The following is a 44,954-nucleotide window of genomic DNA, read 5'->3' as shown; positions in this document are numbered from 1 at the left end:
CCATGGCGCAGATCCGCTCGCGGCGCGCACCGCCGTCCGCGAGCAGGCGCCGCTCCTCGTCCGCGCGCCGCGAGCGGATCTGCGCCATGGGGCGCAGCACGGCGTCGCGGCTCTTCTCGGGGCAGAGCGCCTCGAGGGAGGTCGCGCTCGGGAGCTCTATGTTCACCGAGAGGCGGTCCGCCAGCCGCCCGAGCGCGTCCACGAGCTCGGGCGACGTCCCGGGGATGACCTTGGCGTGCACGTAGCCGTTGAAGCGCAGGCCCTCGCGCAAGATGCGCAGGCAGGCGACCATGCGCTCCGTCGTGGCGTCGGCCGTGCCCAGGACGCCGGAGGAGAGGAAGAGCCCCTCCACGTAGTTCCTCTTGTAGAAGTCCACCGTGAGCTCGGCGAGCTCGCGCGGGGCGAACGTGGCCCGCGCGCAGGAGGCCGAGCTGCGGTTGACGCAGTAGGCGCAGTCGTGGGCGCAGGCGTTGGAGAGCAGGACCTTGAGCAGGGTCACGCAGCGCCCGTCCGGCGTGAAGGCGTGGCAGCAGCCGGCCGGCTGCGTGGCGCCGAGCGTGCCCTGGCGCGGGGCGCGCATCGCCCCCGACGAGGTGCAGGCCGCGTCGTAGCGCGCGGCCTCCGCGAGTATGCCGAGCTTGTCGAGCGTGTCCATCCGGCCCCCTTCTCCCGAACGTCTGTTTGAGAGTAGGGTAGCACAGGGGCCGGACACATGTTCTGATTCTGGGAGGCGCGACGCCGTCGGCGCGCTTGGCGCGCAGCACGCGAGGTGGGCCTGTAAGCCGGGTTCTGTCGTGGGCGGCCATTTATCTACTGCGGTCGTCACCGACCGCCTCTAGCGCGCAACCCGAGCGCAGTGCGGGCCACACCATGGCGCTCCTATTTGCGTTTGCTCCGGATGGGGCTTGCCAAGCCGCCGCGTTGCCGCGACGCTGGTGGTCTCTTACACCACCGTTTCAGCTTTTCCCTTAACGCCCGAGGGCGCCAGTGGGAGTCTTCTTTTCTGCGGCGCTTTCCGTCGGGTTACCCCGCCCGGCCGTTAGCCGGCATCCTGCCCTGTGGAGCCCGGACTTTCCTCATGGCATCTCGCTGCCGAGAAGCCCCGCGGTCGCCTGGCCCACCTCGCGTTCGATGATTCTAGCATGACTCGGGCGGTTTTCTGTGGACATGAGGTGGACTACAATACATTGGGTCTGGGCGCGGGCGCGCCGCCAGGCGGCACGCCTTCGACGAAAGGTTTCAGCACGTGGGTCTGCTCCAAGCCATAGGCGCCGGTCGCGCCGCAAAGCCCTCGCCAGTCAGAGCGTCGGACGACCCCGGGGTCGTGAGCGCGCCCGTCTCGGGCCGCGTCGTCTCGCTCGAGCGGGTGGGGGACCCGGTCTTTGCCCAGGGCATGCTCGGGACCGGGGTGGGCATCAGGCCGTGCGGGGAGGCGGACGGCCCCGCCGTGGCGTTCTCCCCGGTCTCGGGCACGGTCATGGCCGACGTCAAGACGCGCCACGCCCTGCTCGTGAGGACGGAGTCCGGGGCCGAGGTGCTCCTGCACGTGGGCGTGGACTCCGTGCGCCTGTGCGGGAGGGGCTTTCGCCTCTTCGTGGGCAAGGGGGACCAGGTGCGCGCCGGGGACCCCGCGATCTCCTTCGACCGCGGGCTGCTGGCGGACAGTGGGATCGACGACACGGTGATCGTCACCGTCACCAACTCCGACGCGTTCTCGCGGGTCTCGTCCGCCGCCGACGACACGCTCGTCGCCGCCGGCAGCGCGCTCCTGCGCACGGCCCGATGACGCTCGGTGAGGGCTCGGCGCCCGGGGGCTACCGGACGCTGCGCGCGGGCGTCGAGGTCGCGGGCGAGGTCGAGGACCGGCGCAGCCGCTTCATCGCGCAGCTTGCCCGCGTGGGGGGAGAGAGGGACGCGGAGGCCTTCATCGCCGAGGTGCGCTCCCGCCACCACGACGCCCGGCACAACGTCCCCGCGTGGATCCTTTCGGACGGCCGGGAGCGCTGCTCGGACGACGGCGAGCCCAGCCGCACCTCCGGCATGCCCACCCTCGAGGTCCTGCGCGGCGCCGGCCTCGCCGACGTCTGCTGCGTGGTCACGCGCTACTTCGGGGGCACGCTCCTCGGGCCCGGCGGGCTCGTGCGCGCCTACACGGCCGCCGCGCAGGCCGCCGTCGCCGCCGCCGAGCGGGACGGCGCCATCGTGGAGATGACGCTCGTGACCCCGGTGGCCGTGCAGCTCCCCTACGCCCTCTACGACCGCGTGGCGCGGCTCGTCTCCGACTGCGGCGGCAAGGTGGCGGACCAGCTCTTCGCCGAGGACGTGCAGCTCTCCTGCGTCTTTCGCGCCGGGGACGAGGGGCGCTTCCTCGCGACCGCCCGCGAGCTCGCCAACGGCGAGGACCTGGCGCGCGCAGGCGAGCCCCGCTTCGCGGAGTTCGCCTAAAAGGGGACAGGCCCCTTTTAGGCGCCTTTTAGACCCCGCGTCCTTCTCGCCGCGCAATCGCGGCTTTCCGGACATTCGAGTTTACGCATGCGCCGAGAACGCGTAACGCCGGATCTGTGGTCGCATTTGCCACAAAATCCGGCGTTACGTATTCGACGGTTTGAACTTTTGGACGCGTAGCTCAAGAAGTCCGGCAAATTGAGCTTACGCATGCTGGCGAGAAGGACCCGTGCTGGCGAGAAGAGCCTACAGCCGGGGCGCCATCGCCAGGCCGACGGTGGTCCAGGGGTCGACCTCCTCGACGGGCGCGTTGTCCCAGAGGTCGAGGACGTCTGCCGGCACGAACTCGCGCCGCACGACAACCTCGCCGCCGTAGGTGCGGAACCACTCGGCGCTCGCCACGAGGTAGCCCTTCTTGCAGGCATCCTCGCCCCAGCTGTTCTCGATCCGCCAGGCCACGGGGCGCCCGTCGTCGCCGAGCTCGACGCCCTGGAACGTCATGGCGTGGGTGTTGCGCGTCTCGTGCGCGTCGATCATCTCGGCGCGGCCCATGGAGAGGTCCACGCCGAAGAGGCCCTCGTAGTCCATCGTGTCGCACGCGAGCACGCCGGGGAAGTCCTCGATGTGCCGCGGGAACTGCTGCGCCACGTCGCAGGCCATCTCGCAGGGCACGCCCGCGGAGAGCGACGCCACGGCGGCGTCCTCGAGCACCTCGACGCCCACGTTGAGCATCCTGAGCGGCCGCCCGCCGGCCATGGTGTCCGAGAAGCGCCGGTGGAACGCGTGGCCGAAGGGGCGGCTCTCGCCGGGCATGTGCACGAGCTGCACGTAGTCGTCCGGGTCGAAGGGCACGTAGCGCTCGGCGAACTCGCGGGGCGTGATGCCGCGGTCCACGAGCAGGCGCCGCGTCTTGCCGTCCGCCGCCGGGCCGCCCTCCTGCTCCACGAGCTTGGAGGCGTGCACGCGGCACTTCTCGCCCACGGGGAGCTCGACGTCGATCGTGGCGGGCGGCTCGCCGAGGCAGACGCACAGCACGCGGTGGCAGTCGGCGACCATGCCCTCCTTGGCGGAGCGCAGCTCGCCCGTGCCGGCGCCTGCCGCCGCCCTGCGCCTCAGCTCCATCGCGCTCTTGCGGAAGAGGCGCTCGAGCTGGGCGTTCATCTGGTCGGCGTCCTTGGTGCAGGCGCTCTCGGGCATGGCGTCCTTGGGCACGAGGCCCCACTTCTTGATGATGTTCATCGCGGCGGGGTAGTAGTTGCCGTCGCCCATCGAGTGCTCAAGCAGGCCGGAGACCTCGCGGGAGTCCAGCGGCAGCGCGGCGGTCTCGATGACGTACTCGAGGCCCACGTTGAACTTCTCGAGCTTGTCGTAGAAGAAGCCGAAGGCCTGGGAGAACTCGAAGTCGTCCACGTCGAGGAGCTCCATCGTGGCCGCGCGGGCCACGTTGAAGGCGGAGAACATCCAGCAGCGGCCGGAGTGGCGCTGGTTGGTGACCTTGCCCGTGCGCACGCGGCTCACGCGGAACGTGTCGTGGTAGGTGCGCAGGCGCGAGACGTCGCGCGCGACGGCGTGGACGTTCATCGAGGTCACGGCGTTTCTCGCCACGCGGTTGGCGCGGTCTGCCGAGAAGGACGCGGCGAGCTCGTCGGAGGTTGCGGGCGCGATGGCGCCGGCGGAGTAGTCGGTCATGTCAGATGCCTCCCTTAGCGGACGCGCGCGAGCGAGCCCATGGGGTCCCACGGCGCGAGCACGCGGGGCTCCTCGGTCTCGTAGGCGGCGCGCTCCTCGTCCGTCAGGTGCTTCTTGTCAACGACGACCTGATAGACGTACTCGTCGAACCACGCGTCGGAGAGGGTGTCAAAGCCGTCGCGGCCATGGTCCTTGCCCCAGCTGTTCTCCACCTTCCAGAGCGTGGGGCGTCCGCCCTTGTCCAGGTTCACGCCCTCGAGGACCATGGCGTGGGTCATGAGCGACTCGCCGTAGTCCAGGCGCTCGGCGCGGTCCATGCAGCCCTCCACCGGGAAGCCGAGAAGGCCGTCCACGTCGAGCGCGGCGGTGTCCATGATGCCCTCCTCGCGCAGGTAGCTCTGGCCCACGTCGCAGCCAAACCACACGGGCAGGTCCTCGCGCAGCTGCGCGATCGCGCACTCCTTGAGGCGCTCGATGGGGAGGTTGAGGTAGCGCACGCCGCCGTCCTCCACCACGTTGCCCAGGCGGCTCACGGTGTAGGTGTGGCCGAAGGGCTTGTCGGCGGTGGGGGCGGAGATGAGGCTCACGTAGTCGTCCACGTCCATGCCCACGGCCTCGTCGAAGAACGCGCCGGGCGTGAAGGTGCCGGAGAGCGCCAGCTTGCCGTCCTTGTCGCGCAGGCGCACGTCAAAGCTCGCGGGCGGCTCGCCGAGGCAGGTCACGAGGAGGTGGTAGACGTCGCCCATCATCTCCTTCTTCATGGCCGCGAGGTCGCCCGCGCCGACGCCGGCCGCGTGGCTCTCGCGCAGGCGCCTGGCGCCGCCGCGCAGGTAGCGCGTGAGGTAGGAGTCCATCTCGCGGGTGTTGCGCGAGCAGGCGGTCTCGGGCATGGCCTCCTTGGGGACCACGCCGTACTTCCTGACGAGGCTCTTGAACATGTCCCACTGACCGCCGTCGCCCACGGGGTCGGCGAGCAGATAGCTCACGAGGCGGCCGTCCAGCGGCTCGTCCAGCGTGTCGAGGACGTTCTCGAAGAACCAGTTGCTCTTCTCGAGCTTGTCCCAGAAGAGGGGATAGGCCTGGCTGAGCTCGAAGGTCTTGAGGTTGTACCTCTTGATGACGCGGTAGCGCATGGTGTTCAGGCTCGCGAACATCCAGCAGCGGCCCGAGTGCTCCTGGTTGCAGCGCTCGCCCTGCGTGACCTCCACGTCGAAGGTCAGGGCGTTTCTCGCCACGCCCTCGGGCACGCGCGCGGCGGCACGGATGCCGACGGAGCTCACGGCGTTCTTGGCGACCACGTTGGCGCGCTCGGAGAAGAACTCCTCGCGGGCGCAGGCGAGGTCGTCGGCGGTGACGGATGCCATCTCGTCCATGGTGCGGTACCTCCCGTTCGTTTGTTCGGATTGGACCAGCATCGAGCATAGCACTCGGACGCCGGCACCGCTGCAGCGGGGCGGCACTCCGGGTGCGTACACCCCGGGGCCGGGTACGTACGCGATTCGAGGTCTGATATCGTCTCCCCTGCGGAAAATCCGCAGGTGGGCGCGGTGGCGAGAAGAACATCAGGTCTGAAACCTCGTACGCACCCGGGCGGGGCGCGTCCGGCCGAGCTGCTAGAATGTGGCGAGAAGGACCGCGGGCGGAGGGGGCATATGGGCACGGACGTCGAGAGTCGCCTGGCGCGCGAGCTGCCCGGCTATGCCTGGCGCGTGGTCGGCGCGCTCGAGGCGGCCGGCTACGAGGCGTGGGTCGTCGGCGGCTGGGTGCGCGACGCCCTGCTCGGCCGGCCGGGACATGACGTCGACGTGACGACCTCGGCCCCCTGGCAGGAGACGGCCCGCGTGCTGCGCGCGGCCGGGATCGCCGTGCACGAGACCGGCACCGCCCACGGCACGGTCACGGCCGTCGTGGACGGACGGCCCGTGGAGACCACCACCTACCGCGTGGAGGGCGGCTACTCCGACCGCCGCCACCCGGACGAGGTGCGCTTTGTCACGGACGTGCGCGAGGACCTCGCCCGGCGCGACTTCACCGTCAACGCGATGGCGTTCCACCCGGAGCGCGGCCTGCTCGACCCCTTTGGCGGCGAGAGGGACCTCGCGGCGCGCGTCATCCGCGCGGTGGGCACGCCGCGCAGGCGCCTCGAGGAGGACGCCCTGCGCGTGCTGCGGGCCGTGCGCTTCGCCTGCCGGCTTGACGCCGCGATCGAGTCCGCCACGCAGGCGGCGCTCGAGGCGTGCGCGCCCGAGCTCTCCCAGATCGCGCACGAGCGCATCGGCCAGGAGCTCGACGGGATCCTCGCCACGGGGCGAGCCGCCTGGGCGCTGCGCCACGAGTTCGCCGTGCTCGCCGCGGCCGTGCCCGAGCTCGCGCCGATGGCGGGCTTCGACCAGAGGAGCCCCTATCACGCCCACGACGTGCTCGAGCACACGGCGCGCGTCTGCGCGGGCGTGGAGGAGTTCGCCGGGGGCCGCCCGCTGCCCGCGCTGCGCTGGGCGGCGCTCCTGCACGACGTGGCCAAGCCGGCCTGCTGGAGCGAGGACGTCTCGGGGCGCGGCCACTTCTTCGGCCACCCCGGGGAGGGCGCCCGCGTGGCGCGCCGCGTGATGGGGCGGCTGGCGGTGCCCGGGGAGGTGACCCGCGCTGCGGCGGCGCTCGTGCTGCTCCACGACTTTGAGATCCGCGCGACGGCCCCCTCCATGCGCCGGATGCTCTCCGAGCTGGAGGCGGCGGCGCCGGGGCAGGCGCGGCCGCTGGCCTTCGCGCTTCTTGACCTCAAGCGCGCCGACGCGGTGGCCAAGGCCCCTGCGTGCATGGGCTACGCGGTGGAGCTCGACGCCATGACGGCGACCCTGCGCGCGGAGCTCTCCGCCGGGGCGGTGTGGCGCGTGCGCGACCTGGCCGTGGGCGGGGCGGACGTGATCCGGGAGCGCGGGGTGGAGCCCGGGCCCGGCGTGGGCATGGTGCTCGCGCAGCTGCTCGAGGCCGTCAAGGCGGGGGAGGTCCCCAACAGGCGCGACGACCTTCTCGCCTGGCTTCGGTGGGATGCCTAAAAGGGGACAGGCCCCTTTTAGGCAAGTTTCCATGCACAACTTCTCCAAAATTCTCGCTTGCATGACGCAGAGGGATGCCGTATAGTGTTTCTCCGCGCTGAGAGGCGCACGAAGTGGCAAATTGGGACTTCGTCTAGTGGTAGGACAGCGGATTCTGGTTCCGTCAACGGGAGTTCGACTCTCTCAGTCCCAGCCATTTGCCGCTTGCCTCACAATCGCATATGTGGCCCGTTCGTCTAGCGGTTCAGGACGCCGCCCTCTCAAGGCGGAGATCACCAGTTCGAATCTGGTACGGGCTACCAAATGGCCCGTTCGTCTAGCGGTTCAGGACGCCGCCCTCTCAAGGCGGAGATCACCAGTTCGAATCTGGTACGGGCTACCAAACGTTCAGGGTCGGGCCTTTCGGGTCCGGCCCTTTTTCGTTGCGCCGAGGTCATGGGTCCCGTCGCGCCGAGCATGCCGTGGCGCACGGAAATCCCGCGTTCGAGGGGTGGTTCCGTGCCATGGGGCATGCTCGGGCGTTCTGTGCCGGGCGGCATGCTCGCGAGCTTCGCGCAGCGGGTTCTTCTCGCCAGCGGTGGCCTCGACCATGCCGTGGCGCACGCTTTCGCCGAGCATGCCCCAGCGCACGGAACCATGCCGAAATCGGGCGCGTCCGCGCCAGGGGGCATGCTCGCCGGAGAAGTTGAGGGGGCGTCGGGACGGCGTCGAGAAGAGTGGGCGAGAAGAACCTCGCGCCCCGCCTCGCCGGCTATCGCCCGCAGGCCCCGCACGCCGCGCAGGCGGCCTGGGCCGTGGGGGTTGCGGCAAGGCCGCCGCGCGCGGTCTCGCGCAGGCGCGAGGGCAGGGCGTGGCCGACCTCGGCCATGGCGGCCACGACCTCGTCGAACGGCACGAGCGAGCGCACGCCGGAGAGCGCGAGCTGCGCCGAGGAGATGGCGGCCGCGACGCCGATGGCGTTTCTCGCCTGGCAGGGCACCTCGACGAGGCCCCCCACCGGGTCGCAGACGAGCCCCAGCAGGTTGGAGATCGCAAGCGAGGCCGCGCAGAGCGCCTGCTCGGGCGTGCCGTCGAGGAGCTCCACCACGGCCGCGGCCGCCATCGCGGCGGCCGAGCCCACCTCGGCCTGGCAGCCGCCCTCGGCGCCGGCCACGCACGCGTGCGTCTGGATGTTGAGGCCCACGGCGGCGGCGCACCAGAGGGCGGAGGCCACGGCGTCGTCGTCCGCGCCGATGGCGTCCGCGACGGCCAGAACACTGCCCGGCACCACGCCCGCGGACCCGGCCGTGGGGGCGGCCACGATGACGCCCATCGCGGCGGAGCGCTCGAGTACGGCCATCGCGCGCGCCACGGCGTCGGTCTGCACGGGCCCCATGAGCGAGCCCGCCCAGCGCGCGGCGCCGGCGTCCAGAAGCTTGGCCTCGCCGCCGATGAAGCCGCCGAGCGAGCGGGCCGGCGCGGCGATGGGCGCCGCGGTCTCCTCGCGCATGACCTCGATCACGCGGCGCATGGAGGCCTCGGCGCGCTCCTCTCCCGTGAGTCCGCGCTCGCGCAGCGCCATCACGCCGCCGATGGAGAGCCCTCGCTCGGCGCAGGCGGCCAGCAGCTGCGCGCCGTCGTCGAAGAGCTCGGCCGCCGTGACGCCGGGGGAGACCGTGGAGGCCGAGCCCGGGACCGAGATGAAGGTGGCGAAGCTCACGTCGCGGATGCGGCGGATCATGGGCAGCACCGAGTCGTCCGGCGCGCCGTCCGTCTCGAAGACCGAGTACGCGCGCCCGCCCTGCTCGGTGCGGTACGTGCGGCAGAAGGCGATGTTGACCTCGGCCATCGCAAGCAGGTGCGTGAGGGAGGCGAGGATGCCGGGGGCGTCTTTGTGCGAGACGAAGAGCGTGGCGTAGGCGCCCGTGATGTCCACGCCCACGCCGTTGATGCGGCTGATGCGCATCTTGCCGCCGCCGAGGCTCTCGCCGCGGACCTGGCAGCGCGCGCCGGACTCGCCCTCGAGGTCGATGTCGACGGTGTTGGGGTGGACGGAGGTGTCGTCGCCGGCCTCGACGAACTCGAAGGCCAGGCCCGCCTCGCGCGCGAGGTCGAAGGCGTCGCGGATGCGCTCGTCGTCGGTGTCCAGCCCGAGCACGCCGGCCACGAGCGCGCGGTCGGTGCCGTGGCCGCGGTAGGTGTGCGCGAAGGAGTTCCACAGCGTGAAGCGCACGCGGGCGACGCGCCCGCCCATGAGCGATGCCGCCACGCGGGCGCAGCGCAGGGCTCCTGCCGTGTGGGACGAGGAGGGCCCCACCATGACGGGGCCGAGCACCTCGAAGGCCGAGGTCGTGGCGAGGGTCTGCGGCTGTGCTGCCATGGGGCTCCTTCCGGGGGCGCGTGCGTTGGTGACTAGCATAGCGCGGCGGGGCGCGTTGTCATCCGAGGCCGCCGCGGGCGAGAGGGGCCCGCGGCGGTCCCGGATACCCAACGCCGCCCGCGCGGGTCCGTGATGTTTCCGTTTGCGCACGTTCTTCTCGCCGCGAGCGATGCTTGGATACGATAACCAAGTTGGATTGTCTATCTTAGAAGGAGGACCCGATGGATCCCGCAGAGCTCCTCAAGCTCCTGGGAATCGTCATCGTCGTCGTGGGCTTCGCGCTGAAGCTCGACTCCATCCTCATCATCATGGTGGCCGCCGTCGCGACCGCCGTGGTGGGCGGCATGGACCCGGTGGCGTTCCTGGACACCCTCGGCACGAGCTTCGTCTCCAACCGCAGTATGTGCATCTTCATCATGACGTTCGTGATCACGGGCACGCTCGAGAGAAACGGCCTGCGTCAGGCAGCGGCGGCGCTCATCCAGAAGCTCAAGAACGCCTCGGCGGGCATCATCGTCTCCGCCTACGGCGTCGTGCGCGTGCTCTTTGCGGCCTTCAACGTCAACTTCGGCGGCGTGGCCGGCTTCATCCGCCCGGTCGTCATGCCGATGGAGCAGGCCGCCGTGGAGCGCGACGGCAAGAAGATCGACGAGAAGCACCTCGAGGAGCTCAAGGGCATCTCGGCGGGCATCGACAACGTGGCGTGGTTCTTCGGGCAGGTGCTCTTCATCGGCGGGTCCGGCGGCCTGCTCGTCCAGGGCACGCTTGCCGGCCTCGGCTACGACGTCAACCTCGCCGACCTCGCCGCCGTGCAGATTCCGGTCGCCATCGTCGCGATGGTCGTTGCCGTCATCTACTACAACGTGATCGACCGCCGGCTCATGAAGCGCCGCGCGCGCGTCATCAAGGCGACCGGGTCGTCCACCTACGAGGACCCCGCGGCCGGCGAGGACGGCGCGTCGGAGAAGGGCGGTGAGGACGCATGATGGAGTTCCTCCAGTTCTTCCAGAGCGCCGACGTCACGCTGTCCGACAAGCTCCTCGAGGTCGTCTACATCCTCATCGGCCTCGTGGCGTTCTACGCGGGCGTCCGCAACGCCATGGACCAGTCCAACGAGAAGCGCATGGGCACGGCCCTCTTCTGGTGCGTGCTCGGCATCCTGTTCATCGTGGGCCGCTGGATCCCCACCACCGTGGCGGGCGTCATGGTGGTCATCATGGTGCTGCCGCCCATCCTGCAGCAGGTCGGCCGCGGCTCCGGCGGCGCGCCCACGCAGGACGAGATGCAGGGGAACTACGAGAAGATCGGCATGAAGATCTTCGTCCCCGCCCTCTCTCTCGGCGTGATGGCCCTCGTCTTTGCCCTGTTCACCAACATCAGCTCGCTCGTGGGCCTCACCTTCGGCGTCGTGGTGGGCGGCATCCTGCTCATGGCCTTCTCGCGCAAGAACACCCCGCGCGTCTTCCTCGACGACACGCGCCGCATGCTCGACACCGTGGGCCCGCTCTCGATGCTTCCCGTCCTTCTCGCCGCGCTCGGCTCGATCTTCACCGCCGCCGGCGTGGGCGACGTGATCTCCACGCTCGTCTCGGGCATCATCCCCGAGGGCAACGCCGTCGTGGGCATCATCGTCTACGCGATCGGCATGGCCGTCTTCACCATGGTCATGGGCAACGCGTATGGCGCCATCACGGTCATGACCGTGGGCATTGGCGCGCCGTTCGTGCTCTCGCTCGGCGCGGACCCGGCCCTCATCGGCTCGGTGGCGCTCACCTGCGGCTTCTGCGGCACGCTCATGACGCCCATGGCCGCGAACTTCAACATCGTTCCGGTGGCAATCCTCGAGATGAAGGACTCTTACGGCGTCATCAAGAAGCAGGTGCCGATTGCCCTCATCATGCTCGTCGTGCAGATTGTCTACATGATCGTCTTCGGCCTCTAACCTGACAAAGGTGACAGGGCAAATTGTCATCATGACAGTTGCCCCTGTCACCTTTGTCAGAACCTGTTTGATCCGGAAGGAAGCGATGCTCATGAAGGTACTGGTGACGGGCTTCGAGCCCTTTGACGGCGCGACCATCAACCCCGCGCTCGAGGCGGTCCGCCGCCTGCCGGCAAAGATCGCCGGCGCGGACGTGGTCACCGTCCAGATTCCCGTGGTGTTTGAGAAGGGCCCCGCCGCGGTGGACGCCGCCATCGAGGCCGAGCGGCCCGACGTGGTGCTCTGCATCGGTCAGGCGGGCGGTCGCAGCCACATGGCCGCCGAGTTCGTGGGCATCAACTTCGCGAACGCTCGCATCCCGGACAACGAGGGCAACCAGCCCGTCGGCCGCCTCGTGGAGGACGGCCCGGACGCCTACTTCTCGACCGTGCCGGTCTTCGCCATGGTCGACGCCGCGCGCGCCGCGGGCGTGCCGGCCTTCGTCTCCTACACGGCGGGCACCTTCTGCTGCAACGAGGTCCTCTACCGCCTGCTGCACACCCTCGCCACGAGCCACCCCGGCGTTCGCGGTGGCTTCGTGCACGTGCCGTTTGCCACCGAGCAGGTCACGTCCATGGGCGAGGGCACCGCGTCCATGAGCGTCGACATGATGGTCACGGGCCTCACGGCCATGATCGAGGCCGCGGTCACGGGGTCCGATGACGCCGTCGCGGCCGGCGAGGGCGCCGAGCAGTAGGCCCTCCCGCCCTGGCCGGGCGATAGCGTAGGCCAAGAAAAACGGACGGGCCCCGGACGCTCCCATGCGGGAACGCGTCCGGGGCCCGCCCGTTTTCACCGGAGGTTCAGGCCCGCCTACAGCGCCATCGCGCGGGCGCGGTCGATGCGGGCGAGGCAGTCATCGCGGCCGATGAGCGCCATCGTCTCGCCCAGCGGCGGCGACACCATGTTGCCGCAGACGGCCACGCGCACGGCCTGGAAGACCAGGCGCTTCTTCAGGTCGAGCGCCTCGGGCAGCGGCTCCAGCGCGGCGTCGATCGCGGCCGGCCCCCACTCCGGCAGCGCCGCGAGCGCCTCGCGCGCGGCGTCCAGCACCGCGCCCATGCCCTCCTTGGCGAGGCCCTTGGCGACGCTCTTCTCGTCATAGACGAGGGTCTCGGCCGTGGCGAAGACCGGGGCGGTCACCGTGACCACATCCGCGGGGAACTTGGTCCGCGGCTTCACGATGGCGGCGAGCGCGTCCACCCAGTCCTCGTCGGCCTCGAAGTCGCCGCCGATGACGCCGGCTTCGTGGAGCTCCGGCAGCATGACCTCGTCGGCGAACTGCTGATCGCTCATCGAGCGGATGTACTCCGCCTGGATCCAGTCGAGCTTCTTGGGGTCGAAGGTGGCCGGGTTCTTGGAGACGTGGTCGAGGCTGAACTCGCGCGCCAGCACGTCGCGCGGGATGATCGTGGTCTCGCCGTCGAGCGACCAGCCCAGAAGCGCCAGGTAGTTCACGAAGGCGTCGGAGAGGTAGCCCGCGTCGCGGTACTCCTCCACGTTGGTGGCACCGTGGCGCTTGGAGAGCTTCTTGCCGTCCGCGCCCAGGATCATGGAGATGTGCGCGAAGGTGGGCACGGGCGCGCCCAGGGCCTCGTAGACGATGACCTGGCGCGGGGTGTTGGAGAGGTGGTCGTCGCCGCGGATGACGTGGGTGATGCCCATGGCGGCGTCGTCCACCACGGTGGCGAAGTTGTAGGTCGGCGTGCCGTCGGTGCGCTGGATGACGAAGTCGTCGAGCTCGCGGGCGGCGAAGGTTACGTCGCCGTGGACGGCGTCGCGCACGATGACGTCGCCGCGGTCCTCGGGCACCTTGATGCGCAGGACGTAGGGCTCGCCGGCGTCGATGCGCGCCTGCGCCTCCTCGCGCGAGAGGTCGCGGCAGCGGCGCTGGTAGCCCTGGAACGGGTCCTTGCGCGCCTGGGCGGCCTCGCGGTCGGCGGCCAGCTGCTCGGGCGTGCAGAAGCACGGGTAGGCGCGTCCCTCGTCCCAGAGGCGACGTGCGGCGGCGCGGTACAGCTCGGCGCGCTCGGTCTGGAAGTAGGGGCCATAGTCGCCGCCCACCTCGGGGCCCTCGTCCCAGTCGAGGCCCAGCCAGCGCATGGCGCGCAGGATGATCTGGGTGTTCTCCTCGGTGGAGCGCGTGGGGTCGGTGTCGTCGATGCGCAGGATGAAGGTGCCGCCGTTCGCGCGGGCGAAGGCCCAGTTGTAGATCGCGGTGCGCGCGCCGCCCACGTGGAGCTTGCCGGTGGGGGAGGGCGCAAAGCGCACGCGCACGGGGGTGTCAGCCATGGGATTCCTCTCGGTGGAGCCGCTTGTCACATACGCACTCAGTATAGCGCGCCCCGCCATATCGCTGCAGCTCGTGCCTTTCCGGGAGACGGCGCTGCGGCCCCTTCCAAGGAGAGGGGGCCGATGCGAGCGCAATCAGGCCCTTGGTGCGAAACCCGGGGCCTTTTCTGCGCAATCAGCTCCTTGGTGCGAAGCCTTTTTCAGGCCATCTCGGTACTTCTGGCTGCCGGGAGCGCGCCCAGCCGGCAAAATGCCTGTTGCGCATCGACGGATACTCCGGGCATTCCCTAAAACCCTTCGCACCAAGGGGCCGGTTGCGCAAGGGCGCGCCGTTTTTTCGCACCAAGGGCCTGATTGCGCGGCCGAGGCGGGGCAAGAGCCCGTACGGGATGTCGCGCGGCCGGCGGTGCCCGGCGCTCACATGAGGCGGGTCTCCTCCAGGCGCTCCTCCAGGCGCTCGTTGAGGCGAATCACCGGGCGGCGGAGCACCAGGCCCAGGAGCAGGGCCGGAACGAGGTAGGCGAGAAGGACCGCCAGCTCGCGCCAGACGTCGCCCTCCCAGATGCCGAACATCGCCGCGCGCATGGCGTTCTCGCTGTGGACGAAGGGCAGCCACGCGTAGACGGCCTGGAAGGCGGGAGGCAGCATCTGGGGCGGGAAGGTGCCGCCCGACCCCGCCACCTGGACCACCATGAGCACCACGGCCACGGCTTTGCCCACGTCGCCGAAGGACGCCGTGAGCGAGAAGATCAGGTTCACGTACACGAGCGAGGACGCCAGGCACACGAGGAGGAACAGCCACGGGTGCTCGCACTGCACGCCCAGGTAGAAGAGGTCGCCCCCGCAGATGAGCGCCGCCTGGGCGAGCCCGACCGCGCAGAAGAGCAGAAGCCTCCCCACGTAGGCCTGCGCATGCGAGCAGCCGGTCTCGGAGAGCGCCTCGTCCGAGGGGGTGGCCCGCACGAGCGCGCAGAGCACGACGCCCCCGATCCAGATGGCGAGCGTGGTGTAGAAGGGGGCCATGGCCGACCCGTTGTTCTCCACGGGAAAGACGGCCGTGCGCTCCACATTGACCGGCGCCGCGACGAAGTCGGCGAGCTCGGTGGGGTCGGCGGCGAGCACGTTGCGGACCTGCGCGACGTCGCCGGAGGCTAGCGCCGCGGAGAGGCGCTCGCGCAGGTCGCCCAGCCGACCGGCGCTCTTCTCGATGGCGTCCGCCGTCTCGTCGAGCGAGGCCTGCGCGTCGCCGAGCGTGCCCTCGGCGCCCTGCGCGGCGTCGCGTGCGGAGGAGAGCGCCGCCGAGAGGCTCCCCTGCACGGCGTCCGCCTGCGCCGCGGCGTCGCCGACCTGCGTCGCGAGCTCCTCGAGCGTGCCGCGCACGTCGGCGTCGTAGGAGCCGCGCACCTCGTCGAGCGCCGCGCGCGCCTCGCCGATGAGCCCCGCGAGCTCCTGGCGCGCCGCCTCGGCGTCGGCCGTGCCCGCGTCGAGGTCGGCCATGGTGCGCTGGAGGCCCTGCGAGAGCTCGCGCATCTCCTCGGCCGCCTGCGTCGCGCGTTCGGCGAGCCCCTGCACGCGCTCGCGTGCCGCCGCCACCCGGTCGCGCGCGGCGCCCTCGGGGAGCATCCCCTCGAGCTGGCCCATGAGCGCGTCCTGCTCGCTGAGCGCGGACGCGAGCGCGTCGAGCGAGGTGGCCTGCCCGTCCGCTGTGGCCCGCGCGTCGTCGAGCAGGCCGCGGACGCGCGCCGACTGCGCCCCCGCCGCGGAGAGCGCGCCCTCGATGGCGTCGTCCACGCCGTCGAGGCCCGCCCCGGCGGACGCGAGCGCCCCCTCGACGGACGTCGCCGCGCCGTCGATCGCGGACCCCGCGCCCGCGAGCCCGGAGGCCGTCTCGCGCAGCGCGTCGCCCGCCCCGGCGGCGGGGGAGAGCGCCGACTCGGCCGCGTCCGCCCCGCTGCCGAGAAGCCCCCGCGTCGAGGCGAGCAGCTCGGAGTACCCATGCACGTCGTTGGCCGTGCCGGCGAGCGCGTCCTCCGCGTCGGCCACGGCCGATCCGAGCCGCGCGGCGAGCGAGGTGACGCCGTCGTCGTCGAGCGCGCGGGAGAGCTCGTCGAGCACGCCCGCGCCCACGCTCGCGACCGACCGCGCGAAGCTCGCGTCGATGTCCGCCTGCGCGGCGGACGACGCCTTGTCCGTCACGATCGTGGCGATGGCGTTCTCCTTCTCGTTCTGGTAGAAGCTCACCTGCGGCCGGGCGGAGTCCCCGGAGAGGACGCCCATCATGTCGCGCGAGAAGTCCTCCGGGATCACGATCGCGGCGAAGTACGCGCCGGAGCGCACGCCCTCGACGGCGTCGTCCGCGGAGGTGACCTCGTAGCCGATCGACTCGGACGCGCGCAGGTCGGACACCACGCGCTCGCCCATGTTGACCCTCATGGGAAGGAGGCTCCCCTCGTAGCCGGCATCCTCGTTGGCCACGGCCACGCGGAGGTTCCTCGTGTTGCCGTAGGGGTCCCAGCTGCCGGCGATGTTGAACCACGCGTAGAACGACGGCACGGCCACGATCCCCGCAAGCACGACGAGCGCGATCGCGCTCGAGACCGCGTGCCGCGCGTCGCGGCGCAGAAAGGCCCAGATCGCCCTCATCGCACATCGCCCCCTCTCATGTCCTCGACGAGCCTTACGAGCTCGTCGGTCCCCATCCGCGCCAGCTCGCCTCTGCGCGCGATCCGGTCGTGCGCGTACTCGACGCCGATGAGGTACGCGCTTGCGGCCACGAGCGAGAGCACCCACAGCACGAGCGGCGCGAACTTCGCGGGCGTCACGAAGAGCAGGGCGAGAAGGACCAGCGGCACGGCCAGCAGCGCCGCCACGCCCCGTCGCACGAGCCGCGGGTACGCGAGCTCGAAGCGCGCGGCCCGGGCGAGGAAGGCCTCCCGGTGGCCCGGGGAGGTGGCGAGCGCGTCCACGACGGACGCGAGGAGCCCCTCGTCCTTCTCGCCCCACGCGGCGGGGTGGTCGGCGATGAGGAGGTCCGTCCGGGCGAGGCTCCGGTCAAAGAGGGCGTTCACGCCCGCCAGCCGGCGGCGTGCTGCCACGCCGAGCAGCAGCGCCGGCAGTGCGAAGGCGAGAAGGACCAGCAGGTTGCGCGCGTAGTAGCCGTCATAGAAGCCCGCGACGGCCTCGCGCATGGCGTTGATGCCGTAGGTGAAGGGCAGCCACGGCCCGAGCGCGCGGAAGAAGTCGGGCTGCATCTGGATGGGGTAGAGCCCCGACGCGCCGGGGATCTGCAGGACCACGAGCAGCACGCCGAGGGCCTTCCCCACGTGCTTGAGGGCCGCCGCCAGCGCGTAGACGACGAACACGTAGACGAGCGAGGCTACCATCCCCGCCAGCACGAAGGCCGCGGGGCTGACGCACTGGATGCCGAGCGCCACGTCGCCCACGCAGCAGACGAGCGCCTGCACCTGCCCGAGCAGGGCGAGCAGCAGCCAGCGGCCGAAGAACGCCTGGGTGGGCGTCACCTCGGCCGCGTCGAGGTCCTCGCGGTCGACCTCGAGCTTGTAGACGGCCACGAGGACGAACCCGCCCACCCAGAGGGCGAGGTTGGTGTAGAAGGGCGCCACGCCCGAGCCGTAGTTGGCGACGGGGAAGACGGGCTCGTCCACCATCTCGACGGGCGAGCCGAGCGCCGAGCCCGCGGACGCGGGGTCGAGCGCGAGCAGGCCGCTCACGGCGGCGGAGTCGGAGGCCCCCGAAACGGCCGCGAGGTCGTCGGCGAGGCCGTCCGCGGTGCCTGCCGCGTCGCGCAGGCCCGAGGCGGCCCGGTCGAGCGTGGCGTCGCACTGGGCGAGAAGGGCGTCGAGCTGCGCGAGCGTGCCGTCCGCCTGGCCCGTCATCGGGCCGAGCGCGGAGACGCCGCCCGCCACGCGCCCGCCGGCGTCCGCGAGCTCGTCGAGCGCGGCGGAGAGCTGGGGCGAGGCGTCCTGCGCCACCTGGGAGCGGAGCCCCTCCAGCGAGGAGGCGCCCGCCTGCACGGCGTCGTTCACCTCCCCGGCGAGGCTGCCCATCGCGTCCGCCCCGGCGGCGACCTCCCGGGAGGCGGCCTCCAGCTCGTCGAGCTCGGAGGCCTGGTCGGCGGAGAGCCGCTCGAGGTCTGCGAGGGCGGAGCGCAGGTCCTCGACCACGCGGTCGCGAAGCTCGGCCGCCGCCCCGTCCGAGGGGCCGGCGGCGGAGAGCTCGTCCAGGGCGGATCCGAGCGTCCCCAGCATGCTGCCCACGGTGTCGTTGGCGGCGCGGATCTGCGAGATGGCCGCCTGCGCGCGCCCCTGCGCCCAGCCCACGTCCCCGGCTATGGCGCCGATGTCGTGGCTCGCGGTCGAGGAGAGGTCGGCGAGCGCGCCTGCGCCCGTCCCGAGCGCGGCGGAGAGGTCGCCCGCGAGGGTCCGCGCCCGCCCGCGCGCCTGACCGAGCGTCCCGAGCGCCGCGTCGAGGGACCCGGCGAGGGAGCTCGCGGCCCTGCCGGCCTCCGCCACGGCGGAGCGCGCGTCACCCACGGCCCCGCGCGCGGAGGCGACGTCGCCGCGCGCCGCCTCGAGCACGTCGGCGAGCCCGCCGAGGCGGCCGCCGACGTCGCGCAGGTCGGCCGCGGCGCCTTCGGACGCGGCGCCGGCGGCGTCCGTCGCTTCGCGCACGGCGCCCTGGAGCCGCTCGGTCACCGTCTCTCCCGCCACGCTGACGAACTCCTGCGCGATCTGGGTCTCGAGCGTGGTGGCGCCGGTGTCCGTGACCTTGGGCGCCACGGCGTTTGCCTTCTCGTTGACGTAGTAGCCCACGCGCGCGGGCTCGGTGCGCCCGTCGAGCACGCCCGCGAGCGTGGCGGTGAAGTCCTCGGGGATGACGAAGGCCGCGAAGTAGCGCCCCGAGCGCACGCCCTCGAGCGCGTCCTCCTCGCTGTCGACGAACGTCCAGCCCAGCTGGTCGTTCTCCTCGAGGCGCTGGCGGACCATGTCGCCCGCGTCCGTGGGGCCCATCCCGGGGACGTCCGCCCCCCGGTCGAGCTCGGCCACCGCCACGGGGACCGTGCCCGTGTTCTCGTACGGGTCCCAGTTGGCGAGGATGTTGAGCCACGCGTAGACGGAGGGTATGACGCAGACCCCCACGGCGATCACGACCGCGGCGGGGCTCGCGAGGAGCCTCCTCAGGTCGCGGGCGAATATTCGGATGACGGTGCGCATGCTTGGCGATCTCCTCTGGTCCTCCGGGCGGGTCTGTCCGGCCGGGTGACGGGTTTCGGACAAACGAGGCCGTTTCCGGGGCCCCGTCCGTCCAAAAACCGTCACTCGACCGTCGGGCGGGCTACCGGGCCCGCGGCTTCTCTTGTTTCCCGCCCGGTCGAAACTATACACGCGCGTCCAATATTTTTGAATCAAGCTCAAAAATAGCGCATGGATGGTAGGATGCTAGAGGGGGCAGTCCCCGGCGGACGGAGGAGGGGTACTCGCCTAAAAGGGGACGGGCCCCTTTTAGGCAGTGCGGCCCTAGCGGACGGAGGAGAAGGAGGTGCACATGGTCGTCAGGGGAGGCCGGGCGGAGGCGAGGACCCGCAAGAGCGCGGTGACGCGCGAGAAGATCATGGAGGCCGCGGCGGAGCTCATGGTGGAGCGCGGCGGCACGGACTTCCAGATGATGGAGGTCTCGGCCCGCTGCGAGATGTCGAAGGGCTCGCTCTACTACTACTTCGCCGACAAGGGCGAGCTCGTCCGCGCCGTGCTGGACCGCTCGGTCGAGGCGCTCGTCGACGCCGTGGAGCGCGTCGTGGCACAGGCCCCCTCGGCGGCCGACTCGATCCTCGGGCTCGTGCGCGCGCTCGCCGAGGCCCTGCGCCCCGGCGGCCCCCTCATGCTCGCGATGCTCGGCTCCGGGTCGGGCGCGACGGGCGCCGCGGCCGTGGAGGGTCCGCGGCTCGCGCGCGTCCTCGCCATCCTCACGGCCCAGCTCGAGCGCGCCAAGGGGGAGGGGCTCGTCCGCGAGGACGCCGACAGCCGCCTTGCCGCGGCCGCGGTGGCCGGCGCCTTCCTGGTCTTCGAGCACGTTGCCCCCGCCGGCGCGCCCGAGGGCGTGGAGGGGCTCGCCCGGAGGATCCTGGACCTCGCGCTCTCCGGCGTGGGCACGGAGCGCGGCCGCGCCGTCTTCCTCGGCTGACCCGCAGGCGGCCGCTGCGGCACGCCGCCGCCGTAGCCACGCCGCCGCCGTAGCCACGTTGCCGAGCATGCCCCCACGCACGGTTTCTCGCCTCCGGGGCCCGATTCCGTGCGCATGGGCATGCTGGCACATGCGGCATGCTCGCGGGCGGGGAGGGCACGTCCTTCTCGCCATCCGCGCCTGCCGAGCATGCCGTGGCGCACGGTTCCGCGCGGCGAGAAGGGCCGGCGAGAAGGGCCGGCGAGAAGGACGTGGACTTCCCGCGCCTTCGCCGCCATGCCCGCATGACCGCCGCGCCTGCGGGGTATCATCACTAGGCATTTGTATTGGGAGGGGCGGAATGGCAACGGCCGCCCCGAAAGCGGAAGAAGGACCGACATGTCGTCATCCCATCGTTCCACCTCGCCCCGCAGCTACCTCTTCACCTCGGAGAGCGTGACGGAGGGCCACCCGGATAAGATCTGCGACCAGGTCTCGGACGCCATCCTGGACGCGCTTCTCGCCAAGGAGGCCGAGCTCCAGGAGGCCGGCTACGTCTCGCCCTCGGGCGTGGCGGCCAACGTGGACAACGTCCGCTGCGCGTGCGAGACCTTCGTGACCACGGGCACCGTGATCATCGCCGGCGAGATTCGCACCGAGGCCTACCTCGACGTGCAGAAGATCGCCCGCGACGTCATCCGCCGCATCGGCTACACGCGCGCCAAGTTCGGCTTCGACGCCGACACCTGCGGCGTCCTCAACCTCATCCACGAGCAGAGCCCCGACATCGCCGCCGGCGTCGACGAGTCCTTCGACGCCCAGGCTGGCCGCACCACCGACCCCATCGACCTCGTGGGCGCGGGCGACCAGGGCATGATGTTCGGCTACGCTACCGACGAGACCCCCGTCCTCATGCCCATGCCGCACTACCTGGCAAGCCGCATGGCCGAGCGCCTCACGGAGGTCCGCAGGAACGGCCAGGTGCCCTACCTGCGCCCGGACGGCAAGACCCAGGTGACCGTCCGCTACGAGGACGACGTCCCCGTGGAGGTCACGGCCATCGTGGTCTCCACCCAGCACGACGCCTCCATCGAGGACATGGCCACCGTCAAGGCGGACATGGTCGACTACGTGATCGCGCCCGTGATGGACATGGTGGGCATCGAGTGGCACAACGCCGACGTCTACGTGAACCCCACCGGCCGCTTCGTGGTGGGCGGCCCCATGGGCGACACCGGCCTCACCGGCCGCAAGATCATCGTGGACACCTACGGCGGCATGGGCCGCCACGGCGGCGGCTGCTTCTCCGGCAAGGACTGCACCAAGGTGGACCGCTCGGCGGCCTACGCCGCGCGCTGGGTGGCCAAGAACGTGGTGGCCGCGGGCCTCGCGCACCGCTGCGAGGTGCAGCTGGCCTACGCCATCGGCGTCTCCCACCCGCTCTCCGTGATGGTTGACACCTTCGGCACCGGCTGCGTCGACGACGCGGTGGTCGAGGCGGCCGTGGAGAGGGTCTTCGACCTGCGCCCGGGCGCCATCATCCGCGACCTCGACCTGCGCCGCCCCATCTTCGAGAAGACCGCCGCCTACGGCCACTTCGGCCGCGAGCTGCCCGAGTTCACCTGGGAGCGCACGGACCGCGTGGACGAGCTCCGCGCCGCGGCGGGGGAGCTCGCGCGCTAGCGGGCGAGAAGAACGAGAGGCACGACGCCGCCGCGGGGCCGGGGGAGCGATTCCCCGGCCTCGTTCTCGTTGGTCGATGGCCGTGCCCCGGCCCAGGCGCCCCGCATGCTAAGATGCACGGGAGCCATCGCACGAAAGGAGCCACATGAGCGATACCGACATCTCCCTCGCCATGCGCGTCGACGACCTCTCGCTCATCGAGTGTGTCTTCCACGCCGCGCCCGTCGCGGAGCGCGCCGGCGAGAGCCGCCTCGCCATCACCAACCCGGACAAGCGCTTCAGCCTGGACGTCAAGAACCGCCAGAACGTGCTGCGCGCCATGGTGGGCATCCAGTTTGGCATCGCCGACCCGTCCGCGCCCGCAGGCGAGCAGGGCGAGCATCCCGAGTTCCTGCACTTCGGAGCGCTCGTCGGCGTGGTCGTGACCTCGCCCATCATGGGGGACGCTGCGATAGCCGCGCGTCACATGGCCGGCAGCGAGGAGTCCGCCGCCGCGCAGCGCGACAAGAAGATGGAGCACGCCATGCGCCTCGAGGCCATCAAGGCGGGCTACGCCTTCGCCACGAGCAAGCTCGCGGAGATGTCCGCGATGTCGCCCATGGGCACCGTGATGCTGCCCCTCATCGACGCGGACGAGATCCTCATAGACATCGAGAAGAGCGACGCGCGGTAGCGCGTCGAGGGCGTGGCGGACAAGGGGCGCGGGGCGCCGGCGGAAAAGTCGCCGGCGTCCCGCGCCCCGTCGCGAGTCTGTGGTGCCCGTCCCCTACGCCCTCAGGCGCAGGATGCCGCTCCACGGGTAGTCGTAGTAGCTGCGGATGCGAATCTCCTCGCCCGTCTGGTCACCGGGCTTGCCGCCCACGGCCCCGTTGAACTCGTTCGCCCACGCCTCGACGAGCCTCCCGTCGCCGAGGTAGACCGCGGCGTGGTGCCCCTCCGCGAGGAGGATGTCGCCGTACTGCAGGTCAGAGAGGCTGGGGATCCACTCGAACTCCGTGCTCGTGAGCGCGGCGCGCATGTCGCGCGTGCTCCACGCCCACGCGGTGTCGATGCCGGCCTTCTGGAGCGCGGCGATGGTGAGCGCCGAGCAGTCGTAGTCCCCGTACTCGCCCTCGCGATAGAGCTGGTCGTAGCCGTGCGAGTCGTCGAGGGCGATCTCTGCCATCCACTTGGCGTAGGCGCTCACCACCTTGGAGCGCGCCTCGTCGACGATGAGGCGCCCGTCGTTGTCGGCAACGCAGTAGCGGGCGGTGTAGTCGTCGCCCAGGCGCCAGATGGGGGCGTTGCGGAGCACGTAGCCCTGGCCCGCCACGCCATAGCTCGACGTGCCGTCGGCCAGGTCGAAGAAGCCCGTGACGGCGCCGAAGAAGCCGGCGAAGCCGTCGATCTCGCCGATCCAGTAGCGCTGCAGCGTCCCGCCGTCGTAGAGCCCGGTCACGAGCCAGCCGGCGACCTGCGCCATGTCTCCGTCGTTGCTGGCGAGAAGGACGTGGTCGCCCCAGGTCATCTTGCCGCGCAGGACGTAGCCCTGGCCGCCGAGGCCGAAGTAGGTCTTCCCATCCACGGCGAAGAAGCCGCTTCGGGCGGCGTGGGAGATAGGGTCGATGTAGTAGCGCTCGAGGTGGCCATCGTACGCGGCCGTGACGAGCCAGCTGTCGCCGTCGGGCGTCGAGGCGAGGACGCCGTCATTGTCTGCAAGGTAGACCAGGCCCCTGCCCGTGTCGTACTTCCCGCGGACGACGTAGCCCTCCGGCTGCGCATACGCGTACCAGCCTGCGCCGGCGTCCAGCGCGCTCGTGGGGTCAACGAGGCGGCCCGCGGCCATGCGCGCGGAGGAGTCAAACCAGTAGCGCTGGAGGCCCTGGCCAAAGGCGTCCGTCACCACCCACCGCGACTGGGCGAGCATGCCGTCGTTGTCGGCGTAGCGGCCCTTCGCCTCGCCCGCGCCGACGCCTCTGAGGACGTAGCCCTCGTCAGCGAGGCCGAAGTACTTGGACGCGCCCACCGTGAACTCGCCGAGCTTGGCGGCGCCCTTCTCGATGTAGTAGCGCTGTAGGCCGCCGTCGTACGCTCCCGTGACGAGCCAGCCGTCCCTCTCCACGCGCCCGTCGTTGTCCGCGAGGGCGATGGTGCCGTCCGTGTCCACGGTCTTTCCGCGGGCGACGTAGCCATGGGAGGTGGTGTAGTGCGCCCAGCCGCCGGACTCCGCGTAGCCCACGTGTGCGGCGTGGTCGCTCTCTATGTAATAGCGCTGCAGCTCCCCGCCCGTGAACTCCCCCGTCACGTGCCAGCCGGGGGAGAGGAGGATGCCGTCGTTGTCCGCGACGTAGACGAGTCCGTCGATGACGTCGGAGATGCCACGCAGCACCCAGCCCTCATCGGCGAGCGCGTAGCCGCATGTTCCGTCGCCGACGTGGAAGAGCCCATCGGTGAACTTCTCGCCCGCGACCACCCAGTAGCGCTGCAGACCCTTGCCGTCGTGGTCGTCCACGACCCACCCGGTGTAGGGCACTTCCGTGCCGTCGTCGTTGAGCGTGCCGTCCCAGTAGTGGTTCCCGCTCCAGCCCTTGACGGGGGTTGGCTGCTGGGCGGGCTCGGCGGGCTCAGGGGCGGACTCGGGCTCGGCGGGGAGCGTGGGCGTGGCGGAGAGCGGGTTTGAGATGATGGCGTCGGCCTCTGGGGCAGGTGGGGCCTCGGTCGCGGGATCGCCCTTGGGCCCCGTCTGCGGTCCTCTCGTTGTCTCGGTCTCATCCGGGGTGGGAAGCGGCTCTTCCGTCAGATTCTCGACCGGGTCCTCAATGGGGGCTTGCGACGGGGAGTCGGCTTCTGGCGTCGCATCCCCCTCCACGGCAGAGGCTTCCTGCCGTGGGCTCTCCGGCATCTTCCCCTCGGCCGGCTGCTCCACCGCCGGCTCCTGTGGCGGGCAGGCCGTGTCCAGCTCCTCTGCAAGCGCACCCTGGGCGGGCGCCGCGACAAGGGCAAGCCCGAGCCCGGCCGTCACCGCAAACGCCCTAAGCCGACGATTCATGGGAACCTCCTTGGCAGGTCCATCAAAACATGCATAAGTTTACTCTTTTTCAAGGGAGGGGCTCCTCCCGGCGGAGGCCGCGTCCCGCGTCCGAAAGCGCGCCCTCTGCGCGGCCCCGCCCGCATCCCCGCAGATGGCGAGAAGGACCTGGCGCAGGGGGCGCGCTTTTCCGCCTGCGGCCGGCCCGCCGGCACAACGGAGGGCCGCCCCGGGGAGAACGGCTATGATAGGAGGGCTCCATGCCCATCCGCGCAACCCTTGGAGGAAGACCGCATGCGCAACGACTCCCAGGCGCTCGTCTCCGTCATCGTCCCCACCTACAACACAGAGAAGTACCTCGACCAGTGCCTCAGCAGCATCGAGGCCCAGACGCACAGGAACATCGAGGTCCTCTGCATCAACGACGGCAGCACCGACGGCTCGCGCGCCATCATGGCGGCCCACGCCGAGAAGGACCCGCGCGTCCGCGTGGTGGACAAGGAGAACGGCGGGTACGGCCAGGGCTGCAACCTCGGTCTCAGTCTCGCCAAGGGAGAGTGGGTCTCCATCATCGAGCCGGACGACTGGATCGACCCCACCATGTACGAGGACATGCTCGCCTTCGCCTCGACCTTCGACGAGCAGCTTGACATCGTCAAGACCCCGTGGACGGACATCTGCGACTGGGACAACCCCAGAAAGCAGCATCCGCACAAGTGCAGCATGAAGGGCAAGATCAAGACCTCAGGGCGCCCGTTCACGCTGGCGGAGAACCCCCTGCTCATCGAGCACCACCCGTCCATCTGGTCGGCCATATACCGCCGGGGCTTCCTCGAGGAGAGGAAAATACGCTTCCCGGAGTACCCGGGCGCGGGCTGGGCGGACAACCCCTTCCTGGTGGAGACCATGTGCCAGGCCAAGGCGATCGTCTACCTTGACCACGCCTACTACAACTATCGGCGCGACCTGCCCGGCGCCACGCGTCACCACAAGACGGCGGAGGCCGTCGAGCGCCCCTTCGACCGCTGGGACGACATGCTCAAGATCATCCAGCGGCTCGGCATCACGGACGAGCGGATTCTCGCCGGGCACTACGTTCGCGGCTTCAACTACGCGCACGGCGCCCGCTACGACGACGGCATGAAGAACCCGCTCGTGGTCGAGCGCGTCCATGAGATGGTGGGGCAGATGGATCCGGGCATCGTCGAGCGCTCGGAGCAGATCTCCCCGTTCAACAAGAAGTTCTTCGCGGAGCAGCGGGGTCTGCCGTATGACAAGTCGCGCTTCGCATACCTCATGGAGGAGCTGCGCTTCTCGCTCAGGACGGAAGGCCTCCTCTTTGTGCTGGAGAGCGCCTTCAACCACTTCACCGGGCGCTACATGCCTGAGGACTAGGCGGGGCGGAGGGCTTACATGGCACGTGGGTCAGAAGGCGCTGCGGCGGCGCCCGAGGTCTCGGTCCTCATCCCCATCTACAATGTTGAGCGCTACCTCGAGAAGTGCCTCGCGTCCCTTGCCGACCAAACCTTCGGCGACTTCGAGGCCATCTGCCTGAATGACGGCTCCACCGACGGCTCCCGTGCCATCATCCAGCGCTTTCTCGACGCCGATTCGCGCTTTCGCGTGATTGACAAGGAGAACTCCGGCTACGGCGCCTCCATGAACCGCGGGCTCGACGCGGCGCGCGGGCGATACGTGGCGATCCTCGAGTCGGACGACTTCTTCGAGCCCCGCGCCCTCGCCGTCCTCCATGAGGCCGCCGAGAAGAGCCAGGCCGAGGTCGTGAAGGCCAACTTCTACCTCTACTGGTCCCGTCCGGAGGAGCGTCGCGAGCTCTTCCGCGTGGTGGACGAGGCCGAGGCCGGCCATGTGCTCCGCCCAATCGACGACCTCGCCGTCTTCTTCCGCAAGCCGTCCATCTGGTCCGCGCTCTATCGGCGGGACTTCCTCGCCTCCAACGGCATCCGCTTCCTCGAGACGCCCGGCGCCTCCTACCAGGACTCCGGCTTCAACTTCAAGGTCTGGGCCTCGGCGCGTCGCGCGGCGTTTCTCTCCGAGCCGGTCCTGAACTACCGCCAGGACAACGAGGGATCCTCCGTCAACAACCCGGGCAAGGTCTTCTGCGTCTGCGACGAGTACGCCTCCATGGAGGAGTTCGTCCGCGGCCGGGGCGGTGCCGACGAGCGTGCGCTGCTGGGCATCCTCCAGCGCATGAAGCTCGACAGCTACCTCTGGAACTACGACCGGCTCGCCCCCGAGCTGCGCCCGGCGTTCGTGAGTCGCGCGGCGGGGGAGTTCGGGGCGGCCCTCGAGAGGGGGGAGGTCGACCTTACGCTCTTTGAGCCCGCGGCGGAGGCGGACCTGCGCGCGATGGTGGCCGACTCAGCCGCCTTCTGCGCGGAGCGCGACGCGGCGGCATCCTCCGGCGCCCTCGGCGCGCTCGGGCGCTACCTGCGCATGGGCGGCCCTGCCCTGGTGGCGCGCATCATCTGGTTCAGGCTCTTCGGGCGCTCCACGCGGAGAATCGACGGGCGGGGGGCCGCGCTGTGACCCGTCTTAGCGTCATCGTCCCCGTCTACAACGTCGAGCGCTGGGCGGACCGCTGCCTTGGGTCGCTCCTCTCGCAGGACTTTGACGACTTCGAGGTCATCTGCGTGAACGATGGCTCCACGGACGACTCCCGGCAGCGGCTCGCCGCGTGGGAGGAAAAGGACGCTCGGGTCCGCGTGATCGACCAGGCCAACCAAGGGCCGTCTGCCGCGCGCAACGCCGGCATCCGGGCCGCCCGCGGCGACTACGTGAGCTTCCTGGACGCGGACGACCGCTACCTTCCCGGCGCGTGCGGACGCATCGTCTCCGCGCTTGACGAGACCGGCTCGGACGTCCTCGTCTTTGGCGGCCGGTGCTTCCCGGATGACGCGCCCTGCCCCGAGTGGCTCACAGAGTCGCTCCACCCGCGCGACGTGACCTACGATGCCTTCAGCATGGACCTCCTGCTCAGGGAGGCCTCGCGGCCCTTCGTCTGGAAGCTCGCCCTCAGGCGGGACTTCCTCCTCGCTCGCGGCCTCTCCCTCGACGAGGGCCTCCGCTTCGGCGAGGACCAAGTCTTCTGCTTCGCCGTCTACCCGCGCTCGCGCCGCACCACGCTCATCTCCGACGAGCTCTACGAGTACCAGGTCGTGCGCGACGGCTCGCTCATGAGCGGCCTGCGCGCCGACTTTGGTTCCAAGATGCTCGAGCACAACAAGGTCATCGAGCGCATCCTCGCGGACTGGAGCGCGGGAGGGTTCCTGCGCGACCACGCGGCGGACCTCGTGTCCTTCTCGCTCGACTTCTCGCTCTACGACGCGCTCAAGCTGGACGACGCGACCTACCGTTCCGTTGCCGAGGGGCTGCGCCGGATTCTCTCCCGCTACTGGACTGAGGCCGACGTCTCGGCGATGCGCCTGCCTCGCACGACGCGCCGCATGGCGCTCGACGCCTGCTATCGCACGGACATACACGCCCGAGCGAGAAGAGCGCTCGCGCTGGAGCACCGCCTCCGGGAGCGTGGGGTGCGCTCCTTTCTCAGGCGAGCGCTGCAGAAGGTTGGCGGCCCCGGCCGATAGCGGACGCCCGGGACTCTGCCGACGGTCCCTAATCGTCCCCCAACGGATTGTCGGGATTGAGGGACCAGTTTCGGGGTAAGATATCCCCCGTGGCCAAACGGTCACGGTATCGCGCGCGAGCGCAGCTTTTGCCCTGCGGGGCAGAGAAAGAAAGGCACGACATGGCTCAGGGTACTGTCAAGTGGTTCAATCCGGACAAGGGCTACGGCTTCATCTCCCGCGAGGATGGGGACGACCTGTTCGTTCACTACTCCGAGATTCAGATGGACGGCTTCAAGACGCTGGACGAGGGCCAGGCTGTCGAGTTCGACGTCACGACCGGCCAGAACGGCAAGCTCCAGGCCTCCAACGTCCGCAAGCTCTAAGCTCAGGGCATAGGCGACTTGGGAGGGGCTCGCTTCGGCGGGCCCCTCTTTTCATGACATTGGTGACCGGGTCGTTTGTCATGGCATGTGCATGTCGTATGATGGGCTGATAGCAGAGAAGGACTCGCCGGAGGGAGACTCCATGAAGGGCATCATCCTCGCGGGCGGCTCGGGCACGCGCCTCTACCCGCTCACCACGGTCACGAGCAAGCAGCTCCTGCCCGTCTACGACAAGCCGATGGTCTACTACCCGCTCTCCACGCTCATGCTGGCGGGCATCCGCGACATCCTGATCATCTCCACGCCGGCGGACCTGCCCAACTTCGAGCGGCTGCTCGGCGACGGCTCGGACTTCGGCATCTCGCTCTCCTACGCCGTGCAGCCCGAGCCCAACGGCCTCGCGCAGGCCTTCGTCATCGGGCGGGAGTTCGTCGCGGGCGAGGCCTGCGCGCTCGTGCTGGGCGACAACATCTTCTACGGCAACGGGCTCGGCCGGCACCTCAGGCGCGCCGCCGCCAACGCCGGGCGCGGCCGCGCCACGGTCTTCGGCTACCGCGTGGACGACCCGGAGCGCTTCGGCGTCGTGGAGTTCGACGAGAACTACAACGCGGTCTCCATCGAGGAGAAGCCCGCCGACCCGAAGTCGAACTACGCCGTGACGGGCCTCTACTTCTACGACGGGCGCGTGTGCGACTACGCGGCGCGCGTGCGCCCCTCGGCCCGCGGCGAGTACGAGATCACCGACCTCAACCGCATGTACCTCGAGGACGGCACGCTCGACGTTGTGACGCTCGGGCGCGGCTACGCCTGGCTCGACACCGGCACCATGGAGTCGCTCTTCGAGGCCTCCCAGTTCGTGCGCACGGTGGAGACCGCCCAGGACCTGCCGGTCTCCGTCCCCGAGGAGATCGCCTACGAGAACGGCTGGGTCTCCCGCGAGCGCCTGCTCGAGTGCGCGGAGCGCTACGGCAAGTCCAACTACGGCGCGCACCTGAGGACCGTGGCAGAGGGCAAGATCGCGCCGGACCGGCCGTACAAGGACTAGTAGAGACGAGAAGAGCTCGCATTCGTTATTCTTCCGAGCTAGAACATGCCTAAAAGGGGCTTGTCCCCTTTTAGGCATGTTTGGTGTTGAATGTGCCTGATGGGATAAAATCAATCTGTATGTGAATACTTACAACACACTTCGGAAGGGGAGGACCGCATGGCCGATACCTTCGAGCCCAAGAACATCATCGTCACCGGCGGCTGCGGCTTCATCGGCAGCAACTTCGTCCACTACGTCGTCAACAACCACCCCGGCGTGCACGTGACCGTGCTCGACAAGCTCACCTATGCCGGCAACCCGGAGAACATTGCGGGCCTGCCGGAGGACCGCGTCGAGCTCGTGGTGGGCGACATCTGCGACGCGGAGCTCCTGGACCGCCTGGTCCCCGGGCATGACGCCATCGTCCACTACGCCGCCGAGTCCCACAACGACAACTCCATCGCGGACCCGGAGCCGTTCCTGCGCACCAACGTGGAGGGCACCTACCGCCTGCTCGAGGCCTGCCGCAGGCACGACGTGCGCTACCACCACGTGAGCACGGACGAGGTCTACGGCGACCTCGCGCTCGACGACCCGGCCCGCTTCACCGAGGAGACCCCGTACCACCCCAGCTCACCGTACTCCTCCACCAAGGCCGCCTCGGACATGCTCGTCCGCGCCTGGGTGAGGACCTACGGCCTGCGCGCCACGATCTCCAACTGCTCCAACAACTACGGCCCCTACCAGCACGTGGAGAAGTTCATCCCGCGGCAGATCACCAACATCATCGACGGCGTCCGGCCCAAGCTCTACGGCGACGGCAGGAACGTCCGCGACTGGATCCACACCGAGGACCACAGCTCCGCCGTGTGGACCATCCTCACCAGGGGGCGCATCGGCGAGACGTACCTCATCGGCGCCGACGGCGAGAGGGACAACATCACGGTGCTCCGCGCCATCCTGCGCGCCATGGGCAGGGACGAGGACGACTTCGACTGGGTGCGCGACCGCCCCGGCCACGACCGCCGCTACGCGATCGACTCCGCCAAGCTCAGGACCGAGCTCGGCTGGGAGCCCCGGCACACCGACTTCGCCGAGGGCCTCGAGGCCACCATCGCGTGGTACCGCGAGCACGAGGCCTGGTGGCGCCCGGCCAAGGCGGCCACCGAGGCCAAGTACGCCAAGCAGGGCCAGTAGGGGGAGCGCATGGAGTTCGAGAAGAGCCTCGAGGCAGTCGAGACCGGCATCGAGGGCCTCGTCGTCGTGGAGCTGACGGTCCACGGCGACTCCCGCGGCTGGTTCAAGGAGAACTGGCAGCGCGCCAAGATGGTCGGGGGCCTCGGCCTGCCGGACCGCCGCTGGGTCCAGAACAACGTGAGCTACAACCTCCAGCGCGGCGTCACGCGCGGCATCCACGCCGAGCCCTGGGACAAGTTCGTCTCGGTCGCCACGGGCTCGGTCTTCGGCGCCTGGGTGGACCTGCGCGCCGGCAGTCCCACCTACGGCGAGGTCTACACGGCGACCCTCGACCCCTCCCGCGCGATCTACGTGCCCAGGGGCGTCGGCAACTCCTACCAGGCGCTCGAGGACGGCACCGCCTACACCTACCTCGTCGACGCCCACTGGTCGGCGGAGCTCAAGCGCACCTACACCTTCGTCAACCTCGCCGACCCCGAGCTCGCCATCGAGTGGCCCATCCCGCTCTCGGAGGCGGAGCTCTCGGAGGCCGATAAGAATCACCCGCCCCTCGCCGATGTGGTTCCCATGGCGCCCAGGAGGACGCTCGTCACGGGCGCGAACGGCCAGCTCGGCCGCGCGGTGCGCGCGCTCGCCGAGGCGCGCCCGGACGCCGGCACGTTCGACTACTGCGACGTCGACGAGTTCGACTTCTCCGACCCCGCGCAGTACGACCGCTACGACTGGTCGCTCTACGGCGCGGTCATCAACTGCGGCGCCTACACCGCCGTGGACGCCGCGGAGACGCCGGAGGGGCGCGCCGCCGCCTGGAGGGCCAACGCCGCCGGCCCGGCCCTGCTCGCCCGCACCTGCGCCGAGCACGGCATCACGCTCGTGCACGTGAGCTCCGACTACGTCTTCGACGGCGCGCGAGAGCTCCACGACGAGGGCGAGCCCCTCTCGCCCCTGTCCGTCTACGGCCAGTCCAAGGCGGCGGGGGACCTCGCCGTGGCGGGCTGCCCCGCCCACTACGTGCTGCGCTCGAGCTGGGTCATCGGCGACGGGAGGAACTTCGTGCGCACCATGTGGGGCCTCTCCGACCGCGTGGCGGCAGGCGAGCTCGACCGCGTGACCGTGGTGGACGACCAGGAGGGCCGGCTCACCTTCGCCGACCAGATGGCCGCCGCGATCATGCACCTGCTGGACGGCCGCGCCCCCTACGGCACCTACGACTGCACGGGCTCCGGCGCCGTGCGCACCTGGGCGGACATAGCGCGGGCAACCTTCGACGCCGCCAACGGCAACGGCGATGCCGTCGTGCCCGTCTCCACGGCGGAGTACTACGCGAACGCCGCGGGGCCCATCGCCCCGCGCCCCGCGCACTCGGCGCTCGACCTCTCGAAGCTCGAGGCCGCCGGCTTCACGCCCCGCGACTGGGAGGACGAGCTCACCGAGTACCTCGGGCGGCTCAAGAGGGAGCTCAAGGGATAGTGGACGCCCACAGGGACACCAGGACACAGGGGGGCGGCGGGGCGAGGGCCCTCGTCGCCCTTCACGTGATGCTCGCCGTCTACTCGCTCTCGAGCGTCTGCGCCAAGCTCGCCGCGGGCTTCGACTTCATGAGCCTCGGCTTCATTGCCTGCTACGGCGGAATGATCGCCCTTCTCGGCGTCTACGCCATCGGGTGGCAGCAGGTGATCAAGCGCCTTCCGCTCACCTATGCCTACGCCAACAAGGCGGTCACGGTGCTCTGGGGCATCGTGTGGGGCGTGCTTCTCTTCCAGGAACAGGTGTCGCCCCTGAAGGTTCTTGGCGCCCTCATCGTGCTCGCGGGCGTCGTGCTCTTCTCGCTTGCCGAGAGGGACGAGAAGGGCGCGCAGGGCAAGAGGGACGGTGAGGCGCGATGAATGGCACCGTCCTCGCCTTCGCGGCCCTCAACCTCCTCGGCGTGCTCGTGAGCGCGGTGTCCCAGGTCATGCTCAAGAAGAGCGCCTCGCGCGAGCATGGCTCCGTGGTGCGCGAGTACCTGAACCCGCTCGTCATCTTCGCGTATGTGCTCTTCGTGGGGGCGACGCTGCTCTCCGTCCTCTCGTACCGGGGAATCCCGCTCTCCATGGGCCCCATCCTCGACGCCACGGGCTACCTCTGGGTGACCCTCTTCGGCGTCACCATCTTCCACGAGCGCATGAGCGCAAGGAAGCTCCTCGCCCTCGCGCTCATCGTCTGCGGCATCGTGGTCTACGCGCTTGGGGCGTAGGCGCCAACGGAAAGGTCTCACATGCTCGTCTCCATCGTCATCCCGTGCTACAACTCCGAGAACTCGATTCGCCAGGTCGTGGACCTCACGCTTGCGGAGTTCGAGCGGCTAAAGGGCTACGACTGCGAGTTCGTCCTCGTGGATGACTGCTCGCCCGACGGCACCTACGCGGAGATCTGCCGCCTCGCCGAGGAGCACCCCTGCGTGCACGGCATCACGCTCATGCGCAACTTCGGCCAGCACAACGGCATCATGTGCGGCCTCAACCACGCGACCGGCGACCTCGTCATGGGCATGGACGACGACCTCCAGACCCACCCCTCGCAGATTCCCGCCCTCATCCGCAAGATGGAGGAGGGCTATGACGTCGTCTACGGAGTCTACCGCCAGTCCGCCAACGGACCCATCAAGAACTTCACGAGCTGGCTCAATCGCGTTACCGCCCAGAAGCTCCTCGACCGCCCCAAGGACATCGAGACGAGCAACTTCTGGCTCATCACCCGCGCCGTGCGCGACCAAGTGGTCCAGTACCGCAACTACAATCCCTACGTGGAGGCGCTCTTCGGGCGCATGACCAACCGCATCGGCAACGTGACGATCGAGCATCATGCCCGCGAGCAGGGGAGCTCCAACTACACCCTGGGCAAGCTCGCCAAGCTCTGGCTCTCCTACTTCAACTACACCGTGCTGCCGCTGCGCATGGTCTCGTGCATCGGCGTCATCTCGGCGGCCGTGGGCTTCCTCTACGCCATCTTCGTGCTCGTGCGGCGCATCGTGGTGCCGGGCGTGCCTGCGGGCTGGTCCTCGATCATCTGCATCCTGCTCTTCTTCTTCGGGCTCATCCTGCTCACGCTCGGCATCATCGGCGAGTACGTGGGCAACCTCGTCCTGCCCGCCAACGGCACGCCGCAGTTCATCGTCCGGGAGACCACGGACGAGAACGAGGGGCAGGCGTAGGTATGGTCCCGCGTCGGGCTGAGTGACATTTTTCGGACGGATGGACCTCCCAAATCGGCCTCGTTTGTTCAAAAGCTGTCACTCGACAACAGGTCGCAGGCTGGTGCCCAGGGATACGGGCGACATCGTGAAAGGCAAGCATCATGTGGACTGACCTCCTTCTGGCGACCCTCCTGGCAATCTCCGTCCTGCTCGTCCCTGGGTTCGTGGCCGTGAGAGCGCTCGGGGCTCGCTGGGAGTTCGCGCTTGGCGCGGCGCCGCTGGTGACGCTTGCCGCCTACGGCGTGCTCTCGATTGCGTATGGGGCCCTCGGGATCCCCTGCGGCTGGGTGACGCTCGCCGTGCCCGTCACGGTCGTAGCCGCGGCGGCGTGGGCGGTCAGGTCCCGCCGTGGTACGTGGCAGGAGACCCTGGGGTTTGGCGAGAAGCTCGAGCGGCCCCTTTTGGTGTCGGGGCCGTTGAGGCACCTTACGCCCGTTCGACTGGCCCTGCTGCTTGGCGTATGTGCGGCAGCAGCCACCGCCATTGCCGTTTATGCGTCCAGCCTTGGTGACCCCAACGCCTTCGAGCAGACGTATGACAACGCATGGCACCTCTCGCGGGTCCACATGTTTGCCGAGACGCAGAACTTCTCGACGCTCAACGAGACGCTCTACCCGTCTGCGTGGCATGGGATCGCCGCCATGGTCGAGCTGACGATGGGGGTCTCGAGCGCGCTCGCAGAGCATGCGGCAAACCTCGCCTTTATCATCGGCGTCTTTCCCGTGGGCTCGGTGGCCCTTCTCGCCACGCTCTTTCCCGAGCGCCCTCGTCTCGTGGCGCTCGGCGGCATGCTCTGCCTCTCCTTCGCGTTCTTCCCCTGGCGCATCATGCTCTTCGGGCCGCTCTACCCCAACCTCGCGGCGTTCTCGCTTATGCCTGTGGAGGCGGCGCTCTTCATCCTCCTGTGCGCAAAAGGCGTAACCGGTGCCCGCCGGGCGCGCTACGGGGCGCTCTTCGTCCTCGGAGGGGCTGCCATGGCGCTTGCGCAGCCGAACGCCATCTTCTCTACGGGCGCCTTTCTCATCCCGTACTGCGTCTGGAGATTCCGGGAGCTGGTGTTCGATGCCCTGGGGGGCCGCCGGAACCGCATGCTTCTCTCCGTTGGCGCCGCCTGTGGGCTTGTTGTGCTCATCGCGCTCGCGTGGGTCGTTCTCGCCCATGCCCCCTTCATGCAGGCGGTGGTCACCTATCCCCGGGAGACCCCGCTCTCGGTGGGGCAGGCCGTTCGATGGGGTCTGGGATTCTCCTTCGTCATTAGGCGCCAGCAGTTCTTCATTGCCGCCGTCGTGGCGCTGGGGGCGCTCGTTCTGCTGGCACGGCCAAAGACGCGCTGGGTGCCCTGCTCCTACGCGCTGCTGCTTCTTCTCTATGTGGTTGCCATTAGCTGCTCCGGGACGCTGCGCAACGTCATTGCCGGCTTCTGGTACAGCGACTACTATCGCCTTGCGGCGACGGCCTGCGTCTTTTGCGTGCCGCTCGTCGCCGCAGGCATGGACGCAATCGTTGGGGCGGTGCTGTGGGGCGCTGGGAAAGTGGGGGAGCGCGGCGGGGCGCGCTCGGGCCGCATTGCGCAAAGGACGGGCGCTGCTCTCGCCGCCGCGGTCGTCGCGGGCATCATGGCGCTCAACTACGTTCCCTTCGGCTTTGTCCCCGGCTATCTGACGTCATGGGGGTTCGACGCGGTTCGTTACGAGATGCGCGACCTCTACCAGAACACCGAGAATCACGCCTTCGACGAACAGGAGGCTGCCTTTGCGGAGAGGGCCCGACAGATGGTTCCCGACGGGGCCGAGGTCTATAACGTCCCCTTTGACGGAAGCGCCTTCGCCTATGCCGACTGTGACCTCAACGTGTCGTACAAGTCCTTCGGCCCCGAGGGCGATTCCAACCTTCTCGTGCTGCAGAAGGGGTTGGATAACATAGCGAACGACCCTGCGGTCGAGGCGGCGGCGGAGGCGGCGGGAATCCGCTACGTGATCCTCCTTGACCAGGGCGAGAAGGGCAGTGCGTTCAGCGAGGACGGGACGCTCTACCTGCTTGGGTATGGGAAGGACGACTGGCTGGGCGCCACCGGCGTAACTGACGAGACGCCGGGTTTCGAGTGTCTGCTCGCAGAGGGGGACATGCGCCTGTATGAGATCGTCGTCTAGCGGTGGCCTGGGGCTGTCGATATGCAGGGCGGGCGGCGCAGGAGAATGACTCTCTGCGCCGCCCGCCCGACTAAGTACGTCGTCGTTCGCGCCAGCTAGCGCACGATTGCGTTTCTCCTTGCGCGGCCCGCCTCGTCCAGCGCGTCGATGGCGGCGAGCTTCTCTCGGTAGTAGGGAGCAAGCGTCTCATCTTTCCAGATGGGGTGGAAGAGCTGCAGGTACTTGATGCCGGAGTGGGAGTTGATCTCCATGATCCGGGGGCCCTTGTCGGTGATGCAGGCGTCGAAGCCCAGGTACTCGCAGGCGCCGACCTTGAGGGAGAGCCGCCGCATCATCTCCTTGGCCTCGCTCCAGTAGGGGAGCGTTCCCTCTGCGAGAACGCCGCTCGTGGGGTGGTGCGGGGAGTCCACCACGCGGTTGGCAAAGACGAGCTTGCCGTTGCCGTACTCTCCGGTTGTAAGGTCAATCTGCACGTTGTAGGCACCGATCTGGTCCTCGGTGGGCGGGACGTAGTTGGCGCCGTTGCCCTCGTCCGCCCCCTCGAGCGCAAAGCGGAGGTAGCCGATGGTGGGCGTGGGGGCGGAGCCCGTGGGGTTGATCACGAGCGCGCGAATGGTGTGGATGAGCGGGTTGATGGCGGCGAGGCTCGCCTCGGGGTGGATGAACTCGGTGAAGACGTAGTTGGGGTGGGTGCTCACAAACTCGCGCACGCCCGCCTCGGTCACCTCCTCGCCGTCGAGGCGATACGCGCCGCCGCGCCACTCGAGCTTATGGAAGCCGTTGGCCTCGGTGCCGTTGCTCGGCTTGCAGGCAAAGGCCCCCTCGCGGCGCAGGCAGGCGAGAAGACCGCCCATCCCGGGGGCGTAGTCGCTCCCGGAGAGGGGGAGAAGCCCCTCGGGGCGGCTGTAGTAGAAGTAGGCGGGCACGTAGCGCGCGAGGTCGGAATCCTGGACGAGGGCGTTCAGCGTGAGCTTGTCGTTGATCCAGATGCGCTCCCAGCCGTTGAGCGGCCAGAGGCGCCAGTAGTCGTAGTCGGAGAGGTAGTCACCGAGGTTGTCCTCGGTGAGGCCGTAGGCGTAGGCGGACTCGGCGCAGAAGCCGTGAGCGTGCGACCAGGCAAGATAGTCGGGCTCGTACATCCCGCTCGCCTTCTCGCGCTCGAGAATCTCGAGGTACTCCCGGGCAAAGCGCTCGGTGAACCCGTCGGCGAGAAGAACGTCTAGGGACAGGGGCTTATCGTTCATGTTGACTCCTAGGGGATGGCTGTGTAGGTGCTCGTATCTGCGATTTCCTAGTATACAATACGCCTCTGAGCCAAATAGACGTATGCGGCGGCGCGGGCGGCCGCATGTGGGGGAGGGTGTCCGCGTGCCGACGAGCGACTTCAAGATGTCTACGATCAAGTCCCTGTTCTGGAAGCTCTTCGAGCAGGGCGGGACGGCCGTCGTGACGCTGCTCATCCAGATCGTCCTCGCGCGCCTGCTCTCCCCGGACGAGTTCGGCATGCTCGCCATCATGCTCGTCTTCGTGAACATCGGCAACGTCATCGTCCAGAGCGGGCTCAACACGGCGATCATCCAGGCGCCCGACGCCACGGAGCGAGACTACTCCACCGTGTTCTGGATGAGCCTCACCACCTCTGTGGTGCTCTATGCCGTCGTCTTCTGCGCCGCACCAGCGGTCGCCGACTTCTATGCCATGCCCGCTGCCGTGACCCCGCTGCGCGTGCTCGTGCTGGTGCTGGTGATCAACGCTTACAACTCCATCCAGGAGGCAATCGTCGCGCGCAACCTGGAGTTTCACAAGACCTTTCGGGCCACCATCACGGCAGGCGTGGTCTCCGGCGCCACGGGCATCGGGGTCGCGCTCGCGGGGGGTGGCATCTGGGCACTCGTGCTCCAGCAGATCGTTCAGCAGGGGTGCAAGTGCCTCGTGCTGGCGCTGCAGGTTCCCTGGAAGCCGCACTTCGTCTTCGAACGCGCCCGAGCGGTGACCCTCTTCCGCTTTGGGTGGAAGCTCCTCGCCTCCGGCCTGCTTGACCAGGGCTATCAGAGCCTCTCCGACCTCATGATCGGCAAGGTGTTCTCCAGCTCGGACCTGGGCTACGTGTCTCAGGGCAAGCGGTATCCCAACGCGCTCGGGGGTCTTCTCGATGGCGCCATCCAGCCCGTCATGCTGTCCGCCGTCGCCCACGCCCAGAGCGACCATGCCCTCGTCAAGCGCATCGCCCGCCGCGCGCTCAAGACGAGCACCTTCCTCGTGGCCCCCGCCATGGCGCTCTTCGCCGCCGCCGCGGAGCCCATCGTGAGGGTCGTCCTCGGCGAGGCGTGGGTGCCCTGCGTGCCGTTTCTGCAGATGTACTGCTTCGTGTACGCGCTTCTCCCGATCCACACCACCAACCTTCAGACGCTTAACGGCATGGGCAGGAGCGACCTCTTCCTGAGGCTCGAGGTCATCAAGAAGATCGTGGGCATCGCCATCCTGGCATTCACCGTCTTCGTGCTGCGCGACCTTCATCTCATCGTCGCCGGGTACATGGTCTCGGGCGTCCTGAGCACGTTCATCAACGCCTCGCCGAACAAGCGCGTCATTGGCTACGCGTATCACGAGCAGATCAGGGACATCCTGCCCGCGTTCGTCATGGCTGCTGTTGCCGCCGCCATGACGCTCGTGGTGCCCCTTGCCGGCCTTCCCGACCTCCTCACGATCCTGCTGCAGGTGGCCGTGATGGCGGTGGCATATCTGGGCATCGCCCTGCTGTTCAGGGTCGAGGAGTTCACCTATCTGCGGAACACGCTCAAGGAGCTGCTCGGGCGGTCCTAGCCGATCTTTTCCTCATTTTCCCGTCTGCGCGCGATTCTCCTGCCAATCAGGCAGGAGATGACAGTCAGCGCGGTGCCGGCGGCGCTGACCACAAGGCCCGATGTCAATCCGGGAACGGCGTAGCGAACCTCGATGTCGTGACTTCCCCCGGGCACCTCAAAGCCCACGAATCCGACGTTCGCGCGGAAGGTCTCGACCTCCTCGCCGTCAATCGTGACGATCCAGCCGGAGGTATAGGGAATGGAGAGACAGGCGACCGCGGGTGCGGTGGTCTCCACAGTTCCGACGAGGCAATCGCCCCCCTTGGCGGAGAAGCTCGACGTGAGAGACGCGGGCTCCAGGGACGCATGCGCGGACGCAATGTCGTCGGGGACCACAAGCGCCCTCCCAATGGCCACCTGTCGTACCGCGGCGTTGGAGAGGAGCTCAACATCGCTCTCCCCCATGAGGGCCTCCCTCGTGAAGAGAAGCGGGACCGCTCCCTCGTTTCGATAGACGTAGACGCTTCCGCACTGATTGACGAGCGTGAAGCGGCTGTCCTCGACCGGCCCCTTGGAGAGGAGGTAGCGCACCCCCAACTGTGAGAGCAGGGAGTAGCCGTTTGCGTCGAGCTTGAAGTCCTGGATCGCATAGTCGCTCAGGTAGGCATCAGGCCAGAAGGTGCGATAGAACTCGATGACGTCCCCATCTGACGTCGAGTTATAGGAGCTGACCCCCCAGTATCCCTGCACCAGCGCGTCGTTGTACGAACAGCACTCGACATAGGTCTTCTCGATGCGATAGAGCCCGTCGTCGCTCTGGCGGATCCAGCTGAGTGCATCGAGCGTGTCCTGTGTGCCCGCCGCCTCGCGCGAGGGGAAGTCATCGCTGGTGCAGGTCGTGCGCACCTGGGTGACGTAGAACCCGTCAAGCACGCACCCCGCCACGACCAGGCCCGCCAGGAGGGTTCGGGCAGCGGGCCCCTCGAGGGCGGGGATTCGCCGCCCCCCTCGTGGGGAGGCGAGAAGAGAAAGCGCGCAGAAGACGAGCACGACGGCGAGATAGGCGGCGCAGAGCCTCCTTCCGTTGACGGAGTTGGCCGCGGACCAGATGAGTATCGCTACGGTGGGTATGACGCCCGCGAGGAGGGCGGCGCGCGACGTCTCCCCACTCTGGACTCTCCTCTCCCATCCCAGGGCCATTGCAATGCAGATGGGCACCGCCAGAACGAAGCTGCTGCGGTACTTGGGCTCAACAAAGACGTTGAAGAGCGCGGGGAGAAACTCGTTGAAGCAGTACAGCGCCACGAGGACGCCTGCGACGACGGTGAGCGTCCGGTCCCTCTTGCCGCACTCCCTGAACGCCCAGTGGAAGAACTGGGACAGAAGGACGAGGGCAAGCGAGCCGAAGCCAAGAACAACCAGCTCATAGCAGTTGACGTATGAGAAGTGCTCCGTGGGAGGCACAAGCTCCGGTGGGATGGGGGCGCCGCTCGAGATGAGGCCGCTTCCCAAAAGGCGGCTCAGAACCATGGGAACCCAGCGCAGGGGGACAAAGCCGAGAAGGTACTCGCCCGCGAGCTGGATGACCGACGACTCCGCGCCGGTGGCCACGCGCGAGGTCTCCCCGAGCAGATAGCTCGCATAGGGGATGAGCGCGACACCCGAGAGCAGCGTGCCGCAGAGGACGGGCAGGCAGAGCCGGAGCGTCCCTCTGACGACCTGGCCCACCTTCCCCGTTCCCTCGACCGCGTGGATGAGGCGAAGCAGGCAGTAGAGCGCGGCGCCGAGCAGGGACATGAAGCCGCAGTACGCGCTCCAGCCAATGCAGAGCGCGCAGACAATGGCGACGCCGCAGAAGCGTGTGGCGCTCCACCGCTCCATGAGGCGCTCAAACTGCAGTATGGTGACGGCGAATACCGCGTAGACGCTGCCGAGCCAGTAGTGCTGGCCCCAGAGCATGAGAAAGCCCCCAAAGGCGAAGCAGGAGGCCCCGACGATTCGGCCGAGCGGGGTCTCGCAGTATCGCTTGAGCAGGAGGTCAAACGCGAGGCCTGAGACCACGATCTTGAGTACCTGCACGAGTGAGAGGGCAAGAGAGAGGCGCTCGCTGCCAAGGACGAGCCCCAGGGGGATGAGCACCACGTTGAAGGGATCAAGCAGCCACGACTGGTAGCTCGTGGCGGCGGCGCCCAGCCCATACTCGAAGTTCCATGCGCCGAAGCTGCCGTTTCGCATACTTTCAATGACGTTCGTGTAGAACGGAACGTACAGCTCCACGGTGTCCGATCCAACGTCGCGGTAGGCAAACGACGCGTGTCCCAGCAGGAAGGCGCCGTAGATGGCAAGGGACCCGATGAGGAGAATGCCCAGGAGGAAGAGGAGCTCCTCTCTGCCCACCTTCCGCGAGGGGGCGGTGAGAGAGCGATAGCGCCTGGACATCAGATAGCCCAGCACCAGCGCGAGGACGGCGCAGAGCGTGAGGATGCAGAGATTGAATCGGTTCATCATGCTCCCGACGTATGCTTTTAGGCCATATTCATCTTATGCGATAGAATTGGGGCCGCAGAACGGGGATAATCATCCCCGCACAATCACGTGAGTGTGAGGAGCCTGCCCTATGCACAAGACGCCCATCTGGGTCACCCATTCCTCGATGCCCTCTCTCGAGGAGTACACGGCGGAGATCGCGCCACTCTGGGAGACGCACATGCTCACCAACATGGGCGAGAAACACCACCAGCTGGAGGCAGACCTCGAGCGCTACCTCCAGGTGGACGACATCGCCCTTTTCACCAACGGGCACAACGCCCTCGAGTGCGTCTTCGAGGCCATGGGCCTCAAGGGCAAGGTCATCACCACGCCCTTCACCTTCGCCTCCACCACGCATGCCATCGTGCGCAAGGGGCTCACGCCCGTCTTCGCCGACATCAAGGCTGACGACTTCACCATCGACCCGGCCTCCGTCGAGCGCCTCATCGATGACGAGACCTGCGCCATCGTGCCCGTTCACGTGTACGGCAACCTCTGTGACGTGGACGCCATCCAGCGCATCGCTGACGAGCACGGCCTCAAGGTGATCTATGACGCCGCGCACGCGTTCGGCGTCTTCCGTGACGGCGTCTCCGCGGCAAGGTACGGCGACGCTTCCATGTTCAGCTTCCATGCCACCAAGGTCTTCAACACCATCGAGGGCGGCGCGGTCTGCTTCCACGACCACGCGCTCAAGAAGCTCCTCGACCAGTGGAAGAACTTCGGCATCACGGGCACCGAGTCCGTGGAGTACGTGGGCGGCAACGCCAAGATGAACGAGTTCTGCGCCGCCATGGGCATCTGCAACCTGCGTCATGTGGACGAGGAGATCGAGAAGCGCCGCCACGTGGCGGAGCGCTACTGGGAGCGCCTGGAGGGCGCACCCGGCGTGCGGGTGTTCCGCCCGCAGGAGGGCGTGCGCTACAACTACGCCTACCTGCCCGTCACGTTTGACGCAAAGGCGTTCGGCGCCTCGAGGGACGACGTCTACGCCGCCCTCATGGCCAAGGACATCCACCCGCGCAAGTACTTCTACCCGCTCGTGAGCGACTACGAGTGCTACGAGGGCCGCTTCGACTCCTCGAGCACTCCCGTGGCAAAGCGCGCGGCGGACGAGGTGCTCACGCTTCCCATGTACGCGGACCTCGCGCTCGAGGACGTGGACTGGATCTGCGACATCGTCCTGTCCTGCGGGAGGTAGCTCGATGCAGGAGCCGCTCGTCACCGTCCTCGTCTCCGTCTACAACCATGCGAACTACATCGAGGAGTGCCTGAGGAGCATAGCCGCGCAGAGGGTGGACTTCCCGATCGAGGTCCTTGTCGGGGAGGACTGCTCGACTGACGACACGCGCGCGGTCCTCCGGCGTCTGGAGCCGGAGCTTCCGTCATACTTCACGATCCTCTATCGCGAGAAGAACATGGGGTCGGTGGCAAACGGCGAGGACCTCTACTCCCGCACGCGCGGCAAGTACCTCGTCGACTTCGAGGGCGATGACTTCATGCTCTTCGACGGCAGGCTCCAGAAGCAGGCCGACTTCCTCGAGGCGCACCCGGACTACACGGCCGTCTCCTCGAACAGCCTCGTCGTGGGGGCGGACTCGCGGCCTAATGGCGAGAAGTACCCGGAGTGCCATGACGAGGAGTACTCCTGGAAGGAGTACTTCTACAGCTGCATGCCGGGTCAGAGCGGCTCGATCATGTGCCGGGCTCAGGACTATTTTGCCGCGCGGGACAACTTCGTCGCGCTCAAGCGCTATGACTCCTACCCGGGCGACCGCCGAAACGCCTTCCTCTGGCTCTGCATGGGCCGGGTCCGCTGCTTCCAAGAGCAGTGGAACGCCTATCGTCATATCAAGAAGGGCGGCTCGAGCTACTCCGCCACGACCAAGGTCAACGAGGGCTACGCCAAAAACGAGGTCCTGTTTGGTCGCACCCTTGTCGAGTATGCGGACCGCTATGGCACCGAGGATGCCCGTCGCACGGCGCGGCTCACGTGGTATCGCCTGCGGCTCAAGTGGGCCATCTCAAAGCTTGGGAGCGAGCGGCCAGGACAGGTGCTGCACGATCTCATGGGGGAGAGGGGCAGGGTCGGCCTGCTGCTCTCGCCGCTTCGGTGGTACGGGGTGCTTGGCGTGCGCACGCTTCTGGGAAGGGGCGTCACGCTGTAGCTACGCTAGAGCCTGCCCAACAGGAGGAGGAGGCGCACGGCGGCCTCGCCGGCGAGGGTCTGACGAAGGCGATGCGGGTAGAGCGCCTTGCGAAGGCGGTGGCCCCTCGTGCAGAAGAGCTCGAGGGCCGCACGCCGCTCGTCCGCCATGGCATCGCCGTACTCGTCAAGGAGCTTCTCGAGCTGTCCTGAGATGGGGGAAAGGCGCTTGGCGTCCAGAGCCTCCTTGAGGCGGTGGATTGCGAGTTTGACGCCCGCACCCGTGGGGCTCACGTTCTCCCCGGTGCGCCGATACTCGACCGAGGGCTCAGGATCGTAGACCAGGTGTCCGAAGCAGGCGCAGAGCAGGGCAATCCACCAGTCATGGTAGAAGACGCGCTCAGGCCCACTCTCCAGGACGAGCTCGGCGAGGGGCCGGTTGATGGTCGTGACGTTGCCGGAGCAGCAGTTCTCAAAGAAGAGGCCCTCGAAGCGAGGCACAAACCGGCAGAGATGCGAGACTCCCTGGCGGACGAGGGCCCCGTCGCAGTAGTTGACCTCCGTGTAGTGAAGGAGCGGGGTGCCGCTCGGGTACCTCCTCAGGGCGCCGACGGCCCGCTCGACCTTGTCGGCGTGCCAGACGTCATCCTGGTCGCAGAGGACAATGTAGTCCGCTCGGTCGGCCACTGCCGCAATCCCCAGATAGAAGGACCTCGTTACGCCGACGTTCTGCCCGCGGTCGACCTCGATGAGCCCTTCTCGCTCATAGGCTGCGAGAAGGGCGATCGTCCCGTCGCTTGATCCGTCGTCGCGCACGTGGACGAGCATGTTTGGATACGTCTGGGCGAGGATGCTGTCTATCTGCTCCTTGAGATAGCGCTCGCCGTTGTAGGTGGACATGACAACGGCGACGGCGGGATGAGATGAGGTGCTGCTACCCATTGCTTTTCTGCCCCTGGGAGTAGATGAGGTTGATGAGACGCGCGACCGGGCTCGGCCAGAACCTCTTGAGCATCTCGAGGTCCTCGTGAGTGCGGGTGTTGTCCTTGATGAGGGCTGAGGTCTCAGAGCCCTCATGGATGCGGTGATGCATGAGGATCTCCGGGTCGTAGACGAAGGAGCCGTCAAGGCGTGAGAAGCGCTCCCATGCGTCCCAGTCAAGGTCGCTCTTCATTCCCGCGCGGAACGGGGGAGAGGGGAGGGC

The 44,954-nt window shown here is 68.7% G+C and carries 34 protein-coding genes, 3 tRNA genes, 1 other RNA gene and 1 pseudogene; 26 read left to right on the top strand and 13 right to left on the bottom strand.

Annotated elements, in window-relative coordinates; all coding sequences use genetic code 11:
- Both H6A23_RS10665 and rnpB read right to left on the bottom strand, forming a co-directional pair.
- On the bottom strand, window positions 1–655 hold a 655-nt coding region (locus tag H6A23_RS10665; protein ID WP_353653066.1), incomplete at its 3' end, for a radical SAM protein.
- A gap of 107 nt (window positions 656–762) precedes the next feature.
- Window positions 763–1,124: RNase P RNA component class A (gene rnpB, locus H6A23_RS10660), an RNA gene on the bottom strand.
- A 200-nt stretch (window positions 1,125–1,324) separates the two neighbouring features.
- On the opposite strand from rnpB, the gene H6A23_RS10655 reads away from it, so the two are divergent.
- Both H6A23_RS10655 and H6A23_RS10650 read left to right on the top strand, forming a co-directional pair.
- Window positions 1,325–1,786, top strand: coding sequence for a PTS sugar transporter subunit IIA (locus H6A23_RS10655; RefSeq protein ID WP_204832153.1), 462 nt, complete (start codon window positions 1,325–1,327; stop codon window positions 1,784–1,786).
- Window positions 1,783–2,445 (top strand): IMPACT family protein, encoded by a 663-nt coding sequence (locus H6A23_RS10650; protein WP_204832152.1) that lies wholly within the window; start codon window positions 1,783–1,785, stop codon window positions 2,443–2,445. Before H6A23_RS10655 ends, H6A23_RS10650 begins: the two co-directional genes overlap by 4 nt.
- Window positions 2,446–2,691: 246 nt before the next feature.
- Here H6A23_RS10650 and H6A23_RS10645 read toward each other — a convergent pair whose 3' ends face one another.
- A complete protein-coding gene (locus H6A23_RS10645; protein WP_204832151.1) occupies window positions 2,692–4,134 on the bottom strand; it encodes an aminopeptidase C in 1,443 nt (480 codons plus the stop codon).
- A gap of 14 nt (window positions 4,135–4,148) precedes the next feature.
- The gene (locus tag H6A23_RS10640) at window positions 4,149–5,507 is read right to left on the bottom strand and encodes an aminopeptidase C (protein ID WP_204832150.1); all 1,359 of its coding nucleotides are present in this window, start codon (window positions 5,505–5,507) and stop codon (window positions 4,149–4,151) included.
- Between the two features lie 279 nt (window positions 5,508–5,786).
- Here H6A23_RS10640 and H6A23_RS10635 point away from each other — a divergent pair, with 279 nt between their 5' ends.
- The 4 genes from H6A23_RS10635 to H6A23_RS10620 all read left to right on the top strand — a co-directional run bounded on the left by H6A23_RS10635 (window position 5,787) and on the right by H6A23_RS10620 (window position 7,569).
- Window positions 5,787–7,187, top strand: a complete 1,401-nt coding sequence (locus H6A23_RS10635) for a CCA tRNA nucleotidyltransferase (protein WP_204832149.1) — start codon at window positions 5,787–5,789, stop codon at window positions 7,185–7,187.
- 122 nt (window positions 7,188–7,309) lie between these two features.
- Window positions 7,310–7,383, top strand: a tRNA-Gln gene (locus tag H6A23_RS10630).
- A gap of 29 nt (window positions 7,384–7,412) precedes the next feature.
- Window positions 7,413–7,489: transfer RNA gene (locus tag H6A23_RS10625), tRNA-Glu, on the top strand.
- A 3-nt stretch (window positions 7,490–7,492) separates the two neighbouring features.
- Window positions 7,493–7,569 (top strand) — tRNA-Glu (locus H6A23_RS10620).
- Window positions 7,570–7,938: 369 nt separating this feature from the next.
- Here the strand turns inward: H6A23_RS10620 and sdaAA are convergent.
- Window positions 7,939–9,546, bottom strand: coding sequence for an L-serine ammonia-lyase, iron-sulfur-dependent, subunit alpha (gene sdaAA / locus H6A23_RS10615; RefSeq protein WP_204832148.1), 1,608 nt, complete (start codon window positions 9,544–9,546; stop codon window positions 7,939–7,941).
- A 221-nt stretch (window positions 9,547–9,767) separates the two neighbouring features.
- Here sdaAA and H6A23_RS10610 point away from each other — a divergent pair, with 221 nt between their 5' ends.
- From H6A23_RS10610 to pcp, 3 genes are all read left to right on the top strand, one after another.
- Window positions 9,768–10,532, top strand: a complete 765-nt coding sequence (locus H6A23_RS10610; protein WP_204832147.1) for a 5-oxoproline transporter, DUF969 family subunit — start codon at window positions 9,768–9,770, stop codon at window positions 10,530–10,532.
- Window positions 10,532–11,488, top strand: a complete 957-nt coding sequence (locus H6A23_RS10605; RefSeq protein WP_286165960.1) for a DUF979 domain-containing protein — start codon at window positions 10,532–10,534, stop codon at window positions 11,486–11,488. The genes H6A23_RS10610 and H6A23_RS10605 overlap by 1 nt, the downstream gene beginning before the upstream one ends.
- A 91-nt stretch (window positions 11,489–11,579) precedes the next feature.
- Window positions 11,580–12,224 (top strand): pyroglutamyl-peptidase I, encoded by a 645-nt coding sequence (gene pcp, locus H6A23_RS10600; RefSeq protein ID WP_204832145.1) that lies wholly within the window; start codon window positions 11,580–11,582, stop codon window positions 12,222–12,224.
- A 116-nt stretch (window positions 12,225–12,340) separates the two neighbouring features.
- Here pcp and gltX read toward each other — a convergent pair whose 3' ends face one another.
- The 3 genes from gltX to H6A23_RS10585 form a co-directional block, all read right to left on the bottom strand.
- Complete coding sequence (gltX, locus tag H6A23_RS10595; protein ID WP_204832144.1) at window positions 12,341–13,819, bottom strand: glutamate--tRNA ligase; 1,479 nt, start codon at window positions 13,817–13,819, stop codon at window positions 12,341–12,343.
- A 417-nt stretch (window positions 13,820–14,236) separates the two neighbouring features.
- Complete coding sequence (locus tag H6A23_RS10590; protein WP_204832143.1) at window positions 14,237–16,462, bottom strand: YhgE/Pip domain-containing protein; 2,226 nt, start codon at window positions 16,460–16,462, stop codon at window positions 14,237–14,239.
- Complete coding sequence (locus H6A23_RS10585; RefSeq protein WP_204832142.1) at window positions 16,459–19,053, bottom strand: YhgE/Pip domain-containing protein; 2,595 nt, start codon at window positions 19,051–19,053, stop codon at window positions 16,459–16,461. The genes H6A23_RS10590 and H6A23_RS10585 overlap by 4 nt, the downstream gene beginning before the upstream one ends.
- Window positions 19,054–19,384: 331 nt before the next feature.
- On the opposite strand from H6A23_RS10585, the gene H6A23_RS10580 reads away from it, so the two are divergent.
- The 3 genes from H6A23_RS10580 to H6A23_RS10570 all read left to right on the top strand — a co-directional run bounded on the left by H6A23_RS10580 (window position 19,385) and on the right by H6A23_RS10570 (window position 22,355).
- Complete coding sequence (locus H6A23_RS10580; RefSeq protein WP_204832141.1) at window positions 19,385–20,020, top strand: TetR/AcrR family transcriptional regulator; 636 nt, start codon at window positions 19,385–19,387, stop codon at window positions 20,018–20,020.
- Window positions 20,021–20,398: 378 nt separating this feature from the next.
- Entirely contained in the window at window positions 20,399–21,682 is a 1,284-nt protein-coding gene (gene metK, locus H6A23_RS10575) for a methionine adenosyltransferase (protein WP_204832140.1), read from the top strand.
- Between the two features lie 145 nt (window positions 21,683–21,827).
- Window positions 21,828–22,355: a hypothetical protein gene (locus tag H6A23_RS10570; RefSeq protein ID WP_204832139.1), complete on the top strand. Its 528-nt coding sequence runs from the start codon at window positions 21,828–21,830 to the stop codon at window positions 22,353–22,355.
- Between the two features lie 93 nt (window positions 22,356–22,448).
- Here H6A23_RS10570 and H6A23_RS10565 read toward each other — a convergent pair whose 3' ends face one another.
- Window positions 22,449–24,710, bottom strand: coding sequence for an NlpC/P60 family protein (locus H6A23_RS10565; RefSeq protein ID WP_204832138.1), 2,262 nt, complete (start codon window positions 24,708–24,710; stop codon window positions 22,449–22,451).
- Between the two features lie 273 nt (window positions 24,711–24,983).
- Between H6A23_RS10565 and H6A23_RS10560 the strand changes: the two genes are divergently transcribed.
- The 11 genes from H6A23_RS10560 (at window position 24,984) to H6A23_RS10510 (ending at window position 36,271) form a co-directional block, all read left to right on the top strand.
- Complete coding sequence (locus H6A23_RS10560) at window positions 24,984–26,084, top strand: glycosyltransferase family 2 protein (RefSeq protein ID WP_204832137.1); 1,101 nt, start codon at window positions 24,984–24,986, stop codon at window positions 26,082–26,084.
- 18 nt (window positions 26,085–26,102) lie between these two features.
- Window positions 26,103–27,239 carry a glycosyltransferase family 2 protein gene (locus tag H6A23_RS10555; protein ID WP_204832136.1) on the top strand — a complete coding sequence of 379 codons (1,137 nt, stop codon included), beginning with the start codon at window positions 26,103–26,105 and terminating at the stop codon, window positions 27,237–27,239.
- Window positions 27,236–28,297: a glycosyltransferase family 2 protein gene (locus tag H6A23_RS10550; protein ID WP_204832135.1), complete on the top strand. Its 1,062-nt coding sequence runs from the start codon at window positions 27,236–27,238 to the stop codon at window positions 28,295–28,297. The genes H6A23_RS10555 and H6A23_RS10550 overlap by 4 nt, the downstream gene beginning before the upstream one ends.
- Window positions 28,298–28,458: 161 nt before the next feature.
- Window positions 28,459–28,662: a cold-shock protein gene (locus H6A23_RS10545; protein WP_075279965.1), complete on the top strand. Its 204-nt coding sequence runs from the start codon at window positions 28,459–28,461 to the stop codon at window positions 28,660–28,662.
- A gap of 142 nt (window positions 28,663–28,804) precedes the next feature.
- Window positions 28,805–29,707 (top strand): glucose-1-phosphate thymidylyltransferase RfbA, encoded by a 903-nt coding sequence (gene rfbA / locus H6A23_RS10540; protein WP_204832134.1) that lies wholly within the window; start codon window positions 28,805–28,807, stop codon window positions 29,705–29,707.
- Window positions 29,708–29,866: 159 nt separating this feature from the next.
- Window positions 29,867–30,886 carry a dTDP-glucose 4,6-dehydratase gene (gene rfbB, locus H6A23_RS10535; RefSeq protein WP_204832133.1) on the top strand — a complete coding sequence of 340 codons (1,020 nt, stop codon included), beginning with the start codon at window positions 29,867–29,869 and terminating at the stop codon, window positions 30,884–30,886.
- A gap of 9 nt (window positions 30,887–30,895) precedes the next feature.
- Complete coding sequence (locus tag H6A23_RS10530; RefSeq protein ID WP_204832132.1) at window positions 30,896–32,356, top strand: sugar nucleotide-binding protein; 1,461 nt, start codon at window positions 30,896–30,898, stop codon at window positions 32,354–32,356.
- The gene (locus H6A23_RS10525; RefSeq protein WP_353653065.1) at window positions 32,356–32,772 is read left to right on the top strand and encodes a transporter; all 417 of its coding nucleotides are present in this window, start codon (window positions 32,356–32,358) and stop codon (window positions 32,770–32,772) included. Before H6A23_RS10530 ends, H6A23_RS10525 begins: the two co-directional genes overlap by 1 nt.
- Window positions 32,769–33,122 carry a multidrug ABC transporter gene (locus tag H6A23_RS10520; RefSeq protein ID WP_204832131.1) on the top strand — a complete coding sequence of 118 codons (354 nt, stop codon included), beginning with the start codon at window positions 32,769–32,771 and terminating at the stop codon, window positions 33,120–33,122. Before H6A23_RS10525 ends, H6A23_RS10520 begins: the two co-directional genes overlap by 4 nt.
- Before the next feature lie 21 nt (window positions 33,123–33,143).
- A complete protein-coding gene (locus H6A23_RS10515; RefSeq protein ID WP_204832130.1) occupies window positions 33,144–34,079 on the top strand; it encodes a glycosyltransferase family 2 protein in 936 nt (311 codons plus the stop codon).
- Window positions 34,080–34,222: 143 nt separating this feature from the next.
- A complete protein-coding gene (locus tag H6A23_RS10510) occupies window positions 34,223–36,271 on the top strand; it encodes a DUF6541 family protein (protein WP_204832129.1) in 2,049 nt (682 codons plus the stop codon).
- 95 nt (window positions 36,272–36,366) lie between these two features.
- Here H6A23_RS10510 and H6A23_RS10505 read toward each other — a convergent pair whose 3' ends face one another.
- The gene (locus tag H6A23_RS10505; RefSeq protein WP_204832128.1) at window positions 36,367–37,515 is read right to left on the bottom strand and encodes a sugar-transfer associated ATP-grasp domain-containing protein; all 1,149 of its coding nucleotides are present in this window, start codon (window positions 37,513–37,515) and stop codon (window positions 36,367–36,369) included.
- Between the two features lie 124 nt (window positions 37,516–37,639).
- Between H6A23_RS10505 and H6A23_RS10500 the strand changes: the two genes are divergently transcribed.
- Window positions 37,640–39,094 (top strand): lipopolysaccharide biosynthesis protein, encoded by a 1,455-nt coding sequence (locus H6A23_RS10500; RefSeq protein WP_204832127.1) that lies wholly within the window; start codon window positions 37,640–37,642, stop codon window positions 39,092–39,094.
- Here H6A23_RS10500 and H6A23_RS10495 read toward each other — a convergent pair.
- The gene (locus H6A23_RS10495; protein WP_204832126.1) at window positions 39,091–41,580 is read right to left on the bottom strand and encodes a YfhO family protein; all 2,490 of its coding nucleotides are present in this window, start codon (window positions 41,578–41,580) and stop codon (window positions 39,091–39,093) included. The genes H6A23_RS10500 and H6A23_RS10495 overlap by 4 nt on opposite strands.
- A 112-nt stretch (window positions 41,581–41,692) precedes the next feature.
- On the opposite strand from H6A23_RS10495, the gene H6A23_RS10490 reads away from it, so the two are divergent.
- A complete protein-coding gene (locus H6A23_RS10490; RefSeq protein ID WP_204832125.1) occupies window positions 41,693–42,805 on the top strand; it encodes a DegT/DnrJ/EryC1/StrS family aminotransferase in 1,113 nt (370 codons plus the stop codon).
- 4 nt (window positions 42,806–42,809) lie between these two features.
- Entirely contained in the window at window positions 42,810–43,772 is a 963-nt protein-coding gene (locus H6A23_RS10485) for a glycosyltransferase family 2 protein (RefSeq protein WP_204832124.1), read from the top strand.
- Between the two features lie 5 nt (window positions 43,773–43,777).
- Here the strand turns inward: H6A23_RS10485 and H6A23_RS10480 are convergent, their stop codons facing one another.
- Both H6A23_RS10480 and H6A23_RS10475 read right to left on the bottom strand, forming a co-directional pair.
- Window positions 43,778–44,692: a glycosyltransferase family 2 protein gene (locus tag H6A23_RS10480; RefSeq protein ID WP_204832123.1), complete on the bottom strand. Its 915-nt coding sequence runs from the start codon at window positions 44,690–44,692 to the stop codon at window positions 43,778–43,780.
- Window positions 44,685–44,954: pseudogene (locus tag H6A23_RS10475) on the bottom strand (glycosyltransferase family 2 protein); the annotation flags it as partial. The pseudogene H6A23_RS10475 and the gene H6A23_RS10480, both read right to left, overlap by 8 nt.

The organism is Olsenella uli (assembly GCF_016900775.1).
GTDB classification, from domain to species: Bacteria; Actinomycetota; Coriobacteriia; order Coriobacteriales; family Atopobiaceae; genus Thermophilibacter; species Thermophilibacter uli_A.
Note: the sequence above shows the minus strand (reverse complement) of the source record. Positions and strands in the feature narration are given on the sequence as shown.

Coding starts and splice junctions, on each gene's coding strand:
- H6A23_RS10650 (WP_204832152.1), top strand. CDS start 1,783: ATGACGCTCGGTGAGGGCTCGGCGCCCGGGGGCTACCGGACGCTGCGC.
- H6A23_RS10510 (WP_204832129.1), top strand. CDS start 34,223: ATGTGGACTGACCTCCTTCTGGCGACCCTCCTGGCAATCTCCGTCCTG.
- H6A23_RS10520 (WP_204832131.1), top strand. CDS start 32,769: ATGAATGGCACCGTCCTCGCCTTCGCGGCCCTCAACCTCCTCGGCGTG.
- gltX (WP_204832144.1), bottom strand. CDS start 13,819: ATGGCTGACACCCCCGTGCGCGTGCGCTTTGCGCCCTCCCCCACCGGC.
- H6A23_RS10570 (WP_204832139.1), top strand. CDS start 21,828: ATGAGCGATACCGACATCTCCCTCGCCATGCGCGTCGACGACCTCTCG.
- H6A23_RS10605 (WP_286165960.1), top strand. CDS start 10,532: ATGGAGTTCCTCCAGTTCTTCCAGAGCGCCGACGTCACGCTGTCCGAC.
- H6A23_RS10585 (WP_204832142.1), bottom strand. CDS start 19,053: ATGCGCACCGTCATCCGAATATTCGCCCGCGACCTGAGGAGGCTCCTC.
- H6A23_RS10495 (WP_204832126.1), bottom strand. CDS start 41,580: ATGAACCGATTCAATCTCTGCATCCTCACGCTCTGCGCCGTCCTCGCG.
- rfbA (WP_204832134.1), top strand. CDS start 28,805: ATGAAGGGCATCATCCTCGCGGGCGGCTCGGGCACGCGCCTCTACCCG.
- H6A23_RS10530 (WP_204832132.1), top strand. CDS start 30,896: ATGGAGTTCGAGAAGAGCCTCGAGGCAGTCGAGACCGGCATCGAGGGC.
- H6A23_RS10580 (WP_204832141.1), top strand. CDS start 19,385: ATGGTCGTCAGGGGAGGCCGGGCGGAGGCGAGGACCCGCAAGAGCGCG.
- H6A23_RS10640 (WP_204832150.1), bottom strand. CDS start 5,507: ATGGACGAGATGGCATCCGTCACCGCCGACGACCTCGCCTGCGCCCGC.
- H6A23_RS10565 (WP_204832138.1), bottom strand. CDS start 24,710: ATGAATCGTCGGCTTAGGGCGTTTGCGGTGACGGCCGGGCTCGGGCTT.
- H6A23_RS10490 (WP_204832125.1), top strand. CDS start 41,693: ATGCACAAGACGCCCATCTGGGTCACCCATTCCTCGATGCCCTCTCTC.
- H6A23_RS10590 (WP_204832143.1), bottom strand. CDS start 16,462: ATGAGGGCGATCTGGGCCTTTCTGCGCCGCGACGCGCGGCACGCGGTC.
- H6A23_RS10555 (WP_204832136.1), top strand. CDS start 26,103: ATGGCACGTGGGTCAGAAGGCGCTGCGGCGGCGCCCGAGGTCTCGGTC.
- H6A23_RS10610 (WP_204832147.1), top strand. CDS start 9,768: ATGGATCCCGCAGAGCTCCTCAAGCTCCTGGGAATCGTCATCGTCGTC.
- H6A23_RS10480 (WP_204832123.1), bottom strand. CDS start 44,692: ATGGGTAGCAGCACCTCATCTCATCCCGCCGTCGCCGTTGTCATGTCC.
- H6A23_RS10545 (WP_075279965.1), top strand. CDS start 28,459: ATGGCTCAGGGTACTGTCAAGTGGTTCAATCCGGACAAGGGCTACGGC.
- pcp (WP_204832145.1), top strand. CDS start 11,580: ATGAAGGTACTGGTGACGGGCTTCGAGCCCTTTGACGGCGCGACCATC.
- sdaAA (WP_204832148.1), bottom strand. CDS start 9,546: ATGGCAGCACAGCCGCAGACCCTCGCCACGACCTCGGCCTTCGAGGTG.
- metK (WP_204832140.1), top strand. CDS start 20,399: ATGTCGTCATCCCATCGTTCCACCTCGCCCCGCAGCTACCTCTTCACC.
- rfbB (WP_204832133.1), top strand. CDS start 29,867: ATGGCCGATACCTTCGAGCCCAAGAACATCATCGTCACCGGCGGCTGC.
- H6A23_RS10485 (WP_204832124.1), top strand. CDS start 42,810: ATGCAGGAGCCGCTCGTCACCGTCCTCGTCTCCGTCTACAACCATGCG.
- H6A23_RS10515 (WP_204832130.1), top strand. CDS start 33,144: ATGCTCGTCTCCATCGTCATCCCGTGCTACAACTCCGAGAACTCGATT.
- H6A23_RS10560 (WP_204832137.1), top strand. CDS start 24,984: ATGCGCAACGACTCCCAGGCGCTCGTCTCCGTCATCGTCCCCACCTAC.
- H6A23_RS10645 (WP_204832151.1), bottom strand. CDS start 4,134: ATGACCGACTACTCCGCCGGCGCCATCGCGCCCGCAACCTCCGACGAG.
- H6A23_RS10635 (WP_204832149.1), top strand. CDS start 5,787: ATGGGCACGGACGTCGAGAGTCGCCTGGCGCGCGAGCTGCCCGGCTAT.
- H6A23_RS10505 (WP_204832128.1), bottom strand. CDS start 37,515: ATGAACGATAAGCCCCTGTCCCTAGACGTTCTTCTCGCCGACGGGTTC.